This is a genomic window from Microbacterium sp. LMC-P-041, assembly GCF_030209555.1.
GTDB lineage: Bacteria > Actinomycetota > Actinomycetes > Actinomycetales > Microbacteriaceae > Microbacterium.
The window spans coordinates 284,156-341,250 of the sequence record NZ_JARVRV010000008.1; the positions used below are offsets into that span (position 1 = coordinate 284,156).

Sequence of the window (57,095 nt, forward strand, 5' to 3'; positions counted from 1 at the left end):
GGAGGAGATGCGCTGGCTGACGGATGTGAACCTCTGGGGCACGGTGTCGATCACGAAGGCGCTGCTCCCTGCCCTGCGCGCGGCGCCGGCCGCCCACATCACTCACCTCGCCAGCGTCTACGCGCTGGCAGCCCCCGCGGGACGCATCCCCTACTCCCTGAGCAAGTTCGCGGTGCGCGGGTTCTCCGAGGCCCTGCGCCACGAACTCGACGGCACCTCGGTGACGGTGGGAGCGGTGTATCCCGCCGGCGTGCGCACGGGCATCATCCTGCACGGACGGTATGCCGCGGCGATCGAGCCGGCCGTCGCCGCGCGAGCCGCGGCCGCCCAGGCGGCGATGTACCACACGGAGCCCGCGGATGCCGCGGCGCTGATCGTGCGCGCGACCGAACGTCGCCGCGCCCGCACGATGGTCGGACGGGAGGCGCGACTGATCGATGTACTCACCCGCGTCGCCCCGTCGAGCTACTGGCGGGTCATGCGGCGTCCCCTGCGCGAGGCCATCGACACGACGACGCCGATCGCCTGAGTCAGCCGACTGCGCCGACCCAGATCCCGGACGCCCACGCCTGCTGGTCGGCGTCGCACCCGACAGATCCCGGATATCCGCGAACCACCGCCATGCAGTTCGCAAGGAACTCGGCGTCTCCTCCGAACGCGGAGTAGTAGGCATCTGACGACGTCAGGGCGCCCCACACCCGGAATTGGTAGATGTGCGCCAGCTCATGCGCCATCGCCCAGTTCAGTCGGTCGGCACTCCAGTCGACGATGTCGGCGCGGTACTTGATGAAGCCGCCGCTGTTCGCGCACGCCGGCGCGGTCCCTCCCGCACAGGAAGCCGATTCGTAGAGCCCGACTGCCCCGCCGCCGACCTGGTCGAGAGCGGCACGCACGCGCGCGTACCCGTCCGGACCGCTCGATGCCCACGCGGGGCCCGAGGGAGCGGCGTACTGCGCCGTCTCCCAGTTGCCGATGTCCTGACCCACCTTGTCGATGAGGGCATGCACGGTGGCTGTGGCGGCGACCACGGTCGCCGGGTTCTTGCGCTCGTCGAGCACGGACTGCTGGGCCGACTGCGCGGAGGCCCTGTGTGCCGAGGTGTCGACCTTGCCGGCTGCTCCCTCGATCGCCGCAGTCAGCGCCGCGATCTCGTCGACGAACGCGGGCCGCACCTCGAGGACTGCGGCACGCGCTGCGGTGTCCTTCTCGGCGATCGCGATCGATCCGTCGAGGTGGTCCGTGCGCATCTCCGCCGTACGGATCGACTGCGCCAGCGACTGCAGCTCGGCGATCGCCTCTGCCCTGTCCTCGTCCAGGGCCGCGGCGCGACCGACGACGCCCGCAGTCAGCATCACTGCTGCGACGATCGTGACGGAGAGGAACCGCCGGATCACAGAGTTCGCCTCATGGCAGGAACCCGGAGGTGTCGGTGAGCAGCGTCTCCTGTTCGGCGATGGTGGTGCGCAGTGCCGTCAGCTGCTCGGCGAGACGGAGGTTCACCTCGCGCGCGAGCTCGAGCCGCTCTTCCGCCTGGACGACAGCCGCCCTCGCCTCGGCGAGGGCATCCACACGCTGCTGATCCGCGACAGCGATGAGCACCGTTCCGCCGAGGAGCAGCAGTCCCCCCGCGACGACGGCGACGCCTCTCATATCGCTCCCCAGGACACGACTCTCCGGAACCATTCCGTATGGCCAATATATCCCCGCGGGAGACCGCTCTCCAGGCCGGTCGGTGGTCGGCCGCGCGGCGCGGTCGTGCGCTGCGTTCGCGCGGCACGCCGGGCCGGGCCGATCAGATCGACTATGCCTGGTCGCTGAGGCGTCGCTCGGCGGCTTCCTGCCCGCTGGCCAGATGGCGCGGGACCATCACGCGCAGGGCGTCCGTGTCACGTGCGGCGACCGCTTCGAGGATCAGCCGATGCTCCTCGGCCATCGCGAGCAGATCGTCGTGCTGCCCGAAGAGCCAGCGCAGCCGTGTGACGAACACCGCGATGAGCTCGCCCAGCATCTCGTTGCCGGCGAGCTCGGCCGAGATCTCGTGGAACTCGCCCGCAGCGATCCGCGCTGCCTCGATCTCGCCCGCGGATGCTGCGGCGAATTCGCGCTCATAGGCCGCCCGAAGCCGCGCGATCCCCTCGTCGGTGTGACGTTCGGCGGCGAAGACGAAGATCAGGGTCTCGATCGCCTCGCGGACCTCCCCGAAATCCCGGATGTCCCGATGCGTGAACTCCCGCACGACTGCCCAGGTCCGCGGGCGTGCGACGACCACTCCCTCGCCGACGAGAGTGCGGATGGCCTCGCGCACCGGAAGCCGCGAGACGTTGAGCTCGGCCGCGATATCTCGTTCGACCAGCCGGGAACCGGGGGCGCGCCGACCGAGCACGATGTCATCGCGAAGAACGCGCGTCACCCGCACCGACTCGAGTTCGCCGGTAGTCCCCACCCCCGCCATGACCGAATTGTCTCACTCGGAGAACCGCCCGACAAGTTTGGTATCCCAACGCGGCGCATATGTTACGGGTGCTTCATCGGGGGCGGACAGAGAAAAGGGGAGCGAATGCCTCGGCATCCGCTCCCCTCGTCCGTGTCGTCAGGGCAGACGGTTGGCGATCGCGAGGTTCGCCGTCAGCTCGTCGGCGTTCTGGCGCACGACGTATGCCGGGCGATCCCGCTCGACCCTCCAGGACTCGCTGAGGGGTCCGACGTTGACCGTGTCGAAGCCGGCCTCGTCGTAGAAGCGGGTGACGAAGGCGACGGCCTCGGCGTCATCGCCCGCTGTGGCGAGGGCGCGTCGATCGGGTGTGCCCGCGGGCGATCCGTCGGTCGTGATGTCGGCCGCGAGGATGTGGTTGAACGCCTTGGCGATGCGCGACGTCGGCAGCTGCGCCTGCAGAAGCTCCGATGTGGTGGTCTCGCCGCGGTCGAGGGCCTCGATGTGCCCATCGCGCTCGAAGTAGTAGTTGTTCGTGTCGAGCACGATCTTGCCCGCGAGCTGCTCGACCGGCAGCTCGTCGATCTTGCCCAGGGGGACGGTGACGACCACGGCGTCTCCGGCCGCAGCCGCATCCACCGCGGTTGCGGCAGTCGCTCGATCGCCGAGTTCTGCGACGAGATCCGAGAGCGTCTCCGGTCCACGGGAGTTCGCGATCACCACGTCGTAACCGTTCGCCACGGCGACCCGTGCGATCTGGCTGCCGATGTGTCCTGCACCGATGATTCCGAGAGTAGTCATGTGGGGCCCAACGCCCGTCCCGCGCCGCTATTCCCGCGCGACCCCGCGTGTCGCGATCACACCGTGAGCAGGAAGCGCTCCTCGACCCGCCGATAGCCGAGGCTCTCGTAGAGACGGATCGCGGAGGCGTTGAAACCGAAGACATGCAGCCCGATCGAGTCGGCACCGAGTCGTGCGGCCTCGCGCTCGGCCGCGAGCATGAGATCACGACCATAGCCCTTGCGGCGCTGGTCCTCGGCGATCTCGATGTCGAGGATGAACCCGTGCGGGCGCCCTCCTCGCCGACGGACGCCGATCCACAGTACCCCGACCTCGATGCCGTCCACATGGGCGGTGAACAGCTCCTGCCCCTCCGAATCGATGCCGTCCGGCAGCTCGAGCTCCATCTGCCGGTGCGACTCGACGACGGCATCCTCCGCCGAATACCGACCGGATGCCACCAGGTCTTCCGCGAAGGCCGCCTCGGACGCGGCAGCGAAGCTCGCGAAGCGCTCCGGGGTCATCGGCGCCACGACGAACGCGCCGTCTGACGGCTGTGCCGCCCGAGACGGCAGCGGTTCGAGAAGCATCTGGATCGACGCGACCTCGAATCCCCGCCCCTCGACGAAACCGCGACCAGCGGTGTCGGACGAATGCAGGGCGACACTCAGACGACCGACCTGCTGCCTCCGCGCGAGCGTCGTCAGCTCGTCGAGGAGGCCGTCGAGCTGTCGGCCACTCGGCTCGGTCGCGAACGCGAGATCGACGATGAACAGCACGCCGTTGTTCGCGGCGAGCCAGACGGTGCCGATCCGGGCGTCGCCGTCATCGATCGTGAGGATGAGCGAGGTCTCGGTGTCGTGCCCTGCGGGGAGCAGCTCGTCGAGCACGGCGTCGACGTGCGAGACGGCATCGTCGCCGACGTGCATCCCGGACTCCTGCCGCAGCGACACGAGTCGTGCTCTCGTGGCCTCGCGCCAGTCGTCGAAGGCGTCTGCGGTGAGAGGAGTCAGTTCAAGAGGCATGGTTCCATCCTGCACCGCATCGCCTCGGTGCTCAGGACTTGTGGAGTGCATCCTCCGCAGCGACCCAGGCGAGCATGGCGCACTTCACCCGTGCCACGTATCGCGAGACGCCCCCGAGAGCAGCGGCATCGCCGAGCAGCTCTTCATCCGGTTCGATCTTGCCGCGCGAACGCATCGCCTCGCGGAACGCGGCGATGCGGATCTCGAGCTCGTCGACCGTGAGCCCCTCGGCGAGCTCGGCGAGCAGCGACGCGGATGCCTGCGAGATGGCGCATCCGTGTCCTTCCCACGCGATCGCCTCGATGCCGCCGTCGGCGCCGCGGTGCACTTGCAGAGTCACCTCGTCACCGCAGGTCGGGTTCACCTGGTGCGACTGCGCGGCGATCTCACCCCGGAGCCCGAACCCGTGCGGGGTGCGGGAGTGATCGAGGATGAGCTCTTGATACAGGTTCTGCAGGTCGCTCATGCGCCCCTCCGGAAGAAGTCGATCGCACCCTGGACGCCGTCGATCACGGCGTCGATCTCGTCATCGGTCGTGTACAGGTACGTGCTGGCCCTCGTCGATGAGGTGACGCCGAGGCGACGATGCAGCGGCTGTGCGCAGTGGTGTCCGACACGCACCGCGATGCCGCGATCATCGAGGAACTGCCCGACATCGTGCGAGTGGATGCCCTCGACGTCGAAGCTCGCGAGGCCCACACGCGGCAGATCGATGCCGGCACCGAGCACGCGCACCCCATCGATGGCCGTGAGCCCCTCGACGAGTCGCGCGCCGAATGCAGCCTCGTGCGCCGCGATGCGCGGCATCCCCACCGCCGTCAGATAGTCGATCGCCGCGGCGAGCGCGACCGCCTGGGACACCCGCTGGGTGCCGGCTTCGAACCGTTGCGGCGGCGGCAGGTACGCCGCCTCCGTCGTGGTGACGGTGGTGATCATCGATCCACCCGTCAGGAACGGCGGCATGGCCTCGAGCAGCTCGCGCCGCCCGTAGAGCGCGCCGATTCCCGTCGGCCCGAGCATCTTGTGACCGGACACCACGGCGAAGTCGACGTCGAGTGCGCGGACATCCAGCGGCAGATGGGGTGCCGACTGGCAGGCGTCGAGCACGACGAGCGCGCCGACGGCGCGCGCACGCGCCACAAGATGCTCGACCGGATTGATGACGCCGAGCACGTTCGACACATGCGTGACGGCGATGAGCTTCGTGCGGTCGGTGATGAGATCTGCGGCGGCGTCGAGCCGGAGGGCACCGTCGTCGTCGAGCGGGATGACCCGCAGGGTCGCTCCTGTGCGGGCCGCGAGCTCCTGCCACGGGATGAGGTTGGCGTGATGCTCCATCTCGGTCGTGACGATCTCGTCGCCCTCGCGCAGACGCAGGCGCTCGGCTGCCGCTCCCCCGCGGCCGAGCGAGGCGTTAGAGATCGAATACGCGATGAGGTTGAGCGCCTCGGTGGCGTTCGACGTCCACACGATCTCGCCCTCGTCGGCACCCACGAACCGCGCGACGGCGGCCCGAGCGTCCTCGAACACCTCGGTGGCCTCGGCCGCGAGAGTGTGCGCACCACGGTGAACGGCCGCGTTGAGGGTGGTGGCGAACTCGCGTTCGGCGTCGAGCACGGCGAGCGGACGCTGCGACGTCGCACCCGAATCCAGATACACGAGCGGGTGCCCGTTGACCTCGGAGCGCAGGATCGGGAAGTCCTCGCGGAGTCGCCTCACCTCGACATCGGTCAGCGGGCCGCCCCCGGTCGGGGCGATCACGTCGGATTCGCGGGAGATGCTCATCCTTCTAGCTTCTCATCTGGCGCACCCCGCGGGGCCCTGCGCACACGGGGTGACGGTCAGGGAACGACGAGGATGTAGTCCGTGTCAGAGATGCCGAGGATCCCCGTCGCCGGGTCGACGTAGCGCAGGGTGATCCGATGGAGCCCGGGCCGGATGTCGATGAACGACACGATGGTCGAGGAGTCGTCGAGCAGCGCGAGCGACGCCGTCTCCCCGTCCAGGGACACGGATGCCGTCGAGCCGGCGACGCCGCGGACGTCGAGCGAGAGGTCATCCCGTCGCCCGTCGCCGTCGGAGTCGACGCGGGAGATCGCACCGTCCGAGTCTTCGGCGAGCCCCGGGACCGGGAAGTAGAGGCGCCCCGTCGGATCACTCACCGTCCGCACGCCGGTGGTCCGGGATGTGTGGCGCATCGAGATCGACATGCCCTGGTGAAGCGTGTCGACATCGGGGCGCACCGAGAAATCTCCGTCAGGACCGACGAGGGTGGAGGCGATCACGAGTCCGGTCTCGTCGACGATCTGCACCGCTGCTCCCGGAGTTCCCGTGCCGGTGATGGTCGGGGGAACAGTCGTCCCCGGCAGGATGCTCCAGTCCATCGTCACCGGCTCGGCGACGGGAGGCTCGATGACCGGAGGGTCGATCACGGGAGGGTCGACCACCGGAGGGTCGACGACCGGCGGGTCGACGACAGGAGGGTCGACCACCGGCGGGTCGACCACCGGAGGGTCGACCACCGGAGGGTCGACGACAGGAGGCTCGACCACCGGAGAGTCGACGACAGGAGGGTCGACGACAGGAGGGTCGACGACCGGCGCCTTCACGACGGGTGGCGCGATGACCGAGGGGCCGCCGGCGGGAGGCTCGACCACGGACGGGTCGACCACCGGGGGAACCACGATGATCGGGTCGATGACGACCTCTTGGCCGGCGTGCTCCTCGGGAACTGTTACGGGCGTCTGCGGGTCGACACCCGTCTTGGCCTCCTCCGCCGGCGCGATCGGGCTCGGGACCGCCGTCGATTCGGGCGACATGATCGGCGCCGGAGATGCGACGACGAGCGCGGACGACGGTGTCGACGACTCCTCGGCGTTCGGCGCGCCCACGGGCGCCAGCTGTGCGGCCACCGCTGCGACCGCGACGACGGCCCCGACTGCCGCGACGGATCCGCCGACGACCAGCCATCGAGCGGTACCCCTGGGCATCCAGGCCGGCGCAGACGCAGCCGTCGCAGGCGCAGGAGAGCCGGCCGAATAGGCTAACGCCGCCGGTCCGCCGATGATCACGGGAAGCAGCACGGCGCGCAGCTTCGATGACGCCTGCTCGATCTCGGCGCTCGCCATCGTGCACCGCTGGCAGCGCTCCAGGTGCGCGTCGAATCGCGTTCGGTCGGCACGCGCCACATGGCGCCTGCGCCCCTGCGCCACGATGCGCTCGCAGACCCACCGGCATTCCGGGTCACGTCCCGGTTCCTTGATGTGGGCCTGCAGCCAGGCGAGCTTGAAGCCCTCGCGCGCCCGGGCCGCCAGCACCGAGACGGCGTTGGGAGTCATGCCCATGAGCGGCGCGATCTCACGCGGCTTCATGCCCTCGACTTCGAGGTACCAGAGCAGTGTGCGCCACCGTTCGGGGAGGTCCTTGAACGCCACCGTCAGCAGCGCCTTGTCAGAGAGCAGGTCGAGCGAATCCTCCGTGTGCTCGGTCGGAAGCTCCTCGATGTATTCGAGCGCGACGACGTCCTTCTGCTTTCCTCCCCATGTGGCGGCCGCGCTGCGCACGGCCGCGAAGATGTAGGGACGGAACGCATCCGTCGGACCTCCGCCATTGCGGATCGCGCTGAAGGTCTTGGCGAACGCCTCACTGACGAGATCCTCGGGGTCGATCGAGCTCGTGATCGAACGCGCCGCGCGGAGGGCTGCCGGCGAGTGACGATCCCACAGCACGCCGAACGCACTGCTGTTCCCCGCTCGGGTCGCGAGGACGAGCTCGTCGTCACTCGTCTCGGGATCGATCCGCGTGCGCCGCTCGCGCACTGTCGACGAGCTCATGGCGCGACCCGTTCGGCGCGAATCGAGGCAGGAGCAACGGACGGGTCGTTCACAGGGATCCCTTTCGACTTCTTACTGTCAGTCTCGCGACATCGCGATCTGACCGGTATGTAGATTCATACGAGAGTTCTTGACACCGAATAGAGAAGATTCCATGGCCTTCGATGACATCCGCGCCGAAGCTCCCACGTTGCGCGACGCGCTCCGTCTGAGCGACGGGAGGCTCTTCTCCCCCCGTCGAAGCACGCGGCTCGATGCCAGGACGTACGTGGGCGTGGAGTTCTACGATCCGTCGGCATCCGCATCCGACTACACCGATCGCATCGTCCTCGGGGCCGGTGTCGCGACGACGAGCGTTCCGGCCCTCGTCGCCGAGCTGGCCGATGTCGGGGCGGCCGCGCTGGTGGTGCGCGCTCCCGATGACGGCGATGGCCTGGAGCGCATTGCCCTCGATCTGCACGTCGCCCTGCCTGTCCTCCACCACAGTGACGGGGACTGGGCACAGCTGGCGAACGTCCTGCGGTCGCTGCTGAGCGGTCACTCGATCGGCCGGGTCTCGGGTGTGCGACTGGGAGACCTCTTCGGCCTCGCCAACGCCATCGCCACCCTCGCGGACGGTGCCGTCAGCATCGTCGACTCGACCGGTCAGATCGTCGGCTACTCCACGCACAGCGAGCAGCCGATCGACGACGTCCGTCGACGCACCACTCTGCTGCTGCAGGAGGACATCTCGATCGCATCCGACTCGCGCTACCGGTCGCTGCTCCGCGCCAGCGAGGCACGGCACTTCCCCTCGAGCACCGACGAGTTCGGACGCGTCGGGATCGCCGTGCGAGCGTCCGGCGAGCTGCTCGGCTCTCTCTGGGTGATCCAGATCGATCCATCGCCGGCCGCCCGGACCCGGTCCCTGCTGGAGGAGATGGAACCGATCGTGGCCCAGCATCTGCTTCGTGCTCGAGCGGAGGCGGGCGACCGGGACCGTCGGACATCCGACCTGCTCCGCACGCTTCTCGAAGATCGACGGCATGCCCGCGGCGCGGCGTCGCAGCTCCTCATCCGTCCCGAAGCCGGATGCACGGTCGTGTGCTTCCGGATCACCACGTTCGACGAGGTGGAGGCGATGCGCGGTCTGCAGCGAGTACTCCATCTGGCGATGAGCGTGTCCGGCGCCGCTTTCCCCGGCTCCCACAACGCGGTCGTCGGCTCGGAGGTCGTGACGCTCATCCCGGGCCCGAATGCGGCTGCGGTCGAGACCTTCACCCAGGCGGTGATCCGGATCGACGACGCGTTGATCGCCGGCATCGGCACGCGCGCGTACGACATCAACGGCATCGGCCGTTCCTATCGTGAGGCCGGGGCCACGGCCGGCGTGCTCGTGAGTTCGTCGCTCCGCGACGACCATGAGCTCCGCATCGCGACCTTCGACGAGATGCGCGATCGCCTGGCGATCCTCCAGGTCGCCGACCTGATCGACGGCCTGGATGCCACGGTCGGCGACGCCGCGAGCATCCTGGCCGAGCATGATGCCGCGCAGGGCACCCGTCTGACGCACACCATGCGGGTCTTCCTCGACCAGCTCGGCAGTGTGCGTGAGACCGCCAGCGCACTGCACGTTCACCAGAACACCGTCCGGTATCGGCTCGATGTCGTGCGCAACGAGCTCGGGATCGACATCGATTCGCCGGCCACGCGACTCTGGCTCTGGCTCCGGCTGTCGGCGACCGCGCGCACCGCAGTGTGAGGACTCATTCGATCGCCGCCGGCAGCAGCACGGTCACTCCGGCACGACCCGTGGACGGCTCGATGTACCGGGCGGCGACGAACGGCTCATCGACACCGGATCGCACGACGATCCCGTCGATGTCGTCGGTCGCGAGCCGCACAGTGCGCGATCGCCCCTGCTCATCGAGCAACTCGACCCACGCATCCGGTGCGGCGCTCAGATGCAGACAGCTGACAGCGCCGAGGGACGCCTCAGGACAGGCATCCTGGTCCGCGGCCGCGATCGTGGGCGTCGCGAAGGTGAGCGGCCCCATCGCCTCCGCCCACTCGGTGACTCCGGTCGCCGCGTCGTACTGCCTCACGCTGAGCGTCATGCCCTGACGCAGGGCTTCGCCCGAGACGTCGAGCACGAATGCGCCGTCTTCGTCGATCACCCCGGTGTCGAGCATGACGCCGCTCTCGTCGGTCACCGTGACGACCGCGCCTGCAGCGCCGACCCCCTCGATCAGATCCGGCACGAGAGAGTCCTGGGCGATCGACCGGGTGATGCGGAACTCCGCCAGGTCGATGGGCGGCGGTGTCTCCGACGGAGCGTCGGTCGGGGTCGGGGTCGGAGTCGGAACCGCTGTCGACGGGGCCGGGGCGATACTGAGCGGGGTCAGTGGGGGCTGCCTCTCGCCGGGTCCTGGGGTCTCCGGTTCACGGCTCGCGTCCGAATCGGGCTCCAGTCCCGCATCGACCTCGGGCTCCGGCGACGGCAGGGGCTGCGGTTCGGGCATCGGCTCGGATGCGGGCGGCTGAGTCGGGAAGCGCGGCAGATCTTCGAGAACCGGGCCCGCCTCACCGGAGACCGACGCCTCGGAGATCGACCGGGTGAGTTCCGAATCGTCCGATTCCTCGGCCGACAGACTCAGGACGCTGCCCGCCAGGATGACGGCGCCGACCACGACGACGGCGGTCGCCGCCAAGGCGGCCAAGCCACCGGCCGGTACCACCGCCGCTGCTCCGTGCGCGGCGACAGGCGCCCCCGCGCCGATCGAGGAGGTTGCTGCATCGGCCCAGCCAGACGACCCGGTGGACCCCACCACGGAGCTCGCGCCCATGACCTGCGCCTCCGCGGAGGCATCACCGGTGTAGATCGCCGCCGCCACGCCTCCCAACAGCGCGGCAGGCAGGATCGCCCGCAGCCGCTGCGAGACGGTATCGATCTCCGCGGCGACGATCCGGCATCCGCCGCACACGCTCATGTGCTCTCTGAAACGGTCGGCGTCGCCGACCGCGACCGGACGACCGCGACGGTCGACCACGCGCTCGCAGAACCACCTGCAGTCCTCAGACCGCGAGGGATCGTGGATGTGCGCCTCGAGCCAGGCGCGTTTGAAGCTGTCGCGTGCGCGCGCCGCGAGAGCGGAGACCGCATTGGCCGTCATCCCCATCAGGGGCGCGAGCTCTCGCGGCTTCATGCCCTCGACCTCGAGATACCAGAGCAGCGTGCGATGCCGAGCCGACAGCGTGCCGAACACGGCCGCGATGCTGGATCGCTCGGCGATGCGCTCGAAGGCATCGCCGCCCTCCGACGACAGATCGCCCTCCGAGATCAGGTCGATCGACAGGTCGGTCCCGTTGCGGGACCAGCGCGCGGCCGTGTTGCGCAGCGTGGCGAGGAGATATGGCCGGAACGCGTCGCTCGGCCCGCCGCCCGCCTTGGTCACCCGGAGTATCGACGCGAACGCCTCGCTCACGAGATCGTCGGGATCCGCCGAGGGCGAGATCGCTCGCGCGGCTCGGCGCGCGGATTCGACATGCCGGCGCCACAGGAGGGCGAAGTCGCCGATGTCGCCACCCCGCACCGCCTCGATGATCTCGGCATCGGACGGCTCACCCGAGATGTCGTCGTCGTCGAGATACGTACCGAGGATCATGCTGCTCCGGATGCTGTCGAGTCCGGCATCGCGAGCGCAGCGCCGGAGACGGTTGAGGGACGAGGCAGTGGGGATGCCTCGTCCCTCCGACTCTCGTAAGGGTCGAATCCGCTCTGAGAAGGTTCGGCCGGGGAGTGGTCGACCTCTGCTGTGCGGGCGTCGGCCGGGAACCCGACGCGAGGCCGATGGCCATACCTACAAGACCGGTATGACCGGAAATCGTGACGGTCAGAACCCGAGATTCTCGCTGTGCAGGACATCAGCTGCCGCTCGCCGCCGGGTCCACGGGCGCGAGCGACAGGAAGCGCATCTTGTTCTCGCCGTAGAAGCACGTCTGGACCATGAACTCCCCCGTCATACCGGTGAGTTCTTCGACGTTCGACCACTTGGGCGTGTGCCGCTCCTCGACCACCTCGTAGATCACGTCGGAGCCCTCGACGGTGACCCGCTGACCGAGCTCCCAGCCGAGGATCACGTCTCCCCCGCAGTTGTTGTGTGCGGCGAACAGCGGCAGCACGTCGTCGATGCGGTAGCTGATCATCTCGGTGAACGTGCCGTCGCATCGGTCGAGCTCGACCATCCCGCCCTCGACCCCGAGCCTGATGACGGGAAGCTCGTCGGGCGCGAAGACCTCATGGAATGTCTTCAGCACCGAGACTTTGACGTCACCGGTCACTTTGTCGACCGCATCGGGGGCGAGCACGGATGCGGAGAGGAAGGATGCTCCCAGTCCGACGAGCAGGATGCTGGTCGACAGCAGACCGATACGTCGCCGCGGGCGGCGGCGTGTCACGGGCTCGCCGGGTTCGTCGCCGTTCGCGGCGGTGCGGTCCACTGCGACGTCGACCGTCATGAGTCGGAGCCAGCGGACACGTGCGTCGCTCGTCGGCCGCTGCGGTTCTTCCGGGCACGGCGAGGCTTGACGACGATGAACGTGAGTGCCGGCACCCCGACGACGAGCAGTGCCCACCACGGGAAGCCGGCGGGGTCGGTGGTGTCCGCGATGGTCGTCACCGCGGAGTCCTCGGTCGGAGCATCGATGCGCTCTGCGCGCACGAGCAGGCGGTGCGTGTTGACGCCGGTGGGCGTGCACGTGACGAGCGTGAGGTAGTCCTTGCCGGCGACCTGACGCAGGTCTTCCGCGTCGTCGGGAAGAACGGTCTTGGTCTGATCGACCTCGTAGTAGAGGTCTTCGCCCAGTGCGCTGACGATGATGACGTCGCCCTCGACGAGTTCATCGATGTCATCGAAGAGGGTGGCCTGCACGAAGCCGTTGTGGCCGGTGAGCACCGAAAGCGTCCCCGGTCCACCGACAGGAAGCGATGAGCCGTAGAGGTGCCCGATACCGCGAGACAGTGTGTCTTCATCGGTGCCGTGGAAGACCGGCAGATCGACGTGGATGCTCGGAATGCGAATCCGCGCCATCGTGTCGGTTCCCTCGGTGGTCAGAGTGTCGAAGTACGCCGAGGCCCCCTCGCCGATCGCCGTCTGCTGTCCGTCTGCTCCGAGGGCATACGGGTCGCGCAGCGGCCCGGTCGGAAGATTCTCGTTGTACTCCTCAGCGGCGGCGAGCATCTCGTCGACCGCCTCATCGGGGATCTGCTCGACGGACTGGATGTACCCGTCGACGTCGGTGTCGTGAGACCAGGCCGAGAACCAGGAGGCCGCGGTCGGGTAGACGAGGACCACGATGCCGATGGTCGCGATGAGCATGACGATCGACTGGCTCCATCCCCACCGCGCCTTCTGGGCGGTGGCACCCGTAGCGGGTCGCGCTGGGGCGTCCGGTGCGGACGCGTCGATGAGGGTCATGCTGCGCTTTCTGATCGGAGCTGGAGAAGAAGTAGGTGGAAACGAATGGGCCGTGCGGGGGAAGGGATCTCTTCACCTCCCCCGCACGGCCGGTCTTTCGGGTTACGCCTGTGCTGCGGCCTTGCGACGGCTGCGGATGGCGAGCAGGACCGCTCCACCGAGCAGCATGACGCCGCCGGCGAGGAACAGGGTCGTGCCGGTGCCACCGGTCAGCGGCAGGGTGAAGCCGGCGTTCGAGGGAACGTTGACGACCTCGAGGTCGACGCCCACAGCCGAGGTGGCGGCGGTGACGGTGAACTCGATCGGAGCTGCGAGCAGCTCGAACCCGTCGGGTGCGACGATCTCAGCGAGCCAGTACGACTGGTAGCCGTCTTCGCCCACGGCGACGGTGGCGTTGTCAGCCCAGTCGGAGTAGCGCAGACCCGAGATGGTCACGGTGCCGTCAGCGGCGACCGCGAACTCGGTCGAACCGGCGAGCGCGATGGCGTTGGTGCCGTCGATCGCGTCCTGCTGGGTCGGGTACACCGAGAACACTGCACCGGTGAGCGGTGCGCCGGCCTTGTCGGTCTTCTCGACCGTGATGTCGCCCCACTTGGTGATGACCTCGGGGGTGACGGTGGGTCCGCCGGGCTCGCCCGGTGCGACCGTGTACGAACCGGCGTTCGGGTAGAGCACTGCCGTGTTGGCGATCTCGCCGACCGTGTTTACCTCGGCGGTGATGACGACCTGAACCTCGGTGGCCGGGTGAGCCGCGAGAACTGCGCGACCCGCGGCGGTGAACTCGACCGTCACCGCGTTGGTGGCGGCGTCGTGGACGACCGTGTAGTCACCCGCAGCGAGCGGGGTTCCGTCGACGAGCGTCACAGCGGCGCTCACGTAGTCGAGCTTGGCGTCCAGCGTGTCGACGATCTTGTAGCCGTCGATGACTGCGACGTTGGGGATGCCTGCCGTGATCGTGAAGTCGATCTCGTCGCCGAGCTTGATGTCGGCCGAGTCCTCGACGGTCTTGGTCGCCTCGGTGAGGGCGTTCTTCGGGTAGACGTGCACGTCGTACAGCCACGTGCTGTCATCGGCCGGGTCCGTCAGCGGGACCGTCACGAGGAACGGGGCCACGCCGGTGGAGCCAGCGAGCGGAGCGGTCTCCACCACGAAGTAGAGGCCGAGGTCGAGGTTCGCCAGGGCGATCTCACCGTTCGCGTCGGTCAGGGTCTGACCGCCGATCGCGCTGGCCGTGTATCCGGCAGCCGTGATGTCAGCGACGCTGTCGGGGTTCAGGTCGGCGAGATCGTTCGCGTCGACCCAGCCCTGGTTGCTCGTCAGGTCGATCGTGTCGACCTTGTAGACCGTGAAGCCCACGCCCGGCAGCGGTGCCAGTGCGACGTTCTGCTCGGTGCCGTCGTTCGGCAGGCCGGTGGGCGTCTCGGGTGCCTCGAACTTGTGGATCGTCAGCGAACCGACGGCGTCCGGGTCGACGAGGTTGGGCGTCGCGGCGCTTGCAGGCGCTGCGAGGGTCAGCGCGGCGACGCCTGCGACGAGCAGACCTGCCGCGACGCGGGATCCGCGTCCGTTGTTGGGAGTGTTCACTGTGTCTCTCTCTAGGTGGCCAGGTCGCCCTGGTGGGTTGCAGATGGTGGATTGTGAGAAGTGCAGATCAGATCTGCGGGTCTGTGGTGTCGGCACGTGTGTTGCGTCGGCGGACCCAGAGGGCCAGCCCGCCCGCGCCGAGCACGGTCAGGGAACCGGCGAGGATGTAGGGCAGTGCGCCCGTCCCTCCGGTGGTCGGAAGGGTCAGCGCCGGCACGTCGCGCACCGTGATGATCTGACCGGTGGAGGTCACCGCCTGATCGCCGCCTGCGGTGATGCTCACCGTGCGGTCCGGGTTGATGACGAACTTCACGGGAGCGGCGAGCAGGCTGAACCCGTCGGGTGCCGTCAGCTCGCTCAACCAGTACGTGCCGGCCGGGATGCTGTCGATCTGGAACAGACCGGTCTCGACCCCGTTGATGGTGAAGGGAAGCGCCGTGCCCGGCTGCCCGTTCGCGTCTGCGAGCACCGCGAACGAGGAGCCGTCCATGCGCACCCAGGTGTTCGCTGCCGCTTCGCCGACCTTCTCGATCTTCAGCGGGATGCGGAACGGCTCGACGGGGGTCTCGGTGCTGTCGTTGTTCGAGCGCACCGGACCGCCCTTGGGGTCGGTTCCCGTGGAGTAGGCCGTGTTGATGACCTTCTTCGCGTCGACGTCTGCCTGGCCTATGACGTACGGCGCATTCGCGGCGCACGTCGAGATCTGGGTCGGCGCGATCGTCGTGGGCGTGCAGGTGACGGTGATGTTGCGCTGCGTCAGGCGGTCATCGACCACGGTGATGTTCGCGACCGTGATGTTTCCGGTGTTGGTGACGGTGAACGCGTACATGATGTGGTCGCCGAGCCCGGTCACGCCGTCCTGATCGATGTCCACGACCGAGGCGGTCTTGTCGAGCACGAGAGCGGGCGTCCAGGTGGCGGGGATGATCTCGTCATCGGTGTCCGTGACGTTCGGTCCGACCGCCGGCGTTCCGGTGGCCCGTGCGACGTTCGTCAGCGGAGCGCTGTCGAGGTCCGCCTGCTGCACCACGTAGGTGGCCGTGCAGGTCATCTTGGCGCCACTGGCGAGTGTGGATCCCTGAATCGGTGTGCAGGACAGCGTCGTCATGTCGCCCGCACCCGAGAACGTGTCCTCGGTGATCCGCACGTTCGTGAGGTTCGTGTTGAGCGTCGTGTTCGTCGCGGCCTTGGGAGTCGTGTTGGTCGCCACGAAGCTGTAGGTGATGACGTCGCCGACCTTCGAGTACACCTTGTCGGGATCGGTGTCGCTCGTCACGGCGACGCCGTTCACGGCGGTGATGCTCTTGACGATGTCGATCGACGGCTGGATGACCTCGAGCGACGCGTTGGCCGGCGGGTTCAGGTTCGTCGTGATGTTGGCGGGACCGTTGATGTAGGTGCCGTTCACCGTCGAGGTGACATCGACCGTGATCGTGCACGATGCCTGTCCGAGGGCGAGGTCGCCGCCGGTGACCGACACCGAGGTTCCGCCGGCCGGTGCCGTGACCACATAAGCCGCACCGGTGCGCTGCGTGCAGGTGCCGCCGACGTTCGGGGCCGCGGCGATCTTGAGGTTCGTCGGCAGCGCGTCGGTGATGGTCCAGTCGCTCTTGGCCATCAGGTCGGTCGTGTTCGTGACGGTCAGCGTCATCTTCGACGTCGAGCCGTTGGTGATCACGGTCGGGCTGAACGCCTTGTCGAGCTGCGGGGTCACATCGACGATCTGCGGCAGATCGAAGGCGACGTCGTTGCCCGCGCCGGTGGCCGTCGCGTTGTAGAGCATCAGACCGAGGTTCGCCGTGGTTCCGACCGGCACCTGATATGCCGCGGACTGCAGCTTCGCGATCTGCGTCTCCCAGACCGTGTTGTTCGTGCAGGGGTTGAGTCCCGTGCTGAGCACGATCGGGGTGCCGTTCACGAGGAGGCTGAAGGTCTCCTTGGGCTGGTTCGCTCCGCCGGCTGCGGGACAGTTGACCGCAGCGAAGTATGCGGAGACCGCGTAGTAGTGACCGCCGATGGCCGGGATGGTGTTGACCGTGCGGAACTGCGTGCCCGCGGCGATCGCTCCGTTCGTCGCATTCGTGTACGACGTCAGCACCTGGTTGGTCGCGGCCTGCGTCGTCGTCTGGCCCTGCGCGACTCCGAGCGCACGAGCCATCTGCTGCAGCGTCGTCCACGTCGTGCTGACGTTGTTCAGGCAGCCCAGGTCAGTGACGGGCGCCGTCGGAGTCGCACCGCTCATGATCCAGCCGTTGCACTGGTTTCCGGCCGGGGTGTACTGCGTCGAAGCCGTGTACGTCGAGTTCGCCGCTGCCGCACCGCCGACGTAGGTGGTGATCGACCGTGCGGCGAGTGCTGCGCTCTGATTCGAGAAGTCTTCGGTGTACACCGGAGTACCCGGCTGAGGCGTTCCCGGTGTGCCGGGCACCGTCGCCGCGGCTGTGATTCCACTGTTGGGGGCGAGCGTCGCTCCGGCGACGAGCACGCCGGCGATGGCGAGCACGCCGAGCAGCCGCGTGATCGCCCGTCGGCGAGGCGCGACTGCGGAGCGTAATGACCGCTCCGTCGTGCGGTGGTGCGAGCGAATGCTCATGAATGTCCCAATCCCGGCATGCCCTCGGCCCGCCGGATACGGCGGAGCGCGAGAAGCGGATGCCTGTCCCCGAAAGTCGTGTGTGTCCCCAGTGCGAGACAGGAAGCAGAAGCCGCCCGTCACATACCCAGACCCCGGCGCGGACTTTTTATGACGGGCGAGGGAGAAAACTTTTCGGGGGGGCTCTTCGGGCTGCCCTAAGCTCGCACCATGTTCAGCGCCGAGACCCTCGCGACCTTCGTCGTGGCCGCGTTCGTCATGGTCGTGATCCCCGGACCGACAGTGCTGTTCACGATCGGCCGGGCGATGGCCCTGGGGAGACTGGGCGGGTTCCTCAGCATCCTGGGCACGGCGCTCGGCTCGATCCTGCTCGTCATCGCCGTCGCTTTGGGCGTCGGCACCGTCGTGGCGCAGTCGATCGTGCTGTTCACGATCGTGAAGGTGCTGGGCGCCGGCTACCTCGTCTTCCTCGGCGTCCAGGCCATCCGGCATCGAAAAGATGCCGCGGCCACGGTGACAGGACCTGTGGCACGGCGATCAGGCGTGCGTCTGCTCGGTGAGGGGTTCGTCGTCGGGGTCACCAACCCCAAGTCGATCGCCTTCTTCCTGGCGATCCTTCCTCAGTTCGTCGACCTGCACGCAGGGTCGGTGCCGATGCAGCTCTTCGTGCTCGGCACGATCGTCGTCGCGATCGGAGTGGCCTGCGATGCGATCTGGGTGCTGCTGGCGAGCGCCGCGCGCGAATGGTTCGGACGCTCTCCGCGACGCATCGAGGCGATGGGCGCCACCGGCGGCGTGCTCATGATCGGGCTCGGCGCGTTCCTCCTGCTGTGGAACGACAAGCCTGCGAACGCCTGAGGCCGAGACTCACATACGCGCGAAGCGGGCGCGGACCATCGAGAAGACGCCGTAGATCGCGAGTCCGACCCCGACGAGCCAGAGGATCGCTCGGCCCAGGGGCAGGTCGACGAGGCTCCGCAGAGCCGCATCGAGACCAGCGGCCTTCTGCGGATCCTGCGTCCACGCGGCGACCACGAAGAGCGCTCCGGTGACCGCGATCGCGATTCCCTTGGCGATGTAGCCGGCGACTCCGAGGGCGATGATCCCGGGCCGCGACGGGCCCGTCGGGACATCCATCGTCTTATCGAAGCCCCGAGTGAATCCGATGACGATGAATCCGATGCCGACACCCGCGACGGTCAGACCGAGGACGATGAGCGCCACGATGCCACCCGGCGCCGAGAGCACGACGGCGCTGAGCGCCCGAGAGGTGTCTTCGGATTCGACGTGCCCGCCGAAGGCGAAGATCAGGGCCAAGCCGGCGATCACGAGGTACGCGCCCGCGATGCCGATCAGCTTGATCCTCATCCCCCACTTCCTGGTCTCCTTGCCTCCGGTGAGGAGACCACTGGCGACCTGCCAGACCGCGAGCGCGATCAGGGCCACCGCGATCACGCCGAGGACCAGCCCGCCGACGGGCGTCGAACGGATCTGCTCCATCGCGCCGTCCTGATCGGCGTCTCCACCGCCGCCGCTGGCGATCGACACGGCGATCGCCCCGATGATGATGTGCACGAGGCCGATCACCACGAATCCCGCCCGCGCCACGCGCCGGAAGGCATCGGATCGCTGCGCCGTGCGCGCGGCACCCTTCGCTGAGGTCATCCGAGCAGGATATCTGTCGGCGCGAAGACGTCGGAGGGGGTTGCGTCGGTGCCGAGAGCCGCCCTCGTCAGGTCGCTCTCTCGACGGGTTGGCGCAGGATCGTCCGGAGCTTCGCCGGTTCGACCCGTCGGACATCGCTGAGGTAGATCTCGTGGTGCAGGCCCGTCATCGACAGGCCGTTCTCGGGGATGAATCGATGGTGCAGCCCGTCGAGCACCGGGGCCTCGTCGTCGTAGGAGCCGATATGGAGCGTCTGCACGCTGAGCCCTTCGTCGAGGGTCTCGAGACGCACAGAGCGGAGGGCGGGTGCAGGCTGCTTCTTCTTCGCCAGCTTCGCCTCGACCGTGTCGACCGCGTGGTCGAACATCTCCGGGGTGACGTGGTCGGGCACCATGATCAGGAGAGTCCACCGCCACGCCGATTTGTCGCGGCGCGATGTGAACGACTCCATGTCGGGCGCGTGCCACTGCCCCTCGAGCGGCATCACGACCGTGTCGATCCCGAGCTGCTCCCTGCTCGCGAACTTGAGCGCGTAGGCGATCGGGAAGAGTGCGGACACTGCCTCCTGGTATGCCTGGGCGGTGTTGGGATCGCCCGCCCCGTCGACCATCAGATACTGCATCGAGGGAACATCGAGGATGCGGAACTCCCCGTGCTTCGCCTGATAGGCGTCGAGGGTCTTCTTCGGGTCGAGCGCCATCGCGGGTCCTCTCACGGCGGAATCGGCATCCGACCGTCGGCACAGTGTCGCACGGGCGACGGACGTCAGGGTGGTCGGCGCGCATCCGCGCCGACCACCCTGACGCGCTCAGGCGGGCTCGACCGCGAGCCACAGCTCGCAGGACGCGTGCGTCCCGGTGAACTCGAGATACCGGACGATCGAGGGCGCGGGCCGCAGCCGCCACGGATTCGACGGGAACCACTCCGTCGCCGTCGCCGCCCACAGTGTCTGCAGGGTCTCCGGGAACGGCCCCGTGGCGGCGAAGACCGCCCAGGCGCCCGCCTCGACCCTCACGACATCGAGATCGTCGGGCACCGAGGTGGTCGGCCGCACGGAGACTCCGTGCAGGTAGGTGAGCTCGGTGCCCTCCGGCGCATCCTGAGCGATGTCCCCCGTGATGGCCAGGATCCCCTCGGGCTGCGCATCGCTCAGCGCCTTGAGGCGAGCATGCTCCTCCGGGGCGATCGAGGAGATGTGCGCCTGGATGTGCGGATTGGTGCCCTCGTGGATGAGCGGCACTCGTGCGGCATGGCCGACGAGGACGAGCTCGGGGGTGGTGGTGATGGTGACGTGCATCGGGGTGCTCCCTTCGACGCTCAGGCGGAACCGGAGCGTGGGTTGTGTGCGGAGAGGACCCCCGTCTCGGCGCGCATCGACCGGGCTGATCCCGTGCACGGCGCGGAACGCCCGGCCGAACGCCTCGATCGAGCCGTACCCGTGTCGCACGGCGACGTCGAGCACGTTCGGGGCGCCGGCGGCGAGTTCTGCGCCGGCCAGCGTCATCCGCCGACGGCGGACGTATTCCGACAGCGGCATCCCCGCCAGAGCCGAGAACATCCGGCGCAGGTGGTACTCCGTCGTGCCGTGCACGCGAGCGAACCCGGCGACGTCGATCTCGTCGCCGGTGCCTGCCTCGACGAGATCGACCAGTGCGTTGAGCGTTCCGATCACGAGGTCCTCCTTTCCCCACCATCGTGCGGCCCGAGGGCGATCTGCGACCCGACTTTCCGTGTCGGTTCCGATCGATCGCTTCTCGGAGGTCAGCTCCGCTCTCCCGGATCGGCGAGCAGGTCGGCGAATGCCAGCTCGGCCGCGCCGATCAGCAGCCTGTCAGCGCCGAGAGCGGCCGGGCGGATCTCGAGCGCCTCAGCGCTCTCCGACATCGCGAGCGCCGTCACATCGTCGACGATCTGATCCGCCCGCAGATCGGCGAGGGTGGCGAGGAATCCGCCCAGCACCACGAGAGCAGGATTGAGCACGTTCACGGCATTGGCCAGCGCGCTCGCGAGCACATGCGCCTGACGCGTGATCTCGGCGGCCACCACCGGCGAGTCGGATTCGGAGAGCTCGGCGGCGAGCGTCTCATCGTCGGCCGAGTCGAGGCCGACCGCATCGAGAAGCAGCCGGCGGCTCACCTCGGCCTCGAGCACACCGTCGCGAGTGCGGCGGTCGGCGTCTGCCGAGATCCGGGGTCTGTTCTGACCGAACTCCCCCGCGTACCCACCCGCCCCGGCGACCGGCCTCCCGTGGATGATCAGTCCGCCTCCGATACCCGACGCACCTCCGTTCAGGTAGACCACGTCGTCGATCCCCCGGCCGGCGCCGTAGCGGTGCTCGGCGATGGCTCCGAGCGTGGCGTCGTTGTCGACGAAAGCCGCAGACGCCGTCGCCGAACGGACGAGATCGGCGAGCGGCACATCGGTCCAGCCGAGATGAGGCGCATTGCGCACGACACCGTCGGATGTTCGCACGAGGCCGGGGACCGCGACACCGATCGCCGCGATCCGTGCCGCGGCGAGCGTCCCTTCGCGCCAGGCGGCGATGCGATCGGCGATCGTCGACACCACCGCATCCGGCCTCGGAACGGTCTCGTTCGGCAGTCGCTCGCGCAGGACGATGCTGCGGTCGAGGCCGATCGCAGCGATCTCGATCGCGTCGACCTCAGGGTTCACCGCGATGGCGACGACGCGAGCCGACGCCGTCACGACCGGTGAGGGGCGCCCCACACGGCCGGGTACGTCGGGTATGCGCTCGTCGACGAGACCGCGTCTGACGAGCTCTGCGACGAGGTCGGCGATCGTCGAGCGGTTGAGCCCGGTCTGCTCGGTCAGAGCGGCTCTCGACTGCGCGCCGTTCTCGTGCACGAGCCGCAGGAGGAGGGCGAGGTTGTGCGGGCGGGTGCCCAGCGCGGGGCTCGGCTGCGTCGGCATCCCTTCACTGTAGGGGGTGGACGCACCTTCTGTCATGAGATATGTTGTGAATCACAACTTATTCGATGACCTGCACAGGAGCAGCCATGACCACCCCCACCCGTGACGACAAGTTCTCCTTCGGCCTGTGGACCGTCGGCTACAACGGCGCCGACCCGTTCGGCGGCCCCACGCGCCCGGCGCTCGACGTGGTGCACGCCGTCGAGAAGCTCGCCGAGCTCGGCGCGTACGGCCTGACCTTCCACGACGACGACCTGTTCGCCTTCGGCTCGACCGATGCCGAGCGCCAGACTCAGATCGACCGCCTGAAGGGTGCGCTCTCCGACACCGGCCTCGTCGTGCCGATGGTCACCACCAACCTCTTCAGCGCGCCGATCTTCAAGGACGGCGGTTTCACCTCGAACGACCGCGACGTGCGCCGCTATGCACTCCGCAAGGTGTTCCGTCAGCTCGATCTCGGTGCCGAGCTCGGGGCCAAGACCTTCGTCATGTGGGGTGGCCGCGAGGGTGCCGAGTACGACTCCGCCAAGGACATCCGCCAGGCGCTCGAGCGCTACCGCGAGGCCGTCAACCTGCTCGGCGACTACGTCACCGACAAGGGCTACGACATCCGCTTCGCGATCGAGCCGAAGCCCAACGAGCCGCGCGGCGACATCCTGCTGCCGACGCTGGGCCACGCCATCGCCTTCATCGACTCGCTCGAGCGCCCTGAGCTCGTCGGCGTGAACCCCGAGGTCGGGCACGAGCAGATGGCAGGACTCAACTTCACCGCGGGCATCGCTCAGGCGCTGTTCCACGGCAAGCTCTTCCACATCGATCTCAACGGCCAGCGCGGCATCAAGTACGACCAGGACCTCGTCTTCGGACACGGCGACCTGCACAACGCCTTCTCGCTCGTCGATCTGCTCGAGAACGGCGGCCCCGGTGGAGTGCCCGCCTACGACGGCCCCCGTCACTTCGACTACAAGCCGAGCCGCACCGAAGACGAGAAGGGCGTGTGGGAGTCGGCCGCCGCGAACATGCGCACGTACCTGCTGCTCAAGGAGCGGGCGGCCGCATTCCGCGCCGACCCCGAGGTGCAGGAGGCGCTCGCCGCCGCCCGCGTCGACGAGCTCTCGACGCCGACCCTCAACCCCGGAGAGAGCTACGACGACTTCCTCGCCGATCGCTCGGCATACGAGGACTTCGACGCGAACTCGTACTTCGGCGGCAAGGGCTTCGGGTTCGTCCGGCTGCAGCAGCTCGCGACCGAGCACCTGCTCGGCGCTCGCTGATCGTCATGCCACTGGTTCTCGGGGTCGACTCGTCGACCCAGTCGTGCAAGGTCGTCGTCGTCGACACGTCGACCGGGGCGGTCGTCCGCTCCGGTCGCGCGTCGCACCCGGAGGGGACGTCGGTCGACCCCGAAGCCTGGTGGCAGGCGCTGAACGCCGCGATCGCGGAGGCGGGGTCGCTCGACGACATCGCCGCGTGGTCGATCGGCGGGCAGCAGCACGGCCTCGTCGCGCTCGACGAGTCGGGCGCGGTGATCCGCGACGCGCTGCTGTGGAACGACACACGTTCCGCCGGTGCGGCGCAGGATCTGATCGGCGAGTTCGGTGCGTCCGAACTCGCCGACCGCACCGGCCTCGTGCCCGTCGCCTCGTTCACGATCACCAAGCTGCGCTGGCTGCGCGACCACGAACCGGAGAACGCGGCACGGGTCTCCGCCGTCGCTCTGCCGCACGACTGGCTGACGTGGCGTCTGCGCGGGTTCGGGCCCGACAACCCCGTGCTCGACGAGCTGGTGACCGATCGGTCCGACGCCTCCGGCACCGGATACTGGAACCCGTCGACGGGCGACTATGACCGCGAGCTGCTGGTGGCGGCGCTCGGCCATGACGCGATCCTCCCCCGGGTGCTCGCCCACGACGAGTGGGTGACGGATGCCGACGACCGGCGCGTCGGTGCGGGAGCGGGTGACAACGCGGCCGCCGCGCTCGGACTCGGCGCCGTGCCGGGTGATGTGGTCGTGTCGATCGGCACCTCGGGCACGGTCTGCGCCATCAGCACCACTCCTCTGAGTGACCCGACCGGGACCGTCGCGGGCTTCGCCGATGCCTCAGGCAACTTCTTGCCTCTCGTCGCCACGCTCAACGCCGCGCGGGTGGTCGACGTGACCGCTGCGCTGCTCGGGGTCACGCACAGCGAGTTCAGCGACCTCGCGCTGCGGGCCGCCCCCGGCGCGGGCGGCCTCACTCTGCTCCCCTACTTCGAGGGCGAGCGCACCCCGAATCTGCCGGATGCCACGGCCTCCCTCTCGGGGATGACACTCGCCTCGACGACCAGGGAGAACCTCGCCCGCGCCGCCGTCGAGGGGATGCTCCGAGGACTCGGCGCCGGGCTCGATGCACTGCGCGATCTCGGCATCCCGCTCGAACGCGCCCTGCTGATCGGCGGCGGAGCGCAGTCGGAGGCCGTGCGTCGCATCGCGCCGGAGATCCTCGGCCTGCCGGTCGAGGTGCCCGAGCCCGGCGAGTACGTCGCGCTCGGCGCCGCCCGGCAGGCATCACAGCTCGTCGGCTGATCCCGCCGGAACGCACCCCGCCGGGAGGAGATCTCCTTGTCGGGAGGACGAATTCGCCGCATCCGTCCTCCCGAAGCGCAGTTCTCCTCCCGAGCGGGCGACCGAACGACCGAGCACACGAGCGAGGCGGATGCCGTCAGCCGGCCAGCACCCTGGCGTCCCGCTGGGCGATGATGCTCAGCTCCGCCGCCGTGAAGGCGTGCGCCTGTGTCATCGCGTGCTCGGTGCGGTCGATGCAGTCGCGGATCAGCTGGCCGAAGAAGGGGAACCCCGTCTTCCCTGTCGCGTCGAAGCGGAACTGTCCGTCCTGATCGACGAGCAGCACCTGTCCGCCGCCGTTGTCGGTCGTGATGTCGGTGTACTTGCGCAATTCGATGTATCCGTCGGTGCCGAGCAGCACGGTGCGACCGTCGCCGAAGACGTCGAGCCCCGCCGGGGTGAACCAGTCGACGCGCACGTAGCCGGTGGTGCCGTTGTCGAGCACGACGTGGGCGTCTCCGAAGTCCTGCAGGCCCGGAGTGTCGGGGTGCGCGTAGTTGGCGACGGTCGAGCTCACGATCTCGCCGGTCGTCGCGCCCGTGTAGTACAGCATCTGCTCGAAGTTGTGACTGCCGATGTCGCAGATGATGCCGCCGTACTGCTCGGGGTCGTAGAACCAGTCGGGCCGCCCCGTGCCGATGCGATGGGGGCCGAATGACGCGACCTGCAGCACGGTGCCGATCGCGCCCCGATCGATCAGCTGGCCGGCGAGGATCGCCGCCTCGGAATGCACGCGCTCGCCGTAGTACACGGCGAACTTCCGCCCGGTGCGCTCGACGGCCTCTCGAGCGGCATCCAGGTCGTGCATCGTCGTGATGGCGGGTTTGTCGGCGAAGAAGTCCTTGCCCGCGTCGAGCACGCGCACGCCGAGTGGAGCCCGCCGATTCGCGATCGATGCACTGGCGACGAGCCGCACCTCCGAGTCGTCGAGCACCTCCCGCTCGCTCGCGGCGGCACGCGCCTGCGGGAAGCGTTCGAGGAAGTCGGCGATCTTCACCGGGTCCTCATCGAAGACCAGCGAAAGGGTCGCGCCGGCCTCGATCAGCTGCTCGACCATGCCGACGATGTGACCGTGATCCAGTCCGATCGCGGCGAAGACGAACTCGCCGGGTGCGACGACAGGTTCGGGGAGCGGATCGAAGGTGTAGGTGCGGGTCATCGCCGGGTCTCCTCGTGGTTCATGTCATAGGTGCGCAGGCGTCCGCACATGCCGAATCCGCGGTCTCCCCCCGAGGGTACGGCTTCGTGCACGCGAGCATCGGCCAGGTGCGCCACCGAACCGGATGCCACGGCATCGGCGAGCGCCACCGAGCGCTCGGCCTGAGCCAGCGGACCCTGGCGCACGAGGTCGCCCCACGCCTCGGCGCGGTGGCGTACGAGCACACCGGCGGCGGCATGGAACGCGCGGAGCGCGCCGTGATCCCCACCCGAGACGGCATCCCGCAGCGTCTCGAATCCCGTCACGGCGAGATCGCGTCGTCGGGCCGCTCGCTCGGCGCGTTCATCTGCATCGTCTCCGAGCGAGGCCGCCGCCGCATACGCGTCGGGGTCGCCCACGATCTCGGCGGGGAACGTCATCACCGCATCACCCGCCTCGGGGAGTCCGGCGTCGCTCATCAGCACGACGACCCGCAGGTCGCCGCCGTTCACGGCACGGTGGATGGTGCCAGGGGTGAACCAGACGACGGACCCCGACCTCAGCGGGGTCTCATGGAACCCGGCGGCGTCGATCGTCTGCAGGGCTCCCTCACCGGAGATCACGACATAGGCCTCGGTCGAGACGAGGTGCATGTGAGGGCTGCCGCCGCAGATGCCGTCCGGCGCGGCATCCGGGTAGACGTCGAGGTGCGACAGCGATGTGCCGCCGGGGAACGAGGATGCGGTCACGATGCCGCCTCCACGAGCGACGCGGTCTTCTCGAAGAAGTGCGGGGCGTTCGCCACCAGCTGTCCCGCCCGATAGTAGGGATCGGACGCCGTGATCGGCAGCGAGACGAACTGGCGCTCGAAGCCGGACTTGTAGATCGCGGTCACCACCTCGACCGCATCGCGGCCGTCCTGTCCGCCGGCGATCGGGACTCTCCCCTCACGGATCGCGCTGAGCAGGTCGCCGATCTGGCCCTCATGCCCGAGGTGGGCGAGCGGGGCACGGCCGGCGACGAGCTCCTCGATGCGTGCGACGGCCTCGGGGTCTCCGCCGTCAGCGGGAAATCCGTCGCGTCGGGACTGCTCGGCGACGACGGAGAACGGCTGGGACACCCGGGCGTTCGCCCCCTGGATCACGATCGCCTGCTCCTCCCCGTGGTGCACCACGGAGCTGGTCAGCTGCGCGAGCCCCCGTTCGTAGCGGAAGACGGCGACCGAGAGATCCTCGACTTCGGCGTTGTCGTGCTGCGCGTTGGCGAGCATGGCCGTGATCTCGGCCGGGCGTCCGAGCAGCCACAGCAGCAGGTCGATGTGGTGGATGGCGTGGTTCAGCGTGCAGCCGCCCCCCTCTTTCTCCCAAGTGCCGCGCCACCAGAGGTCGTAGTACGGCAGCCCACGCCACCACGCCGAGTCGACCCGGACGTGCGAGATCGATCCCAGCAGACCCGAGTCGACGACCTCCTTCAGCGCGGCGAGATCGTCGCGGAATCGGTTCTGCGCGACGACGGACAGCACGCGGCCCGAACGCTCCTGCGCGGCGAGCATCGCATCGCACTCCTCGAGGGACGGAGCCATGGGCTTCTCGACCAGCACGTGGATGCCGGCATCGAGCGCAGCGATCGCGAGCGAGGCGTGCGTCGACGGCGGGGTCGCGATGCTCACCAGGTCGACGAGACCCGAGGCGATCATGGCGAGCGGATCATCGAACGTCGCCGCCCGCGTGAGCCCGAACGCCTCGGCCTTCTGCGCGGCCCGCCCGGGGATGACGTCGGCGAGCGCGGCGATCTCGCAGTCGCCCGCGAAGGCGAGATATCCGCTGATGTGCGCGTCGGCGATCCCGCCGGTGCCGATGATGCCGATCCTGAGCATTCGCTGCCTCCCCGATGAGGTGTTACTACGTATTACTAAGACGTAGTAGATACTATCGAGACAGACACCCGCCACGTCAAGCCCGGAAAGGAGGATGCCGTGGAGAAACGCCCGACCAGCCACGACGTCGCCCACCTCGCCGGGGTCTCGCAGTCCACCGTCTCTTTCGTCTTCACCGGGCGGCCGGGGATCTCCGAGGCGACGCGCGAGCGGGTGCTTCGCGCAGCATCCGAGCTGAACTACCGACCCAACCTGGCCGCCCGGTCCATGCGCACCCAGCGCACCGGCCGCCTCGCCGTCGTCGTGCCGATCGCCACGATGAATCCGCTCACTCTGCTCTCCGGCGCGATCTCCGCCGCGCGCGAGGCCGGCTACGTCGTGGAGGTGGTGAGCCTGCCCGAGGAGGCGACCGCGCGCGACGATCGCCTCGCCGATCTCATCGGGTCGGGGCAGTACGAGGGCGTGCTCGCGTTCACGCCGCTGCCCGCCACCGACTCCCCCGCCGATGGCCCCGTCGTGCTCTCGGTCGGCGAGTTCGACGACGCGATGCACATGACCGGCGCTTTCACCGATTCCCGACCCATCACCGAGATGATCGAACGCCTCGCAGCACAGGGACATCGGAGATTCGTGCATCTGGCCGGCCCCGACGACTTCCCGTCGGCACGAGCCCGTCGCGCGGCCTACCTCGAAGCGATCGAGCGTCTCGGACTCGAGTCGCTCGGTGTGTTCGGAGAGGAATGGAGCGGCAGCGCCGGCGAGGCCGCCGTCGACAGGCTGCCCGCAGACGCACCGCCGCTCGCCGTGATCGCCGCCAACGACATGATCGCGACCGGAGCCATCCGAGCGGCGACACGACGCGGATGGACGCTGCCCGACGACGTCGCCGTCACGGGGTGGGACGATCACCCCCAGAGCGCGTTCCTCGTGCCGTCGCTGACGAGCGTGTCGCAGGACCGCGAGAGACTGGGTGCCTACTCGATGCACCGTCTGATCGCAGCCGTCCGCGGCGGCGATGAGCCGATGAAGCCCGACGGTCTGCTGACCGTCATCTGGCGCGAGTCGACCGATTCTCCCCACTGACCGCCGAGACCTGGAGGCGCACATGAAGATCCTGATCCCGAACACCATCGAGCTGCCGGTGACCGCAGACGTCGAGACCGTCGTCTACGACATCGACGCCGAGATTCCCGCCGAGCACCGTGACGCCGAAGCGCTCGTCGTCTGGCACAACTCCTCGTCGTGGCTCCGGGAAGCCGCCCGCGCACTGCCCCGCCTGCGTCTCGTCCAGGCCCTCGCCTCCGGCGCGGATGCGGTTCTCAACGCCGGGTTCGGCGCCGACGTGCGCATCTGCTCCGGTCGCTCGCTGCATGACGGACCCGTCGCCGAGCATGCGCTGACCCTGATCCTGAGCGCCGTTCGACGTCTCGACCGGCTGCGCGACGCTCAGCGCGAGCACGTCTGGGACGAGGCGTTCAACGAGGAGCAGAGCGCCGCGCCCACTCGCGCGCTCTACACGCTGTCCGGCGCCCGCGTGACCATCTGGGGATTCGGTTCGATCGCCTCGACGCTCGCGCCGTTCCTCACCGCACTCGGCGCGGAGGTGCAGGGCATCGCCCGCACCGCCGGAGAGCGATCCGGGTATCGGGTGCACTCGGATGCCGATGCAGCCGCCGTGCTGGCTGACACCGACGTGCTCGTCTCGATCCTGCCCGCCACCGACGAGACCGCCGACCTGTTCGACGCCGAGCTCTTCCTCGCGCTCAAGCCAGGCGCGGTGTTCGTGAACGTCGGTCGTGGTGTGACCGTCGACGAGGCTGCGCTGATCGCGGCGCTGGAGTCGGGACAGCTGCGCGCCGCGGCGATCGACGTCGCGAAGTCCGAGCCGCTTCCGGCATCCGACGTGCTGTGGGACGCACCGAACCTGCTCATCACCCCTCACATCGCCGGCAACCGTCCGGTCGGAGCGGCACGCCTGGTCGACCAGAACGTGACCCGCCTCCTCGCGGGCGATGATCTCCTCAACCAGGTGCACCCCTAGGGTCTGGACACCGCGGGGCGAGCGGCGCATGCTGAGGGCATGACCGCCTTTCAGACCACACACGCGTTCAGCGGGTTCAGCGTCGACGACATCGACGCCGCCCGCTCCTTCTACGGCGACACCCTCGGCATGGACGTCACCACCAATGCCATGGGGTTCCTCGACATCAGCCTGCCCGACGGCGGATCGATCCTCGTCTACGGCAAGCCGAACCATGAGCCCGCGAGCTTCACGATCCTGAACTTCCCGGTGGACGACGTCGAAGCAGCCGTCGACGAACTCAACGAGCGGGGCGTCGTGACCAAGATCTACGACGACTCGGAGTTCGCCACCGATGAGAAGGGCATCCTGCGAGGCGGTCCCGATCGAGGGCCCGACATCGCCTGGTTCACGGACCCCGCCGGCAACGTCCTCGCCGTGCTCGCCGCCGGCTGAGCGCCGCTCTCAGGCGAGGAGCGAGTCGAAGAGCTCGTTCACGGCCGGGTCGACTCGCTGCAGCTCGGGATGCGCGTCGTGCCAGTCGATGATCTCGCGCGCCGCCGTGTGCAGTGGCACGAGCGGGGTGAAGTCCGGCACGAGGCGGCGGACCTTGGTGTTGTCGAAGACGACGGAGTGCGCCATGTCACCCGTGAGCTGCCCGGCGCGGTCGGGTGCGGCATCCTCGATCGCCGCACTCGTGGCGTACCGGATCTTCGGCTCTGCTCCCGCCGCGCGACCGAGGATCGCGTAGATCTCGTTCCAGGTGTAGACGAAGTCGCTCGTGATCTGGAAGGTGTCGCCGTAGGCGAGCGGGTTGCCGAGCAGCCCCGCGAAGCCGACCGCGAAGTCGCTCGAGTGCGTGAGCGTCCACAGCGACGTGCCGTCGCCGTGGACGATGATCTCCTCACCCCGGCGGATGCGGTCGATCGCCGTCCACCCTCCGAACGCCGGGATCGTCCACTTGTCGTAGGTGTGCGAAGGCCGCAGCACCGTGACCGGGAATCCGCGATCCCGGTACGCGGCGGTCAGCAGGTCCTCGCAGGCGATCTTGTCGCGCGAGTACTGCCAGTACGGATTGCGCAGCGGTGTGGACTCGGTGATCGGAAGACGAGAGACCGGCTTCTGGTAGGCGGATGCCGAACTGATGAAGACGTACTGTCCCGTCCGGCCCTCGAAGCGCTCGATGTCCCGCTGCACCTGATCCGGCGTGAAGGCGATCATGTCGGCGACGACATCGAACTCACGACCGGCGAGGGCGGCGTCGACCGCTGCTGCATCCGACACATCCGCCTTCAGCACCTCGACGCCGTCAGCGGGCTCGCGCTGCGACTGTCCGCGATTCAGCAGAGTGACCTCCATCCCCCGGGACGCCGCGAGCGCACTCGCCGCCGAGGAGATGATTCCGGTTCCACCGATGAACAACACCGTCGTCGCAGTCATGCATCCGACTCTAGCGACGGGTCAGGCGGGGAGGCCGCCTAGGCGAGGTGCTCGAAGAGCGCGCGGACGGCCCCTTCGACGGCATCCGGATCTTCCGCACGGATCGCGTGGGCGACGGCTTCGGCCGCAGCGACCAGCCCGGGTGTCGCGTCGTCTCCGGGTACAGTCTCGGAGAACTGCAGCGCGCATTGAGCGAGGATCGTGGCCTCGACCAGGTGCATCGCCTGTCGCGGATGCCGCACGAGGTCGTCGACGGCGGTGAGGAACGCGATGGCCGCGGCGTCGCGGTCGGCTGCGGCCTGCGCGCGACCGATCTCCTCGGCATACGCCGCGAGATCGGAGCGGACGCCTTCCGCCGTCGTGGGCAGCGCCGTGCGGAGCGCCGTCCCCGCGAGCACGCCGGCGTAGCTGATGGCGGCACGCGACTCGCGTGCGGTGAGGTCCGCGACCTTGGTGTAGCGCGCGGGAGTGACCTCGACCAGTCCGATGTCGCGCAGCCGGATGATCGCTTCGCGGATCGGGTTGAGCGACATGTCGAGCTCTCGGGCGAAGCGCATCGTGTTGAGCGTGTCGCCCGACCGATAGTCCCCCCGCAGGATCGCCCCGAGGATGTGCTGGAAGGCAAGTTCGGGCAGCGGCACGGCACCGCGATGGGTCCAGTGGTGCGTCCGTGGATCCGCGTAGGCGATGGTCATTGGTGCTCCCCAGGTCCGTTGTGTACGCCCCCTGTGACAGGGGCCCCACTAGACAGACTCGCTGCCGCCCGGAATATTACGCAGCGCCAGGGAAAAAGTCAGACGACGCTGGCGCCGGGCGCCGCAGCGAACTCCTCGAGAGCGGTGACGACGTCGTCGGAGAGCTCGACCTGGCTGGCCGCCACCGCGTCGTCGATCTGGCCCGTGCGCGATGCACCGATGATCGCGGTGGTCACCACGGAGTCCCGCAGCACCCACGCGACGGCGAGCTGGGGAATCGAGAGGCCCGCGTCCTTCGCGACGCGGTCGATGCCGCGGATGCGCTCGAGGTAGCTGTCGGTGAGCGCGGACCCGTTCAGGAAATGGCTGTTCGCGGCACGCGAGTCGGTCGGGACGTCACCATCGATGTACTTGCCGGTGAGCAGGCCCTGCGCGAGCGGCGAGAACACGGCGCTGCCGATCTCCAGCTCGCGCAGCGCCGCGAACAGCTCGGCCTCGGGAGTGCGGTCGAACAGCGAGTACCGCGGCTGGTGCAGCAGCAGCCTCACGCCCTGATCCGCGAGCAGCTGATACGCGCGACGCGCCAGCTCGGCCGGGTAGTTCGAGATGCCCACGTACAGCGCCTTGCCGCTGCGCACGATGTCGGCGAGCGCCGCGACCGTCTCCTCCAGCGGGGTCTCGGGGTCGGGGCGGTGCGAGTAGAACACGTCGACGTAGTCGGTGTTCATGCGCTGCAGACTCTGCTCGAGCGAGCGCATGAGGTACTTGCGCGATCCGCCGTCGCCGAACGGCCCCGGCCACATGTCGTAGCCGGCCTTGGTCGTGACGAACAGCTCGTCTCGGTAGCGGGCGAGCCCGCTGTCGAGGACGGCGCCGAACGTCGACTCGGCGGACCCGTACGGCGGACCGTAGTTGTTCGCGAGGTCGATGTGCACGACACCGCGGTCGAACGCGTGCAGCACGATCTCGCGCTGACTGTCGAAGGTGCGGTCGCGACCGAAGTTCTGCCAGAGTCCGAGCGACACCTTCGGCAGCTTCACCCCGCTGGAGCCTGCGCGCTGGAACGGCACGTCGGTGTAGCGGGTGGCCGCAGCCTCGTAGGCATGCGTCAGGCGGGGGTCATCGGCGGCGATGGGCATGAGGGACGCTCCTGGATCCGAGGCGGGAAGAGCTTCAGGATAGCGCTTTCTCGCACAGCGGGACCAGGACTCCGATGCATGCTGCGCCGGCATACGGGTGTCCGCGCTCGCAGGCCCGACCGACCGCTGTCAACCACACCGACGAAGTCCGACGGTCGGGGTAGCGTGACGGAGAGACGGCGATCATCGCATTCACCCCCGCTCCCCGCGGGAAACGAGAAGAGGTCCATGATGGGCGGGACCCCACCGTCGAAGCTGTCCGGCACGTCGAACGCCATCGTCGTGACCGGAGCACGGGTGCACAATCTTCGCGACGTGAGCGTCGCGATACCCCGCGACGCCCTCGTGGCCTTCACCGGCGTCTCCGGCTCGGGCAAGAGCTCCCTCGCATTCGGCACGTTGTACGCCGAGGCGCAGCGTCGGTACTTCGAGTCGGTGGCGCCCTACGCGAGGCGCCTGATGAGCCAGGTCGACATCCCCGACGTCGACGCCATCGGCGGGCTGCCTCCGGCGGTGGCCCTCCCCCAGCAGCGCACCGCGGGAAGCGCTCGATCGACCGTCGGCAGCGCCACGTCGATCGGCAACGTCATCCGCATGCTGTTCTCGCGAGTGGGCACATACCCCCGTGGGGCGGAGCCGCTGTTCGCCGAGGACTTCTCCGCGAACACCGTGCAGGGCGCGTGCCCGCGCTGCCACGGGATCGGGCAGGTGTACGACGTGCCGCTGCACCTCATGGTCCCCGACGAGTCGCTGTCGATCCGCGACCGTGCGCTCGACGCCTGGCCGCGCGCCTGGCACGGCAAGCAGCTCATCGACAGCCTGATATCGCTCGGCTACGACATCGACATCCCGTGGCGCGATCTGCCTGAGAAGCAGCGTCAGTGGGTGCTCTACACCGAGGAGTCGCCTCAGGTTCCGGTGTTCACCGACCGCGGCCCGGCGCAGGTGCGCAAAGCCGTCGCGGCCGGCATCGAGCCCTCGTACATGAGCACGTTCGTCGGCGTGAGGCAGTACGTGCTCAACACCTTCGCCAACTCGAAGAGCGCGAAGATGCGCGAGAAGGCGGCGAGCTTCATGGTCAGCGTCCGCTGCCCGATGTGCGACGGACGCCGCCTGAAGCCCGAGGCGCTCGCCGTGACGTTCGCCGGTCTCGACATCACAGAGATGGCCGCGATGCCACTCGCGGACCTCGAGGCACTCCTCGAGACGGCACTCGACTCATCCGGCAACGGAACGGATGCCCCCGGCGCCGGTGGCGAAGCGCTCCCACCCGAGAAGAAGCTCGCGGCGCACCGGCTGGTCGACGAGCTGCGCGATCGGATCTCCCCCATCATCGAGCTCGGTCTGGGCTACCTCTCGCTGGATCGCTCGACCCCGACGCTCTCGTCGGGTGAGCTGCAGCGTATGCGGCTCGCGACCCAGGTGCTGTCACAGCTGTTCGGGGTCATGTTCGTGCTCGACGAGCCGTCTGCCGGCCTCCACCCCGCCGACGGCGAAGCGCTCGTGCGCATCCTCCGCTCGTTGCGAGACTCCGGAAACACGGTCTTCTTCGTCGAGCACTCCCTCGACGTGATCCGGCATGCGGACTGGATCGTCGATATCGGCCCCGGAGCGGGATCCACCGGCGGTGAGATCGTCTATTCCGGCCCGATCGATGGGCTGCGGGACGCGGAGCGCTCCCAGACGAGACGATATCTGTTCGCCGACGACCTGCGGGCCGAGCAGCCGACGGCACAGCCGCGGGCCCCTCGCGAGCCCGACGCCGAACTCGTGCTCGTCGACGTCTCGCGGAACAATCTCCGCAGCGTCTCGGTGTCGATCCCCCTCGGCTGCCTCACCGCCGTCACGGGCGTCTCCGGTTCGGGCAAGTCGTCTCTCGTCACCCAGGCCCTGCCCGACCTGCTGCAGAGCAGCCTCTCCAGCGAGGTGGACGGCTCGTCGACCGACACGTCGACGAGGGAAGAGCAGGGCAGCGCAGCAGCTGATCCGCTGTTCTCCGCACCGATCGCCCACACGACGGGTCGCGCCTCCGGCCCCGCCGACCGCGTGCGACGCGTGGTGCAGGTCAGTCAGAAGCCGATCGGCCGCACCTCTCGATCGAACGTGGCGACGTACACCGGGCTCTTCGACCGCGTCCGCGCGCTGTTCGCCGCGACACCGGAAGCGCGTCGGAGGCGCTACGCCGCGAGCCGGTTCTCGTTCAACCTGGCGAGCGGGCGATGCCCCACCTGCAAGGGCGAGGGCACGGTCGAGGTCGAGCTGCTCTTCCTCCCCACCGTCCACGCCCCCTGCGGCACCTGCGGCGGCACGCGCTACAACCCGGAGACCCTCGAGATCGAGCTCCACGGGCACACCATCGCCGACGTCCTCGCCCTGAGCGTGAACGACGCGCGTGTCCTCTTCGAGGACGATGCCGACGTCGCGCGACACCTCGATGCCCTCCTCGACGTGGGGCTCGGGTATCTGCCGCTGGGCCAGTCGGCGACCGAGCTCTCCGGCGGCGAGGCGCAGCGCGTGAAGCTGGCGTCCGAACTGCGGCGCGCCCAGCACGGCGACACCCTCTACCTGCTCGATGAGCCCACCTCAGGACTGCATCCGTCGGACACCGATCGACTGCTCGTCCATCTTCAGCATCTCGTCGATGCCGGCAACACGGTCGTGATGGTCGAGCACGACATGCGCGTGGTCGCACAGGCCGACTGGGTGATCGACATGGGACCGGGAGCCGGAGAGCTCGGCGGCACTGTCGTGGCGCAGGGAACTCCGCGTTCCGTCGCCTCCGCGAGCGGAAGCACCACCGCGTCGTACCTCGCGGATGCCATCGCGGCTCAGGAACTCGGAGTCAGCGCCTGAGAACAGAAAATCCCTGCCGAGGCAGGGATTCTTTCTGCGGAGACGAGGGGATTTGAACCCCTGGTCCCCGTGAGGGGACTCCACCTTAGCAGGGTGGTGCACTCGGCCGGACTATGCGACGTCTCCAGGCATCCGAACCGTGAAGAGCGGATGCACCTTGCAATCATAACGGGTTCCCGTGGCTGGAACGAATCGGGGCTCAGGGTCCTCGGCCGGGCCGCCTGCAGGACGAAAGCACATCTGCAGGACGAGAACCGACGGATGCTCCCGCATCCGTGCTCCGGTCATGCACACGGCACGGGTGACGGCGCGTGACCCGAGACGATCCCTCAGCCGGCGCTCGATTCGCGCACCACGAGTTCGGGCTGGAACCGCACGCGACGGTCGTGCTCGACGCCGTCGAGCTCCTTCAGCAGCAGATCCACCCCGGTCCAGCCGAGCAGCCTGGCGGGCTGGCGGACGGAGCTCAGCGGCACGACGGTCGCCGAGGCGAAGTCGATGTCGTCGTACCCGACCATGGCGATGTCCTGGGGCACACGGATGCCGGAGCCGAAGCTGAACGCCTGCAGCAGCCCGACGGCGAGCAGGTCGTTCGCGGCGAAGACGGCATCCGGGCGCGATTCAGGCCCACGCGCCGCGATGGCCTCGCCCGCAGCCCTGCCCTGGAGCACCGTGAGCGCGGACTGCTCGAAGATCTCGAGAGTGACATCGGGGTGAGCGGCGACGGCCGCCTGCACGCCGCGCAGACGATCGGCGACCTGCTGCACCGACTGCGGTCCTCCGACGAATGCCAGCCGGCGACGTCCCGAAGCCAGCAGGTGATCGGCAGCCAGGCGTCCGCCTTCGACGTCATCGACCGAGACCGACGGCAGCAGCCCCTCCTCCACCTCGCGGTCGACGAGGATCACCGGCATGCCGCCCGCGGCGAATCGATGCACGGCCGAGAGGTCGTCGGTGGCGGGTGTGAGCAGCACGCCGTTGACCCGCTGCTCCTGGAAGAGCTCGAGGTGCGCGACCTGGCGCTCGTCTCGCTCGTCGCTGTTGCCGAGCAGCACCGTCATGCCGGCATCCGCTGCCCGGTCCTCCGCGCCGCGCACGACCTCGGCGAAGAACGGGTTGCCGATGTCGGGCACCACGAGTCCGATGCTGCGGCTGCGACCCGCGCGCAGCTGCCTGGCGGCGTCGTTGCGCACGAAGCCGAGTTCCTGGATCACCCGCTGCACGCGCTCGACCGTCTTGGCGGACACGCGCTCGGGCTGATTGAGCACGTTCGAGACGGTGCCGACCGAGACGCCGGCCGCAGCCGCCACGTCCTTCACCCCTACCGCCATGGCCTGCCTCCGTCCGTCCGCGCGTGCGCCACGACTACCTTCTCATTCCGCGGGGTGAACTCCGCGCCGACGACGCCCCGGAACCGCGACGACGGCGAGCGCCGCACAGCCGATGCCCGCGATGAACAGGGGCGCGAGCGCCCAGGTCACGACGCCGGTGAAGACGGCCGCGGCCGCGATGTACGCGGCTCCGGCGGCATCCGCTGTGATCATCCCCGGCACCGCGCGGACCGCGGCGGTCCACCCGGTCGACGGCGACCAGGCGCCGGCGGCGAGCAGCACGGCGACCGCGAGAGCGAGCAGCCCCGCCCAGCCGATGACCGCGATGAACTCGCCACCGGGCAGTGCGCCCGAGCCCGCGAGCACGACGTCGACCGTGAGCACGGCGGCGATCAGCGCAGCCGGCACCCCGACGCGGAGCGAGGGCAGGATGCCGGTGCGCACGTCGTCCCAGAACAGGGCCGTGCGCGAGTCCTCCGCGGCGACGAAACGACGCAGGTGACGGATGCCGGCAGCCAGGGCGATCGGCAGCGTGACGACGCCGAGGGCGATGATCGTCATCAGCAGCCCGACCGTGAGCACCTCGCCGAACAGACCGAACTTGGCGGTCGCTCCGGGGTTGACCCCGGGCTCGACACCGGCGACCGTCGGGCCGGCGCCCGACCGTGCCTCTCGTTTCGCCGCCCGGTGCGCCCGACGCTCTGCGTTGATGACCGACATGACTAGCCCTTCAGTCCCTGCGTGGCGACTCCGTCGACGAGGAAGCGCTGGAAGACCACGAAGAACAGCAGCACCGGCACGAGCGCCACGAACGACGCCGTGACCGTCGCGCCGTAGTCGGACGACGAGGTCTGGTCGTTGTAGAGGCGCAGCGCGATCGGCAGCGGGTAGTTCTCGGGGCTCGTCAGGTAGAGCAGCGGGCCGAGGAAGTCGTTCCACGCCCAGATGAACGAGAAGATCGCGCAGGTGATCAGGGCGGGCTTGATGAGCGGCAGGATGATCGACCAGAAGATCCGCAGGTGGCCTGCTCCGTCGATGCGCGCCGCTTCATCCATGTCGCGGGGCATCTGACGGATGAACTGCACGAGAAGGAAGACGAAGAACGCCTCGGTGGCGAGGAACTTCGGCAGGATCAGCGGGATGAAGGTGTCGACCCATCCGAGCTGGTTGAAGATGATGTACTGCGGGATGATCACGACGTGGAACGGCAGCAGCAGCGTGCCGATCATCGCGGCGAACAGCACGCCGAGTCCCTTGAACTGCACTCGTGCGAAGGCGTAGGCGGCGAGCGCCGACGAGAGCACCGTGCCGACGACGGCCGAGACCGCGAGGATCAGCGAGTTCAGGAAGAAGCGCCACATCGGCACTCCGGCGATGCCCTCCATGACCTTGCCGTAGTTGTCGAGCGTCGGCGCCTGCGGCAGCAGACCGGGGTTCTGACCGAACTCGGAGTTCGGCTTGAACGTCGACAGGAACAGCCACAGCAGCGGGTAGAGCACCACCGCGGTGAGCACGAGGAGACCGATGAACCAGATGACGGTCTGCCAGGTCTTGCGCTTGATGCGGCGACGCGGGGCGGGCGGACCGACGGGCGTCGTCTGCTGCGCGGCGAAGACCGGAGTGGATGCGGCGCCGGACGTGGTCGCCTGATTGGAGGTGCTCATTTGTCGTCTCCCGAGTAGTGCACCCACGACCTCTGAGTGCGGAAGAGGATGAAGGCGATGATCGCGACGACGACGAGCAGGACCCACGCGATCGCGGCCGCGTAGCCCATCTGTCCGTCGGAGAACCCTCGCTTGTACAGGTACACGGTGATGAAGTTCGTCATGCCGGCGGGGCCGCCGGTGCCGTTCGAGATGATGTACGCCGAGGCGAACACCTGGAACGCGCCGATGAGACCGAGCAGCAGGTTGAAGAACATCACCGGGGAGAGCATCGGGATCGTCACCGCGCGGAACCGACGGTAGGCGTTCGCGCCGTCCATCTCTGCGGCCTCGTACAGCTCCTTGGGGATCTGCTTGAGACCCGCGAGGAAGATCACCATCGTGGCTCCGAACTGCCAGACGGCGAGCAGGATCATCATCGGGAGCACGAGGCTCGGGTTGCCGATCCATCCGCCGAGATCGACGCCGAAGATCTGCAGACCGCTGTCGACCGGACCGTCGGAGGAGAACATGGCCCGCCACACGATGGCGACCGAGACCGAGCCGCCGATGAGGGACGGCGCGTAGAAGGCGGAGCGGAAGAAGCCGGCGCCCTTGTCGCGGTAGTTCAGGAGCATCGCGACGCCGAGGGCGGCCGCGAGGGTGATCGGAGTGCCGATGAAGACGTAGACGAGGGTGATCTGCGCCGACTGGATGAAGTTCGGGTCGCTCGTGAAGAGTCGGATGTAGTTGTCCAGCCCGATCCACTTGGGCGGCTGGAAGATGTTGTACTTCGTGAAGGAGAGGTACAGGGAGTAGATCATCGGCACGGCGGTGAGACCGAAGAAGCCGATGAGCCACGGGGTGAGGAACGCATAGCCGGTCGCCGTCTCACGCCGCAGACGTGCGCGCTGGCCCGGCCGCGCGAGTTCGTTCTCGGGGCGGCGGCCGCTGCGCAGCGCCCGCCCTCGCCCGGACTTCTTGCCCGTGACGATCGTCCTGGTCGCCGTCGTGCTCATGACAGCTCCTTCCGAAGTGGATGGGATGCGGTGGGCCGGGCGGATGCCACCCGGCCCACCGACGGGATCACTGGTTGAGGACGACGTCCATCTCGGAGAAGAACTGCGTCACGGCCTCGTCGACCGTCGTGGTGCCGAAGTTCAGCTCGGTGCCCAGCACCCGGAACTTCTCCTCGAGGGTGCCGTAGCCGACGATCGGCACGGGCGGAGCGTCGCCGAGGCGGTCGGCGATCGACTCCTCGTAGTCCTTGACGAGCTGGCTCATGGGATCGAGCTCTGCGGCCTCGAGAGCGGTCTCGGATGCGGGGAGGCCACGGTTGGTGCCGAAGATCTCGCCGGACTCGGGCGAGTTGACCAGGAAGTTGACGAGCGTCGCCGCCGCCTCCGGGTGCTCGGTCTTGGCCGAGATCGTGTGCAGCATCGAGGGCTTCAGGTACAGATCCTTCGCGCCCTCCTTCGTGACCGGCGGGGCGACGAGGCCGAGCTCGGTGTAGCTCTCGCCGAGGTTGGCGAGGTAGCCCGCACCGAAGTTGTCCCACGTCAGCTCGCTGGCGTTCTTCGCGGCGTCGAACGCGGTGAGGGGGTTGAGCTCCTCGACGACCTGCTGCGGAACGACGACTCCGTCACGGATGTCGTCTCCGGCCTCCCAGAACTCCTTCAGACGGTCTTCGTCGAAGCCGGGCGTGCCGTCTTCGTCGAACAGGTTCTTGCCCTCGCTGCGCAGCTGCAGCTCGAAGTTCTGGATGCGCCCCGTCCAGTCGGACCCGCCCCAGAACTCACCCGCGCCGGCATCGGTGATCTCGCCCATCCACTCGTCGTAGTCTTCCCAGTCGCCCCCGGGGAACTCCTCGACGCCTGCGGTCTCGAGCAGCTGGGGGTTGGTGAAGACGCCCCACGCGTTGGTCGAGGTGGTGATGCCGTAGGTCGTGTCATCGACGACGCCGATGCCGAGGATGTTCTCGGAGAGCGGCTCGGTGTCGATGACCGAGCCGAGGTAGGGCTCGAGGTCGAGCAGCAGGCCGTTCTCCGAGTACTGACGCAGGTACGAGTAGTCGAACTGCATGACGTCGGGGAGTCCGCCGCCGGCGGCCTCGGTCTGGCGCTTCTCCCAGAACTCCGGGAACCCGAGGAACGTCGCGTTCACCGTGATGTTCGGGTACTCCTCGTTGAACGCCTCGATCGCCTGGTTGTAGAGATCGGCGCGGACGTCGTTGCCCCAGAACGCCAGGTCGAGGGTGACCTTCTCGTCGGGGTCGTACGTGGGCTCGCCCTCGGGGCTGCCTCCGCCGGCGCAGCCGGCGAGTACCAGCGCTGCGCTGGTGGCGACGGCCGCTGCGGCCGCCAGACGCTTCTTGCTGAACATCGTTGTCCTCTCTGATGAACGTCCTCGTTCGGCAGGGCCGCGGAACGCCTGTGTCCATGTGGTGCGGGATGCGATCTCCATCGTGCGGGGAAAACGCTTACCTGCACGCTAATCCAGATTGAAACGTTTCGCAACCGGCAATTCGCGGCGGGGATTACATCGATTACCGCGGGATCTTCGATCCTCTCACGATCAGCTTCCCGCCCTCGACCTCGAGCCCCACGCGATGCACGGCGGATCGCCTCTGCTCGCCCGTCGCAGCGTGGGCCGGAGCCCGCTCCGCGGCGGCGGCGGCGGCGGCGGCGGCGAAGAAGTAGAACCACAGGTCGTCGCCGACGCGCACCTGCGCGCCGTGACTGCCGACCCCTCCGGTCGGCAGATCAGCGAGGATCACGGCATCCGCATCACCCTGACGCGTCCAGCGCGTGCCGTCGTCGGAGCGATAGACGCCCATCCCCCGCCACTCGTCCACGATCAGCCACCAGAGACCGCCGAGCTCGAACACGGTCGGCCCCTCGTGCGGCCGTCCTCCGATCGCGACGCCGTCGAGGGACCAGTCCACGAGGTCGGGCGATGACGCGACCATGGTCACCGAGTCCGCCGCCTCATCCTTGTACCAGAGGCGCCACAGTCCGTCGGGCGTGCGCGCGACGGCCGCATCGATCACACGATCGCTGCTCAGCACGAGCGGGCCGCGTCTCGACCAGTGCCGCAGGTCGTCGGAGACGTACTCGACGATGGCGCGAGCAAACCCCGGCCAGCGGTCGGGGATGCCGTCGATCTCGGTGAGATGCATCCGCCAGCGCGCACCGTCCCAGAAGACCTCCGGGGCCCAGTGCGTGCGGTCGACCTCGGCGGGCGGCGGGCCGGGCTCGAGGACGAGATCGGATGCCGTGGGCTCGAGCGTTCCGTCGTAGCGCCAGTCCAGACCGTCGGTCGATGTCGCGACCCCGATCCGGCTGCCGTGCACCCACGACACCCCCGGTCCCGCATCCGCGAGGCTCGCCCGACGCTGGGTGTAGAACATCCACCACAGCCCGTCGGCGTCGACCACGACCCGCGGGTCGGTGGCGCCGTCGTAGACGGGGTCGCGGTAGAGCTCTCTCACCTGCGGAGATCGGTGACCGGGCTCGCGAAGCCGGCCCGGTGCGTCGGGTGCGAGCCCAGCAGCTCGGGGGTGATCACCGTGCCGTCTGCAGCGGCCGAGGCGTAGATGGCCGCCACGATCTCGAGTGAGCGCGCGGGCGCATCAGCGGTAGGAGGCAGGGGTGCGCCCTCGAGCAGAGCGTCGAACACGTCGCGCAGCAGCGGCTCGTGGTCGCTGCGCTCCTCGGCATCCGGGAACGCCCATCCCTCGGCCTCCGACTCGAAGCCGGGCGCCGGGGTGATCCGCCAGTTCTCATGACCGTGGCCGTAGACGTGGTCGACCGTGACCGTGGCCTTCTGGGTGTCGATGCGGATCGAGCTCGTCTCTCGCGGCGACACGGCACTGGTGACGAGCTGCGCGACCACTCCCTGGCCGAAGACGATGGTCGCGGTCGAGACGTCCTCGGTCTCGGTCTCGCGGTCGAGCCGCCAGAGCCTGCCCTGCACCGACGACCAGTCGCCCAGCAGGTGAGCGAGCAGGTCGATCTGGTGGATGCCGTGGCCCAGGGTCGTTCCGCCGCCCTCCGTCTCCCACTTGCCGCGCCACGGCACCGCGAAGTAGCCGGCGTCACGGAACCAGAGCGTCTGACACACGGCGACGAGCGGGCGGCCGAGGGCTCCGCTCTGCAGCAGCCCGCGCACGTGCGCCGCGGCCGTGCCGGTGCGCTGCTGGAAGACGACCGCCAGCTGCCTGCCCGCGGCCTCGGCCGCCGCGCGCATCTCGTCGAGCTCGTCGAGCGACGGTGCCGGCGGCTTCTCGACGATCACATGCGCGCCGGCTGCGAAGGCTGCGAGCGACTGCGAACGGTGCGGCCCGGGCGGCGTGCAGATGAGCATGACGTCGGGGTGCTCGGCGGCGAGCATCTCGTCGAGGTCGCCGTAGGCGGCATCGATGCCGTATCGGCCGGCGAACTCCTGCGCCTTCTCCCGGCTGAGGTCGGCGACGGCGACGAGCTCGGCGCGCGGGTACGCGGCGACCGCGCGGGCGTGCGCGTTCGCCACCGCCCCGGTGCCGACCAGGGCCGCGCGAAGGGTCTTCTCGGTTGTCATCGTTCCTCCTCAGGACGCTGAGCCGGGGTCATCTGATGCCGTTCTGCACCAGGTGCAGGCGGGCGTATCGCCCGTCGGCGGCGAGCAGCTCGTCGTGCGAGCCCTGTTCGACGATACGTCCGTGCTCGAGCACGACGATGCGATCGGCCTGCCGGATCGTCGACAGCCGGTGCGCGACCACGAGCGTCGTGCGACCGCGCATGAGCCGTTCGAGGGCCTCTTTGACGAGTCCCTCGGACTCGGGGTCGAGCGCGCTCGTCGCCTCGTCGAGCAGCAGGATCCGCGGATCGCGCACGAGCGCGCGGGCGATCGCCAGACGCTGGCGCTGACCACCCGAGAGGCGCGCTCCGCGCTCGCCGACCACCGTGTCCCACCCCTGCGACTGCTCGCTCACGAACTCCCACGCGTTGGCGTCTCGCAGCGCCTGTTCGACGCGATCGGGCGTGACGTCGGGCATGCCGTAGGCGATGTTGTCGAAGACCGACCCCTCGAACAGCACCGACTCCTGCGGCACGACCGAGATCGACCGGCGCACTGTGCGCAGGTCGAGCTCCTGCATGTCGGCGCCGTCGAGCACGATGCGGCCGCTCGTCGGACGGACGAATCCGAGCACGAGGTTCAGGAGGGTCGACTTGCCCGATCCCGACGATCCCACGAAGGCGACCGTCTCACCGGGGGCGATCCGCAGATCGATCTCGAACAGGGCGTCGTCGTCGGCATCCGCGTAGCGATGCGTCGCAGAGTCGAGCACGATCTCGCCGGCGACCGCCGAGACGACGCGCTTGCCGGAGTTCTGCTCGACGTCGGGCTCCTGCAGCACCTCGGCGATCGAGCGCACCGACTCGAGCCCGCGGGCGCCGACGGGAATGAGCATGAGCAGCTGGGTGAGCCCGCCGGTCAGCAGCGTGAAGTAGCTCGAGAGCATCACGACCTCGCCCGGCGTGATCGGGAGGAAGCCGGTGAGCGCGCACACGGCGGCGAGCATGAGGCAGGCGACGCCGAGCAGCTGCATCGCGACCCAGGAGATCGAGGCCACCCGGCCGTTCAGCAGGTCGAGGTCGAGTCCGGCGCGGCGCACGCCATCCGCCCCGCCCGCGACGCGGTTGATCGCCGTCTCCTCGAGCCCGTGAGCGCGGGTCACCGGGATCAGCGACGCCATCTCGCCGACGCGGGCCGACAGCGTCTCGATCTCGCGCCGGAAGACCTCGTTGCGACGCTGCGATCGATTGCGCATGCCGTAGCGGATGCCGATCGCGATCGGCACGGCGAGGGCGTACACGGGAAGGAACTGCGGCACGGTGACCGCCGTCATGCTGAGTGCGCCGAGCATCACCATGGTCGACGACAGGAGCGGATGCGTGACCTGCTGCAGCATGAGCTCGACGTTCTCGACGTCGCGCACCACCTTCGTCTGCACGATCGAGGAGCTCATCCTCGTGTGGTACCCGATCGAGAGGCTCTGCAGTCGCGCGGTGAGGGCGTTGCGGAGATCGGCACCGAGGTCTCGCACCACGGTCATGAAGTTGCGGGTGTAGATGATGTGGTTCGGGTAGTTCTGCAGCAGCAGCACGGCGGCCAGCGCGAACCACCACAGCACCTCGGTGACATCGCCGTCGCTCGCCACGACGTCGATGATCGCGGCGGTGATCACCGGCAGGAACCAGAGCGGGATCTCCTTGATCGCGAAGGCCGTGATCGCGAAGGTCAGTCGCCAGGGACGGCGGGCGACGAGGCGCAGCACGGAGCGGGTCGGGTGATCACCGTCGATGAGCGCGGCCGGATGGGAAAGCGCTTTCTGTGCCATGGTCCTATCGTAGAGTCACCGCACCCGTCTGGGAAGCGCGACCATCCGAATCAGCAGGAGCAGCCATGACCTTCGACGCAGCATTCGACTGGGCACGCGGTCACGTGCAGGCGGAGCGCCTGCCGACAGCCGTGCTCGGCATGGCCACCGCCGACGGGATCGTCGACCTCGAGGGCTTCGGGGCCGCGACGGATGCCGTGTATCCGCTGTTCTCGATCACGAAGGTGCTCACCGGCATCACGGCGACGCGCGCCATCGAGAGGGGTCTGCTCACCCCGAACACTCCGCTCGCCGACGCCCTGCCGCAGTTCGGCACCTCTCGTGACGACATCGTGCGGCTGTGGCACCTGGCATCCCACACCTCGGGGATCTCCGAGCCGGCTCTCGACACCGCGCTTCCGCTGCGCGACGAGCTGCTCAGCCAGGGGCGGGACTTCGCCGCCGGCACCGCGTCGCGGTATTCCACCCTGGCCTTCGAGGGGATCGCGGCGCTGATCGAGCACGCGACCGGTTCGACCTGGGATGCCGGCACATTCGACTGGGCGCATCGCATCGGCGCGATCGGCCTGACCCTCGACCCGAGCAAGTCCCTCGGGGTTCCGGATGCCGCGGCCGGCGGACTCGACCTCGACCGGTTCCACGCCACGCGTGCTCCCGGCGCAGGCCTCCTGGGCAGAGCCGAGGATCTCCTGCACCTCGGCGCCGAGCTGCTGCGCATCGGCCAGGGCGCGAAGGACGGCATCCTGTCTCCGGCGGGACTGGCCATGATGCTCCGCCCGCTGACCGGCGCGATCCCCCGCCTCGACCCGTACCCCTCTGAGCGCGGTCAGGACTGGGGCTTCACGTTCAACCTGCGCTCACGAGCGCCGGGGCTGGTGGACCGTGACGTCTTCGGCCACGGCGGGTGGGCGGGCACGGAGTTCTGGGTGCACCCGACGGCGGGCGTCTGCTGGGTGCTGCTCACGAACGCGGCCGTGCGCCCGGGCGTGGACGCCGATCAGCTCGACAATGCGGTCATCACCGCCGTGTGACCGCCGACGCTCGCTTGACACGTCGCTCGCCCGTGTCTAGGGTTGAGACATTGAATGAAACGATTCAAAATCCGCTCGATGAAGAGAGAACCATCATGACCCGCGTCGCGTTCCAGTTGCAGGTGCGTCCTGAACTGCTCGACGAATACCTCGCCCGTCACTCGCCGGTCCGGCCCGAGATGCTGGCCGAGATCGCGGCCGCCGGCCGCCGCAACTACTCGCTGTTCCTCGCCGAGGGCGGCACGCTCGTCGGCTACTACGAGACCGACGACGATGCCGCCGCCCAGGCGTATCTCGCCGCCTCCCCCGTCGCCGCGCGCTGGGAGTCCGAGATGAGCCGATTCTTCATCGGTCTCGACGGACGCCCCGACCAGGCCGCCACCGCACTCGCCGAGGTGTTCCACCTCGAAGACCAGCTCGCCGACGCCGGCGACTCCCCCGCATCAGACATCGACAACCGCACCGACACCGAAGGCAGCGCCTCATGAGCATCCTCTCGTCCGACAACCTCGCCGCCCTCGAACAGCAGGGCATCGAACTCCCCAGCTGGGCGTTCGGCAACTCCGGCACGCGCTTCAAGGTGTTCGGCACGCCCGGCACGCCCCGCGACCCGTGGGAGAAGATCGCGGATGCCGCGCAGGTGAACAAGTACACGGCGCTCGCACCCTCGGTCGCCCTGCACATCCCGTGGGACCTGGTCGACTCGTTCTCCGACCTGCGCAAGCACGCCGAGGACCTCGGCGTGACCCTGGGCACCATCAACTCCAACACGTTCCAGGACGACGACTACAAGTTCGGCGCGCTGACCCACGAAGACCCGTCGATCCGCCAGAAGGCGATCGACCACCACCTCGCCTGCATCGACGTGATGGATGCCACGGGCAGCCGCGACCTGAAGATCTGGCTCGCCGAGGGCTCGAACTACCCGGGGCAGGCCGACCTGCGCGGCCGTCAGGACCGCCTGCAGGAGTCGCTGCAGCAGATCTACGCACGCCTCGGCGACGACCAGCGCCTCGTGCTCGAGTACAAGTTCTTCGAGCCGGCGTTCTACCACACCGATGTTCCCGACTGGGGCACGTCCTACGCCCAGGTCTCGTCCCTCGGCGACAAGGCCATGGTGTGCCTCGACACGGGCCACCACGCACCCGGCACCAACATCGAGTTCATCGTCATGCAGCTGCTGCGCCTCGGCAAGCTCGGGTCGTTCGACTTCAACTCGCGCTTCTACGCCGACGACGATCTCATCGTGGGCGCGGCCGATCCCTTCCAACTGTTCCGCATCCTGTTCGAGGTCGTGCGCGGCGGCGGCCTGAACAACCCCGATGTGGCGTTCATGCTCGACCAGTGCCACAACGTCGAGGACAAGATCCCCGGTCAGATCCGCTCGGTGCTCAACGTGCAGGAGATGACGGCGCGTGCGCTGATCGTCGACCGCGACGCCCTGACCGCGGCGCAGAAGTCCGGCGACGTGCTCGCCGCCAACGCCGTCTTCATGGACGCGTTCTACACCGACGTGCGCCCCGCGCTCGCCGAATGGCGAGAGTCGCGCGGCCTCGCAGCCGACCCGATGGCGGCCTACGCCGAGTCGGGCTACCAGCAGAAGATCGCCGCCGACCGCGTCGGTGGCGTGCAGGCCGGCTGGGGCGCCTGAGCCCGCACCCCGACCCGTCGGGATGCGGGAGCCGATCCCCGCATCCCGACGCCCCCCCCCCGACAGAACGGATGACACCGTGAACGAGCAGGTGCTCGACGGACCGCACGGACCGCTGCGCGTGCGGGTGTACACCCCGACCTCTCCCGTCGGCCCCGGACTCGTCTGGGTGCACGGCGGAGGGTTCGCCGCCGGTGAGATCGACATGCCGGAGGCCGATTGGGTCGCGCAGAGCTTCGCCGAGCGCGGCATCGCCGTGGTGTCGGTCGACTACGCGCTGGCTCCCTTCCCTCGCACCTGGGCTGCGGCAGCCGGGGCTCCCGAGCGAGAGGGCGTGCACTACCCGGTCGCCTCCGAGGAGGTCGAAGCCGCATTCCGCTGGGCGGTCGACTCCGGCCTCGCCGAGGGGCCGTGGTCGATCGGCGGAGCGAGCGCCGGCGGCAACCTCGCGACCGGCGCGGCACTGCGCCTCAGTCACGGCCCCGGGCCCTTCCCTGCGCTCGCGGTGCTCGCCTATCCGACGCTCCACGCCGTGCAGGCAGCCCCGGATGCTGCGCTGCGTGCCGCCCTCGACGCGGACCCCGATGCCGACGTGTTCGGCCCCGACCCGGTGCGCGGCATGTACGAGAACTACCTCGGCGGGCCGGTCGACGGTGGCGACGTCTACGCCGTGCCCGGCACAGCGTCCCCCGCCCAGCTCTCGCATTTCCCCGCCACGATCATGATCAACGGCGAGGTCGACGAGCTCCGTGTCTCCGGCGAGGCGTTCGGCGCCCTGCTGCGCGACGCGGGCGTCGAAATCGACATCTCGACCGAGGCGGGCACCCGCCACGGCCACCTCAATCAGCCCGAACTCGCGGCAGCGACAGCATCGATCGACCGCTTCGCCGCCCGCATCCTCGCCACGTCTCCACAGAACAGGGAACAGCCATGACCAACCCCACCGCCGCCGCCCTCATCGAGCGGTCGAACCGCCTGGGCGCCGACCCGAAGAACACCAACTACGCCGGCGGCAACACGTCGGCGAAGGGCACGGAGACCGACCCCGTCACGGGTCAGCCCGTCGAGCTGATGTGGGTGAAGGGTTCGGGTGGCGACCTGGGGACGCTCAAGGAGCAGGGTCTCGCCGTGCTGCGCCTCGACCGCATGCGCGCACTCGTCGACGTCTACCCGGGTCTTGACCGCGAAGACGAGATGGTCGCCGCGTTCGACTACTGCCTGCACGGCAAGGGCGGTGCAGCTCCGTCGATCGACACCGCGATGCACGGGCTCGTCGACGCCGCGCACGTCGACCACCTGCACCCCGACTCGGGCATCGCGATCGCCACCGCGGCCGACGGCGAAGAGCTGACGGCGAAGATCTTCGGCGACAAGGTCGTGTGGGTTCCGTGGCGTCGCCCCGGATTCCAGCTCGGACTCGACATCGCCGCCATCAAGGCGAAGAACCCGCAGGCCATCGGCACGATCCTCGGCGGCCACGGCATCACCGCCTGGGGCGACACGTCGGAGGAGGCCGAAGCCAACTCCCTCTGGATCATCGACACCGCGGCCGCCTACATCGAGGCCAACGGCAAGGCCGATCCGTTCGGCGGCGTCCGTGCCGGCTTCGAGGCACTCCCCGAGGCCGAGCGGCGTGAGCGCGCAGCGGCCCTCGCCGGCACCATTCGCGGGATCGCGTCGACCGACAAGCCGATGGTCGGCCACTTCACCGACTCCGACGTCGTCCTCGACTTCCTCGCCTCCGAGCGCGCCCCTGAACTCGCGGCTCTCGGCACCAGCTGCCCCGACCACTTCCTGCGCACCAAGGTCAAGCCGCTGATCCTCGACCTGCCGGTCACGGCATCCGCCGATGAGCAGATCGCCCGTCTGCACGAACTGCACACCGAGTACCGCGCCGACTACCAGGCCTACTACGACGCGCACGCGACCGCCGAGTCGCCCGCGATCCGCGGCGCCGACCCGCTCATCGTGCTCGTGCCCGGCATCGGAATGTTCTCCTACGGCGCCAACAAGCAGACCGCCCGCGTCGCCGGTGAGTTCTACGTCAACGCGATCAACGTCATGCGCGGCGCCGAGGCACTGTCGACCTACTCGCCCATCTCTGACGCCGAGAAGTTCGACATCGAGTACTGGGCGCTCGAAGAGGCCAAGCTGCAGCGCATGCCGAAGCCGAAGTCGCACCAGGGACGCATCGCCTTCGTCACCGGAGCCGCCAGCGGCATCGGCAAGGCCATCGCCACCCGCCTCGCCGCAGAGGGCGCCTGCGTCGTCATCGCCGACCTCGACCTCGAGAAGGCACAGGCGGCCGCCGCCGAGCTGGGCAGCACCGACGTCGCGATCGGCGTCGCGGCGAACGTCGCCGATGCGGATGCCATCCAAGCGGCGCTGAACGACGCCGTGCTCGCGTTCGGCGGCGTCGACCTCGTCGTCAACAACGCCGGTCTCTCGCTGTCGAAGCCGCTGCTCGAGACCACCGAGAAGGACTGGGATCTGCAGCACGACGTCATGGCGAAGGGCTCGTTCCTCGTGTCGAAGGCCGCGGCCCGCGTGCTGATCGACCAGAAGCTCGGCGGCGACATCATCTACATCTCGTCGAAGAACTCCGTCTTCGCCGGCCCCAACAACATCGCCTACTCGGCGACCAAGGCCGACCAGGCCCACCAGGTGCGGCTGCTGGCCGTCGAGCTCGGCGAGTTCGGCATCCGCGTCAACGGCATCAACCCCGACGGTGTCGTGCGCGGCTCGGGTATCTTCGCCTCCGGCTGGGGCGCGAACCGTGCCGCGACCTACGGTGTCGCCGAAGAGGACCTCGGCCAGTTCTACGCCAACCGCACGATCCTCAAGCGCGAGGTCGTTCCCGAGAACGTGGCGGATGCCGTCTACGTGCTGACGGGTCCCGAGCTGAGCCGCACGACGGGTCTCCACATCCCGGTCGACTCCGGCGTCGCTGCGGCGTTCCTGCGATGACGGTGCGGTCCGTCGCCGCCGTCGACCTCGGAGCGACCAGCGGTCGCGTCATGATCGGCCGGATCGGCGACGGCCGGCTCGACCTCGAACTCGTCTCGCGGTTCCCGAACGGGCCCGTCGAGCGCGAAGACGGTCTGCACTGGGACTTCGGCGCTCTCTACGAGCACGTCGTCGCAGGGCTCGCCGAGGCGGTACGGCGCGAACCGGCGATCGAGAGCGTCGGCATCGACTCGTGGGCCGTCGACTACGGCCTGCTGCGAGACGGCGAACTCCTCGCCGAGCCGTTCCACTACCGCGACGAGCGCACGGCGCGCGGGGTCGAGGAGGTGCACACGGTCGCGCCCTTCGCCGAGCTCTACGGCCGCAACGGACTGCAGTTCCTGCCGTTCAACACGCTGTACCAGTACCGCGTCGATGCCCGCCTCGCCGACGCGGACACCGCGTTGCTCATTCCCGACCTCATCGCGTTCCTGCTCACCCGAACAGCGGTGGCCGAGCGGACGAACGCCTCGACCACCGGGCTCCTCGGCGTCGAGTCGGGCGAGTGGGACGCCGAGCTCGCCGAGCGCATCGGCATCCCGACGCACATCCTGCCGACGCTCGTCGATCCGGGCGAGACGATCGGCACACTCCGCGCGGACCTGGTCGAGCGCATCGGCAAGAAGCTGCCGGTGATCGCGGTCGGGTCGCACGACACAGCATCCGCCGTCGTCGCCGCTCCCCTGTCGACCCCGCACTCCGCCTACATCTCGTGCGGCACCTGGGGGCTGGTCGGCGTCGAGCTGACCGAGCCGGTGCTGACGGATGCCGCGCGCGAGGCGAACTTCACGCACGAGCTCGGCGTGGACCGTCGCTACCGCTTCCTGCACAACGTGACGGGACTCTGGCTGCTGAGCGAGACCGTGCGCGCGTGGGAGACGGAGGACGGCTCGCGGATCGACCTGCCCGAGCTGCTGGCCGCGGCATCCGCCGTGACAGACGACGTGCCCCTCTTCGACGCGAACGACGCGTCGCTCAGCGCACCGGGAGACATGCCCGCGCGCATCGCGACACTGCTCGGGCCCGAGGCTCCGAGGACGCGACCCGCCTTCGCCCGATCGATCGTCGAGTCGATCGCGACCGCCTTCGCGGATGCCGTGCAGACGGCAGCCGATCTGTCAGGGCGCGAACTCGACAGCATCCACCTCGTAGGAGGCGGCTCGCTGAACCGTCTGCTGTGCCAGGCCACCGCGGATCGCACCGGCCTTCCTGTGCTCGCCGGCCCCGTCGAGGCGACAGCCCTCGGCAACGTGCTCGTGCAGGCACGGGCTCTCGGCGCCGCCCCGGCATCCCTCGAGGAGCTGCGCGCCCTCGTCGCCGCGACGCACGAACCGGAGCGCTTCGACCCGCGCTGACCCCTCACGCCCGTCGCAGCCCCTCATCCGACCGCCCGTATCCCCGATGGCTGCCGGTGCGGACCCCTGTGCGGGTGCGGATGCCCGCCCTGTCAGGCGCCGGAGAACGCACACCGCCGCGCACACGGAAAGGGGCGCCGAGGCCGAAGCCCCGACGCCCCTCCCGAACTCGACTCAGAAGTCGAACTCGCCGATGTTGTCTGCGTTGAACTCGAACGGGTCGCCGAGAAGAACGACGCCGTCGGCGCCGACCGTGTACTCGCCGAGGTCTCCGGCCTCGAAGGTGTCGCCCTCTTCGCCGGTGATCTCGCCCTCGATCAGCGCCTTGGAGGCGAAGGCGGCCAGGTAGCCGAGGTCGGCCGGGTTCCACAGCGCGAACGCGGTGACGGTGCCGTCTTCGACGTACTCGCGCATCTGGTTCGGGGTGCCGAGACCGGTGATGGCGACCTTGCCCTTGTAGTCCGAGGTGGACACGTACCGCGCCGCAGCCGCGATGCCGACCGTGGTGGGCGAGATGATGCCCTTCAGGTTCGGGTGGCTCTGCAGCAGCGCAGCGGTCTTGTCGAACGACGTCTGGTCGTCGTCGTCACCGTAGACGGTCTCGACGATCGTGATGTCGGGGTACTCGCTGGCGACGTACTCCTTCATCAGGTCGATCCAGGCGTTCTGGTTCGTCGCGTTGGCCGATGCCGACAGGATCGCGACCTCGCCGGCTCCGCCGATCTGGTCGGCGATCAGGTCGACCTGCACCTTGGCGATGCCCTCGGAGTCCGCCTGGTTGATGAACAGGTCGCGGCATTCGGGGTTCGTGTCGGAGTCGAAGGTGACGACCTTGACGCCGGCGTCACGGGCCTCGTTCAGCGCGTCGCAGATCGCCTTCGGGTCGTTCGCCGAGACGACGAGCGCGCCGACGGCCTGCTGCGTCGCGGTGTTGATGTAGCTGACCTGGGCGTCGGGGGTGGCCTCGGCCGGGCCGACCTCGGCGAACGTGCCGCCGAACTCGTCGACGGCGGTCTTGCCGCCCTCGCTCGAGGTGTCGAAGTACGGGTTGCCGAGGTTCTTGGGCAGGAACGTGATCGCGAGGTTGTCGGATCCGCCTTCACTCTCTGAACCCGAGCCTCCGGATCCGCCGCTGGTGTCGGCGCAGCCGCTCAGCACGAGCGCTGCGGCCACGGCGACCGCCGCGAACCCCGCGATCTTCTTACGTGCAAACGTCATTGTTCTTCCTTTCGTGATGATCACCGCTGGCGGGTGCCGGCGATGAGAGGCTGCCTCATGGTGCGGGAGAGGCTGCTACGCGCAGTGGCGGACCGGCCTTCGCGCGGACGCGCTGCGCCCAGGCGAGGACGCTCGCTGCGACGACCGAGAAGATCAGCAGCCCGCCGGTGATGATGTTGATGACGTCGGAGGTGACGCCCGCGAGGCGCAGGCTGCTGCCCAGCACCCCGATCAGGAGAACGGCGGCGACGACGCCGTGCAGGTGTCCCCGTCCGCCGAACACCGACACTCCGCCGAGCACCACGGCCGCGATGACCTGCAGTTCGAGCCCGGTGGCGTTGTCGCCTCGGGCGCTGCCGAACCGCAGCGTGTAGAAGATGCCTGCGAAGGCGGCGACCACGCCCGAGAGCACGAACAGGATGAACTTCGTCCGTTCGACGTCGACGCCCGAGAACCGCGCGGCGTCCTTCGACAGACCGATCGCGAAGACACCACGGCCGAAGGGCGTGAAGTGCAGCAGCACGGCGAACAGCACCAGCAGGATCAGGAACGGGATGACGATGTACGGGATGGTCGTCCCGGCGATCTTCGCCTTCGCGAGCGCCGTCCATGTCTCGGGGAAGTCCGTGACGGCCGTGGTGCCGAGCAGGCCGACCGCAAGCCCGCGGAAGAGTGCGAGTGTGCCGATCGTGACGGCGAGCGACGGCAGCCCGACGATCGTGACGAGGAACCCGTTGAAGGCTCCGCCGACGACGCCGACGAGGAGGGCCGCAAGGGCGGCGACCTCGAAGGGAGCACCCGACTCGGTGAGGACTCCGGTGACGACGCTGGCGAGCCCCACCATGGATCCCACCGACAGGTCGATCTCGCCCGTGATCATGACGAGCGTCATGGGCAGCGCGATGAGCAGGATCGGTGCGACGTCGAGCAGGAGGTAGTTCGCGGTGATCGGCTGGGCGAAGCCGCGGATCGTGACGGCCGCCACGATCGTCACCAGCACGAGGAGCGCGATGATCGCGAACTCGCGGTTGATGAAGATGCGCCGCCACAGCGGACGGTCGTAGTCGCGGATGACGCGGGTCGACGTCGTCGTCGTTGTCGTGGTCATGATTCGTCCCTCGCCTCGATGAGCTGGCGTCTCTGTCTGACCGCGAGCACCCGGTCGAGCACGATGGCCCCGATGATGAGCACACCGACCACGGCACGCTGCCAGAAGTCCGGGATGCCGAGAATGGGCAGCGCGCGGTTGATGGTCATCAGGAGCATCGCGCCGATGGCCGCGCCCCAGACCGTGCCGACACCGCCGGTGATCGCGATGCCACCGATGACGGCTGCGCCGACGGCATCCAGCTCCCAGCCGCTTCCCGCCTGCGAGCTGATGGATCCGTATCGCGCGGCGTAGAAGACGCCGGCGAGACCTGCGAGTGCACCCGAGAGGACGAACGCGGAGAGCACCCGACGGGTGACCTTGAGGCCGTAGAGCTCGGCCGCCGAGGGGTCGGAGCCGATCGCGTAGTACTCGCGTCCGCCCCGGATGTTGCGCAGATACCAGGCCGCGAGCGCGAGCACGACCACCGCGATGATCGTCAGCACAGGGATGAACAGGATCTGCTGCGTGCCGAGTGCGAGGAAGTCCTTGGGCATGTCGGAGGCGTTGATGCGATCGCTGCCGGTCCACAGCACGTTGATGCCGCGGTAGGCATAGAGCGTGCCGAGCGTGATCACCATGGCCGGCACCTTCGCGAAGGCGACCAGCGCGCCGTTCACGAGGCCGAGGAAGGCCCCGAGCAGGACGGCCGCGATCACGACGACCACGATCGGGATGCCGGGGACGTCGACGAAGAGGCGTCCGGTCAGGTAGGCCGTGAGGCCCATCACCGAGCCCACCGACAGATCGACGTTGCGCGTGATGATGACGATCGCCTGGCCCACGGCGACGAGCATGAGGATCGACGGCGTGAGCAGCAGATCGCGCCAGCCGTCGGAGCTGAAGAGGAACGCCGGGTTCTTGACGGTCGCGGCGATCACGACGAGCACGAGCGCGGCGAGGATGCCGAACTCGCGTGCACGGCCGATGCCGCCGGGCTTCTTCGCGATCGCCGGAGCGGCGGCCGCGGGTGCGGTGGTGGTGCTCATGAGTGCAGCTCCGATGAGTGGGTGGCGGCGAACATGACGTTCTCGCTGGTGGCGTCGTCGCGGGAGATCTCGGCGGTGATGCGTCCTTCGCGCATCACGAGCACGCGATCCGCCATGCCGAGCACCTCGGGCAGCTCGGACGAGATCATCAGGATGCCCATGCCCTCGCCGGCGAGCTGCGACAGCAGTCGGTGCACCTCGGACTTGGTGCCGACGTCGATGCCGCGAGTCGGTTCGTCGATGATGAGGACGCGCGGGTCGGTGGCCAGCCACTTGGCCAGCACGACCTTCTGCTGATTGCCGCCCGAGAGCGTGGACGCCACGGTGTCGAGCGCGTGCGTCTTCACCTCGAGGCGCGACGCCCACTCCTTCGCCGCACGGTTCTCGATGCCGCTCGTGATGAGTCCCCACTTCGAGAGGCGCCGGCGGATGGCGAGCGTGATGTTGCCTCCGACGCTCGCGTCGATCACGAGGCCCTGCTTGCGGCGGTCCTCGGGAACGAGCGCGAGTCCGCTGCGCATCGCGGCGGTCGGGTTGCGGCGGGCGACGCCCGCGCCGAGCATCCGCACCTCTCCCTCGTCGTAGGGATCGACGCCGAAGATCGCGCGGGCGACCTCCGAGCGACCGGCACCGACGAGACCTGCCAGTGCGACGATCTCGCCCGCGCGCACCGTGAACGAGATGTCATGGAAGACGCCGGGACGGGTGAGCGCTGTGACCTCGAGCAGCGGCTCGCCGATGGCGGCCTCCTGCTTGGGGAACAGCTCGGTGACGTCGCGGCCGACCATCTGGCGCACCAGTTCGTCGACCGTGGTCTCGGCGATGGGAGTGGTGTCGATGTATGCCCCGTCACGCATGACGGTGACGGTGTCGCACAGGTCGAACACCTCGTCGAAGCGATGCGAGATGAAGAGGATCGCGCGTCCCTCGTCGCGGAGGCTCCGCGCGACCGCGAAGAGTCGGTCGACCTCGACGCCGCTGAGTGCGGCCGTCGGCTCGTCCATGATCAGCACGCTCGCGTCGAGGGAGATGGCCTTGGCGATCTCGATGATCTGCTGGTCGGCGATCGACAGACCCTCGGTGATGCGGTCGGGGTCGAGCGTCACGCCCAGGCGGCGGAAGATCCGGTCGACTTCGGTGCGCATGGCCTTGCGGTCGATGCGGCCGAGGAAGCCGGTGGGCTGACGTCCCATGAAGATGTTCTCGGTGACCGAGAGATCGGGGAACAGCGTCGGCTCCTGGTAGATGACCGCGATGCCCGCGGCCTTCGACTGGGCG

Annotated in this window: 50 protein-coding genes and 1 tRNA gene (2 of these 51 running past the window's edge); 15 read left to right on the forward strand and 36 right to left on the reverse strand. The window is 68.8% G+C overall.

The features are described from left to right. Positions 1–529: the 3' portion of an SDR family NAD(P)-dependent oxidoreductase gene (locus QRN21_RS16015; RefSeq protein WP_285365202.1), read on the forward strand. The gene continues 311 nt to the left of window position 1, outside the view; the window shows 529 of its 840 coding nt (coding positions 312–840); its start codon lies off the left edge, out of view; the stop codon is at positions 527–529. A 1-nt stretch (position 530) separates the two neighbouring features. Here QRN21_RS16015 and QRN21_RS16020 read toward each other — a convergent pair whose 3' ends face one another. The 8 genes from QRN21_RS16020 to QRN21_RS16055 form a co-directional block, all read right to left on the reverse strand. Further along, positions 531–1,394, reverse strand: coding sequence for a hypothetical protein (locus QRN21_RS16020; RefSeq protein WP_285365204.1), 864 nt, complete (start codon positions 1,392–1,394; stop codon positions 531–533). Between the two features lie 10 nt (positions 1,395–1,404). Then, positions 1,405–1,650: a hypothetical protein gene (locus tag QRN21_RS16025; protein WP_072590746.1), complete on the reverse strand. Its 246-nt coding sequence runs from the start codon at positions 1,648–1,650 to the stop codon at positions 1,405–1,407. A 151-nt stretch (positions 1,651–1,801) separates the two neighbouring features. Continuing rightward, positions 1,802–2,452, reverse strand: a complete 651-nt coding sequence (locus tag QRN21_RS16030) for a GntR family transcriptional regulator (protein ID WP_053098794.1) — start codon at positions 2,450–2,452, stop codon at positions 1,802–1,804. A gap of 138 nt (positions 2,453–2,590) precedes the next feature. After that, positions 2,591–3,232 carry an NADPH-dependent F420 reductase gene (locus QRN21_RS16035; RefSeq protein WP_285365206.1) on the reverse strand — a complete coding sequence of 214 codons (642 nt, stop codon included), beginning with the start codon at positions 3,230–3,232 and terminating at the stop codon, positions 2,591–2,593. Between the two features lie 56 nt (positions 3,233–3,288). Then, on the reverse strand, positions 3,289–4,236 hold the full coding sequence (locus QRN21_RS16040) for a GNAT family N-acetyltransferase (protein ID WP_198032376.1): 948 nt from the start codon (positions 4,234–4,236) through the stop codon (positions 3,289–3,291). Positions 4,237–4,267: 31 nt separating this feature from the next. Next, positions 4,268–4,702 (reverse strand): Fe-S cluster assembly sulfur transfer protein SufU, encoded by a 435-nt coding sequence (gene sufU, locus QRN21_RS16045; RefSeq protein ID WP_056276906.1) that lies wholly within the window; start codon positions 4,700–4,702, stop codon positions 4,268–4,270. Then, complete coding sequence (locus tag QRN21_RS16050) at positions 4,699–6,021, reverse strand: cysteine desulfurase (RefSeq protein ID WP_285365209.1); 1,323 nt, start codon at positions 6,019–6,021, stop codon at positions 4,699–4,701. The genes sufU and QRN21_RS16050 overlap by 4 nt, the downstream gene beginning before the upstream one ends. A gap of 56 nt (positions 6,022–6,077) precedes the next feature. Beyond that, a complete protein-coding gene (locus QRN21_RS16055) occupies positions 6,078–8,069 on the reverse strand; it encodes a sigma-70 family RNA polymerase sigma factor (RefSeq protein WP_285365212.1) in 1,992 nt (663 codons plus the stop codon). Between the two features lie 154 nt (positions 8,070–8,223). On the opposite strand from QRN21_RS16055, the gene QRN21_RS16060 reads away from it, so the two are divergent. Next, the gene (locus QRN21_RS16060; RefSeq protein ID WP_285365213.1) at positions 8,224–9,810 is read left to right on the forward strand and encodes a PucR family transcriptional regulator; all 1,587 of its coding nucleotides are present in this window, start codon (positions 8,224–8,226) and stop codon (positions 9,808–9,810) included. Between the two features lie 4 nt (positions 9,811–9,814). Here the strand turns inward: QRN21_RS16060 and QRN21_RS16065 are convergent, their stop codons facing one another. From QRN21_RS16065 to QRN21_RS16085, 5 genes are all read right to left on the reverse strand, one after another. Then, a complete protein-coding gene (locus tag QRN21_RS16065) occupies positions 9,815–11,713 on the reverse strand; it encodes a sigma-70 family RNA polymerase sigma factor (protein WP_285365216.1) in 1,899 nt (632 codons plus the stop codon). Between the two features lie 259 nt (positions 11,714–11,972). Next, positions 11,973–12,566 (reverse strand): hypothetical protein, encoded by a 594-nt coding sequence (locus QRN21_RS16070; RefSeq protein ID WP_056276892.1) that lies wholly within the window; start codon positions 12,564–12,566, stop codon positions 11,973–11,975. Then, the gene (locus QRN21_RS16075; protein ID WP_285365219.1) at positions 12,563–13,525 is read right to left on the reverse strand and encodes a class C sortase; all 963 of its coding nucleotides are present in this window, start codon (positions 13,523–13,525) and stop codon (positions 12,563–12,565) included. The genes QRN21_RS16070 and QRN21_RS16075 overlap by 4 nt, the downstream gene beginning before the upstream one ends. A gap of 102 nt (positions 13,526–13,627) precedes the next feature. Next, entirely contained in the window at positions 13,628–15,109 is a 1,482-nt protein-coding gene (locus tag QRN21_RS16080) for a SpaH/EbpB family LPXTG-anchored major pilin (RefSeq protein ID WP_053098784.1), read from the reverse strand. 67 nt (positions 15,110–15,176) lie between these two features. After that, a complete protein-coding gene (locus QRN21_RS16085) occupies positions 15,177–17,702 on the reverse strand; it encodes a prealbumin-like fold domain-containing protein (RefSeq protein ID WP_056276887.1) in 2,526 nt (841 codons plus the stop codon). Positions 17,703–17,912: 210 nt separating this feature from the next. Between QRN21_RS16085 and QRN21_RS16090 the strand changes: the two genes are divergently transcribed. After that, the gene (locus QRN21_RS16090) at positions 17,913–18,560 is read left to right on the forward strand and encodes a LysE family translocator (protein WP_285365223.1); all 648 of its coding nucleotides are present in this window, start codon (positions 17,913–17,915) and stop codon (positions 18,558–18,560) included. Between the two features lie 9 nt (positions 18,561–18,569). Here QRN21_RS16090 and QRN21_RS16095 read toward each other — a convergent pair whose 3' ends face one another. The 4 genes from QRN21_RS16095 to QRN21_RS16110 all read right to left on the reverse strand — a co-directional run bounded on the left by QRN21_RS16095 (position 18,570) and on the right by QRN21_RS16110 (position 22,298). Beyond that, positions 18,570–19,367, reverse strand: a complete 798-nt coding sequence (locus tag QRN21_RS16095; protein ID WP_285365225.1) for a DUF1206 domain-containing protein — start codon at positions 19,365–19,367, stop codon at positions 18,570–18,572. A gap of 67 nt (positions 19,368–19,434) precedes the next feature. Then, positions 19,435–20,067 carry a GyrI-like domain-containing protein gene (locus QRN21_RS16100; RefSeq protein WP_056276881.1) on the reverse strand — a complete coding sequence of 211 codons (633 nt, stop codon included), beginning with the start codon at positions 20,065–20,067 and terminating at the stop codon, positions 19,435–19,437. A 108-nt stretch (positions 20,068–20,175) separates the two neighbouring features. After that, positions 20,176–21,039 carry an AraC family transcriptional regulator gene (locus tag QRN21_RS16105; RefSeq protein ID WP_072590736.1) on the reverse strand — a complete coding sequence of 288 codons (864 nt, stop codon included), beginning with the start codon at positions 21,037–21,039 and terminating at the stop codon, positions 20,176–20,178. A gap of 89 nt (positions 21,040–21,128) precedes the next feature. Next, positions 21,129–22,298 (reverse strand): ROK family protein, encoded by a 1,170-nt coding sequence (locus tag QRN21_RS16110; protein WP_285365231.1) that lies wholly within the window; start codon positions 22,296–22,298, stop codon positions 21,129–21,131. Between the two features lie 86 nt (positions 22,299–22,384). Here QRN21_RS16110 and xylA point away from each other — a divergent pair, with 86 nt between their 5' ends. Together xylA and xylB are read left to right on the forward strand one after the other, a co-directional pair. Continuing rightward, entirely contained in the window at positions 22,385–23,572 is a 1,188-nt protein-coding gene (xylA, locus tag QRN21_RS16115; RefSeq protein WP_056276871.1) for a xylose isomerase, read from the forward strand. A gap of 5 nt (positions 23,573–23,577) precedes the next feature. Beyond that, on the forward strand, positions 23,578–24,864 hold the full coding sequence (gene xylB, locus QRN21_RS16120) for a xylulokinase (protein ID WP_285365234.1): 1,287 nt from the start codon (positions 23,578–23,580) through the stop codon (positions 24,862–24,864). A 136-nt stretch (positions 24,865–25,000) separates the two neighbouring features. Here the strand turns inward: xylB and QRN21_RS16125 are convergent, their stop codons facing one another. The 3 genes from QRN21_RS16125 to QRN21_RS16135 are packed head-to-tail and all read right to left on the reverse strand — an operon-like array spanning position 25,001 to position 27,917. Next, the gene (locus QRN21_RS16125) at positions 25,001–26,062 is read right to left on the reverse strand and encodes a Gfo/Idh/MocA family protein (RefSeq protein ID WP_285365237.1); all 1,062 of its coding nucleotides are present in this window, start codon (positions 26,060–26,062) and stop codon (positions 25,001–25,003) included. Beyond that, entirely contained in the window at positions 26,059–26,790 is a 732-nt protein-coding gene (locus tag QRN21_RS16130; protein ID WP_157538080.1) for a cupin domain-containing protein, read from the reverse strand. The genes QRN21_RS16125 and QRN21_RS16130 overlap by 4 nt, the downstream gene beginning before the upstream one ends. Continuing rightward, positions 26,787–27,917, reverse strand: a complete 1,131-nt coding sequence (locus QRN21_RS16135; RefSeq protein ID WP_285365239.1) for a Gfo/Idh/MocA family protein — start codon at positions 27,915–27,917, stop codon at positions 26,787–26,789. The genes QRN21_RS16130 and QRN21_RS16135 overlap by 4 nt, the downstream gene beginning before the upstream one ends. Before the next feature lie 99 nt (positions 27,918–28,016). Between QRN21_RS16135 and QRN21_RS16140 the strand changes: the two genes are divergently transcribed. From QRN21_RS16140 to QRN21_RS16150, 3 genes are read left to right on the forward strand one after another with little or no spacing between them, the layout of a single operon-like run. After that, positions 28,017–29,000, forward strand: coding sequence for a LacI family DNA-binding transcriptional regulator (locus QRN21_RS16140; protein ID WP_056276859.1), 984 nt, complete (start codon positions 28,017–28,019; stop codon positions 28,998–29,000). 22 nt (positions 29,001–29,022) lie between these two features. Then, the gene (locus QRN21_RS16145) at positions 29,023–29,958 is read left to right on the forward strand and encodes an NAD(P)-dependent oxidoreductase (RefSeq protein ID WP_056276856.1); all 936 of its coding nucleotides are present in this window, start codon (positions 29,023–29,025) and stop codon (positions 29,956–29,958) included. Positions 29,959–29,997: 39 nt separating this feature from the next. Next, positions 29,998–30,393, forward strand: coding sequence for a VOC family protein (locus tag QRN21_RS16150; protein ID WP_053098770.1), 396 nt, complete (start codon positions 29,998–30,000; stop codon positions 30,391–30,393). 9 nt (positions 30,394–30,402) lie between these two features. Here QRN21_RS16150 and QRN21_RS16155 read toward each other — a convergent pair whose 3' ends face one another. From QRN21_RS16155 to QRN21_RS16165, 3 genes are all read right to left on the reverse strand, one after another. Then, positions 30,403–31,377 (reverse strand): NAD-dependent epimerase/dehydratase family protein, encoded by a 975-nt coding sequence (locus tag QRN21_RS16155; RefSeq protein WP_285365244.1) that lies wholly within the window; start codon positions 31,375–31,377, stop codon positions 30,403–30,405. 38 nt (positions 31,378–31,415) lie between these two features. Beyond that, complete coding sequence (locus QRN21_RS16160; protein WP_285365246.1) at positions 31,416–32,072, reverse strand: GntR family transcriptional regulator; 657 nt, start codon at positions 32,070–32,072, stop codon at positions 31,416–31,418. A gap of 98 nt (positions 32,073–32,170) precedes the next feature. Further along, positions 32,171–33,211, reverse strand: a complete 1,041-nt coding sequence (locus QRN21_RS16165; RefSeq protein ID WP_285365249.1) for an aldo/keto reductase — start codon at positions 33,209–33,211, stop codon at positions 32,171–32,173. 228 nt (positions 33,212–33,439) lie between these two features. On the opposite strand from QRN21_RS16165, the gene QRN21_RS16170 reads away from it, so the two are divergent. Beyond that, the gene (locus QRN21_RS16170) at positions 33,440–36,064 is read left to right on the forward strand and encodes an excinuclease ABC subunit UvrA (RefSeq protein WP_200955154.1); all 2,625 of its coding nucleotides are present in this window, start codon (positions 33,440–33,442) and stop codon (positions 36,062–36,064) included. A gap of 37 nt (positions 36,065–36,101) precedes the next feature. Here the strand turns inward: QRN21_RS16170 and QRN21_RS16175 are convergent. From QRN21_RS16175 to QRN21_RS16215, 9 genes are all read right to left on the reverse strand, one after another. Then, positions 36,102–36,190 (reverse strand) — tRNA-Ser (locus QRN21_RS16175). Positions 36,191–36,393: 203 nt separating this feature from the next. After that, positions 36,394–37,395 carry a LacI family DNA-binding transcriptional regulator gene (locus QRN21_RS16180; protein WP_056276845.1) on the reverse strand — a complete coding sequence of 334 codons (1,002 nt, stop codon included), beginning with the start codon at positions 37,393–37,395 and terminating at the stop codon, positions 36,394–36,396. A 42-nt stretch (positions 37,396–37,437) separates the two neighbouring features. Next, positions 37,438–38,115: a hypothetical protein gene (locus QRN21_RS16185; RefSeq protein WP_285365252.1), complete on the reverse strand. Its 678-nt coding sequence runs from the start codon at positions 38,113–38,115 to the stop codon at positions 37,438–37,440. A 2-nt stretch (positions 38,116–38,117) separates the two neighbouring features. Further along, entirely contained in the window at positions 38,118–39,059 is a 942-nt protein-coding gene (locus QRN21_RS16190) for a carbohydrate ABC transporter permease (RefSeq protein ID WP_053098764.1), read from the reverse strand. After that, entirely contained in the window at positions 39,056–40,057 is a 1,002-nt protein-coding gene (locus tag QRN21_RS16195) for a carbohydrate ABC transporter permease (protein WP_053098763.1), read from the reverse strand. Before QRN21_RS16195 ends, QRN21_RS16190 begins: the two co-directional genes overlap by 4 nt. Positions 40,058–40,124: 67 nt before the next feature. Further along, entirely contained in the window at positions 40,125–41,420 is a 1,296-nt protein-coding gene (locus QRN21_RS16200; RefSeq protein WP_053098762.1) for an ABC transporter substrate-binding protein, read from the reverse strand. A gap of 163 nt (positions 41,421–41,583) precedes the next feature. Continuing rightward, positions 41,584–42,528, reverse strand: a complete 945-nt coding sequence (locus QRN21_RS16205) for a glycoside hydrolase family protein (protein ID WP_285365257.1) — start codon at positions 42,526–42,528, stop codon at positions 41,584–41,586. Beyond that, positions 42,525–43,616, reverse strand: coding sequence for a Gfo/Idh/MocA family protein (locus QRN21_RS16210; RefSeq protein WP_285365259.1), 1,092 nt, complete (start codon positions 43,614–43,616; stop codon positions 42,525–42,527). Before QRN21_RS16210 ends, QRN21_RS16205 begins: the two co-directional genes overlap by 4 nt. Positions 43,617–43,644: 28 nt before the next feature. Beyond that, positions 43,645–45,420 carry an ABC transporter ATP-binding protein gene (locus QRN21_RS16215; RefSeq protein WP_187249932.1) on the reverse strand — a complete coding sequence of 592 codons (1,776 nt, stop codon included), beginning with the start codon at positions 45,418–45,420 and terminating at the stop codon, positions 43,645–43,647. A gap of 65 nt (positions 45,421–45,485) precedes the next feature. On the opposite strand from QRN21_RS16215, the gene QRN21_RS16220 reads away from it, so the two are divergent. From QRN21_RS16220 to QRN21_RS16245, 6 genes are all read left to right on the forward strand, one after another. Beyond that, complete coding sequence (locus tag QRN21_RS16220) at positions 45,486–46,451, forward strand: serine hydrolase domain-containing protein (RefSeq protein ID WP_285365260.1); 966 nt, start codon at positions 45,486–45,488, stop codon at positions 46,449–46,451. 95 nt (positions 46,452–46,546) lie between these two features. Next, positions 46,547–46,939, forward strand: coding sequence for an L-rhamnose mutarotase (locus tag QRN21_RS16225; RefSeq protein ID WP_053098757.1), 393 nt, complete (start codon positions 46,547–46,549; stop codon positions 46,937–46,939). After that, positions 46,936–48,102 carry an L-rhamnose isomerase gene (gene rhaI, locus QRN21_RS16230; protein WP_053098756.1) on the forward strand — a complete coding sequence of 389 codons (1,167 nt, stop codon included), beginning with the start codon at positions 46,936–46,938 and terminating at the stop codon, positions 48,100–48,102. Before QRN21_RS16225 ends, rhaI begins: the two co-directional genes overlap by 4 nt. A gap of 79 nt (positions 48,103–48,181) precedes the next feature. Beyond that, positions 48,182–49,036: an alpha/beta hydrolase gene (locus QRN21_RS16235; protein ID WP_053098755.1), complete on the forward strand. Its 855-nt coding sequence runs from the start codon at positions 48,182–48,184 to the stop codon at positions 49,034–49,036. Then, positions 49,033–51,069, forward strand: coding sequence for a bifunctional aldolase/short-chain dehydrogenase (locus QRN21_RS16240; protein WP_285365264.1), 2,037 nt, complete (start codon positions 49,033–49,035; stop codon positions 51,067–51,069). Before QRN21_RS16235 ends, QRN21_RS16240 begins: the two co-directional genes overlap by 4 nt. Then, positions 51,066–52,463 (forward strand): rhamnulokinase, encoded by a 1,398-nt coding sequence (locus QRN21_RS16245; RefSeq protein ID WP_285365266.1) that lies wholly within the window; start codon positions 51,066–51,068, stop codon positions 52,461–52,463. Before QRN21_RS16240 ends, QRN21_RS16245 begins: the two co-directional genes overlap by 4 nt. 174 nt (positions 52,464–52,637) lie before the next feature. Here QRN21_RS16245 and rhaS read toward each other — a convergent pair whose 3' ends face one another. The 4 genes in view from rhaS to QRN21_RS16265 are tightly spaced (at most 55 nt apart) and all read right to left on the reverse strand, a layout consistent with a single transcriptional unit that may run on beyond the window. Then, positions 52,638–53,681, reverse strand: coding sequence for a rhamnose ABC transporter substrate-binding protein (gene rhaS / locus QRN21_RS16250; RefSeq protein ID WP_285365268.1), 1,044 nt, complete (start codon positions 53,679–53,681; stop codon positions 52,638–52,640). A 55-nt stretch (positions 53,682–53,736) separates the two neighbouring features. Continuing rightward, complete coding sequence (locus QRN21_RS16255; protein ID WP_053098751.1) at positions 53,737–54,789, reverse strand: ABC transporter permease; 1,053 nt, start codon at positions 54,787–54,789, stop codon at positions 53,737–53,739. Then, positions 54,786–55,817, reverse strand: coding sequence for an ABC transporter permease (locus tag QRN21_RS16260; protein ID WP_285365269.1), 1,032 nt, complete (start codon positions 55,815–55,817; stop codon positions 54,786–54,788). Before QRN21_RS16260 ends, QRN21_RS16255 begins: the two co-directional genes overlap by 4 nt. Further along, a protein-coding gene (locus QRN21_RS16265; protein ID WP_053098749.1) for a sugar ABC transporter ATP-binding protein crosses the window boundary here: on the reverse strand, positions 55,814–57,095 show its 3' portion. The gene runs 248 nt beyond the window's last position; 1,282 of the gene's 1,530 nt are visible here — the last part of the coding sequence; its start codon lies off the right edge, out of view — the gene reads right to left on this strand; the stop codon is at positions 55,814–55,816. The genes QRN21_RS16260 and QRN21_RS16265 overlap by 4 nt, the downstream gene beginning before the upstream one ends.

Coding starts and splice junctions, on each gene's coding strand:
- rhaS (WP_285365268.1), bottom strand. CDS start 53,681: ATGACGTTTGCACGTAAGAAGATCGCGGGGTTCGCGGCGGTCGCCGTG.
- sufU (WP_056276906.1), bottom strand. CDS start 4,702: ATGAGCGACCTGCAGAACCTGTATCAAGAGCTCATCCTCGATCACTCC.
- QRN21_RS16110 (WP_285365231.1), bottom strand. CDS start 22,298: ATGCCGACGCAGCCGAGCCCCGCGCTGGGCACCCGCCCGCACAACCTC.
- xylA (WP_056276871.1), top strand. CDS start 22,385: ATGACCACCCCCACCCGTGACGACAAGTTCTCCTTCGGCCTGTGGACC.
- xylB (WP_285365234.1), top strand. CDS start 23,578: ATGCCACTGGTTCTCGGGGTCGACTCGTCGACCCAGTCGTGCAAGGTC.
- rhaI (WP_053098756.1), top strand. CDS start 46,936: ATGAGCATCCTCTCGTCCGACAACCTCGCCGCCCTCGAACAGCAGGGC.
- QRN21_RS16085 (WP_056276887.1), bottom strand. CDS start 17,702: ATGAGCATTCGCTCGCACCACCGCACGACGGAGCGGTCATTACGCTCC.
- QRN21_RS16035 (WP_285365206.1), bottom strand. CDS start 3,232: ATGACTACTCTCGGAATCATCGGTGCAGGACACATCGGCAGCCAGATC.
- QRN21_RS16240 (WP_285365264.1), top strand. CDS start 49,033: ATGACCAACCCCACCGCCGCCGCCCTCATCGAGCGGTCGAACCGCCTG.
- QRN21_RS16095 (WP_285365225.1), bottom strand. CDS start 19,367: ATGACCTCAGCGAAGGGTGCCGCGCGCACGGCGCAGCGATCCGATGCC.
- QRN21_RS16260 (WP_285365269.1), bottom strand. CDS start 55,817: ATGAGCACCACCACCGCACCCGCGGCCGCCGCTCCGGCGATCGCGAAG.
- QRN21_RS16025 (WP_072590746.1), bottom strand. CDS start 1,650: ATGAGAGGCGTCGCCGTCGTCGCGGGGGGACTGCTGCTCCTCGGCGGA.
- QRN21_RS16070 (WP_056276892.1), bottom strand. CDS start 12,566: ATGACGGTCGACGTCGCAGTGGACCGCACCGCCGCGAACGGCGACGAA.
- QRN21_RS16125 (WP_285365237.1), bottom strand. CDS start 26,062: ATGACCCGCACCTACACCTTCGATCCGCTCCCCGAACCTGTCGTCGCA.
- QRN21_RS16170 (WP_200955154.1), top strand. CDS start 33,440: ATGATGGGCGGGACCCCACCGTCGAAGCTGTCCGGCACGTCGAACGCC.
- QRN21_RS16145 (WP_056276856.1), top strand. CDS start 29,023: ATGAAGATCCTGATCCCGAACACCATCGAGCTGCCGGTGACCGCAGAC.
- QRN21_RS16200 (WP_053098762.1), bottom strand. CDS start 41,420: ATGTTCAGCAAGAAGCGTCTGGCGGCCGCAGCGGCCGTCGCCACCAGC.
- QRN21_RS16060 (WP_285365213.1), top strand. CDS start 8,224: ATGGCCTTCGATGACATCCGCGCCGAAGCTCCCACGTTGCGCGACGCG.
- QRN21_RS16040 (WP_198032376.1), bottom strand. CDS start 4,236: ATGCCTCTTGAACTGACTCCTCTCACCGCAGACGCCTTCGACGACTGG.
- QRN21_RS16090 (WP_285365223.1), top strand. CDS start 17,913: ATGTTCAGCGCCGAGACCCTCGCGACCTTCGTCGTGGCCGCGTTCGTC.
- QRN21_RS16185 (WP_285365252.1), bottom strand. CDS start 38,115: ATGTCGGTCATCAACGCAGAGCGTCGGGCGCACCGGGCGGCGAAACGA.
- QRN21_RS16030 (WP_053098794.1), bottom strand. CDS start 2,452: ATGGCGGGGGTGGGGACTACCGGCGAACTCGAGTCGGTGCGGGTGACG.
- QRN21_RS16225 (WP_053098757.1), top strand. CDS start 46,547: ATGACCCGCGTCGCGTTCCAGTTGCAGGTGCGTCCTGAACTGCTCGAC.
- QRN21_RS16180 (WP_056276845.1), bottom strand. CDS start 37,395: ATGGCGGTAGGGGTGAAGGACGTGGCGGCTGCGGCCGGCGTCTCGGTC.
- QRN21_RS16220 (WP_285365260.1), top strand. CDS start 45,486: ATGACCTTCGACGCAGCATTCGACTGGGCACGCGGTCACGTGCAGGCG.
- QRN21_RS16055 (WP_285365212.1), bottom strand. CDS start 8,069: ATGAGCTCGTCGACAGTGCGCGAGCGGCGCACGCGGATCGATCCCGAG.
- QRN21_RS16190 (WP_053098764.1), bottom strand. CDS start 39,059: ATGAGCACCTCCAATCAGGCGACCACGTCCGGCGCCGCATCCACTCCG.
- QRN21_RS16065 (WP_285365216.1), bottom strand. CDS start 11,713: ATGATCCTCGGTACGTATCTCGACGACGACGACATCTCGGGTGAGCCG.
- QRN21_RS16075 (WP_285365219.1), bottom strand. CDS start 13,525: ATGACCCTCATCGACGCGTCCGCACCGGACGCCCCAGCGCGACCCGCT.
- QRN21_RS16160 (WP_285365246.1), bottom strand. CDS start 32,072: ATGACCATCGCCTACGCGGATCCACGGACGCACCACTGGACCCATCGC.
- QRN21_RS16165 (WP_285365249.1), bottom strand. CDS start 33,211: ATGCCCATCGCCGCCGATGACCCCCGCCTGACGCATGCCTACGAGGCT.
- QRN21_RS16215 (WP_187249932.1), bottom strand. CDS start 45,420: ATGGCACAGAAAGCGCTTTCCCATCCGGCCGCGCTCATCGACGGTGAT.
- QRN21_RS16245 (WP_285365266.1), top strand. CDS start 51,066: ATGACGGTGCGGTCCGTCGCCGCCGTCGACCTCGGAGCGACCAGCGGT.
- QRN21_RS16135 (WP_285365239.1), bottom strand. CDS start 27,917: ATGCTCAGGATCGGCATCATCGGCACCGGCGGGATCGCCGACGCGCAC.
- QRN21_RS16100 (WP_056276881.1), bottom strand. CDS start 20,067: ATGGCGCTCGACCCGAAGAAGACCCTCGACGCCTATCAGGCGAAGCAC.
- QRN21_RS16195 (WP_053098763.1), bottom strand. CDS start 40,057: ATGAGCACGACGGCGACCAGGACGATCGTCACGGGCAAGAAGTCCGGG.
- QRN21_RS16210 (WP_285365259.1), bottom strand. CDS start 43,616: ATGACAACCGAGAAGACCCTTCGCGCGGCCCTGGTCGGCACCGGGGCG.
- QRN21_RS16150 (WP_053098770.1), top strand. CDS start 29,998: ATGACCGCCTTTCAGACCACACACGCGTTCAGCGGGTTCAGCGTCGAC.
- QRN21_RS16255 (WP_053098751.1), bottom strand. CDS start 54,789: ATGACCACGACAACGACGACGACGTCGACCCGCGTCATCCGCGACTAC.
- QRN21_RS16155 (WP_285365244.1), bottom strand. CDS start 31,377: ATGACTGCGACGACGGTGTTGTTCATCGGTGGAACCGGAATCATCTCC.
- QRN21_RS16050 (WP_285365209.1), bottom strand. CDS start 6,021: ATGAGCATCTCCCGCGAATCCGACGTGATCGCCCCGACCGGGGGCGGC.